50 protein-coding genes and 2 pseudogenes (1 of these 52 only partly in view) are annotated in these 56,592 nt (G+C 60.8%); 37 read left to right on the top strand and 15 right to left on the bottom strand.

The window, feature by feature from the left end:
* The first annotated feature begins 249 nt into the window (after window positions 1-249).
* Both OJHNALOF_RS07510 and OJHNALOF_RS07515 read left to right on the top strand, forming a co-directional pair.
* A complete protein-coding gene (locus OJHNALOF_RS07510; RefSeq protein WP_165661636.1) occupies window positions 250-1,614 on the top strand; it encodes a YjiH family protein in 1,365 nt (454 codons plus the stop codon).
* A gap of 54 nt (window positions 1,615-1,668) precedes the next feature.
* Complete coding sequence (locus OJHNALOF_RS07515) at window positions 1,669-2,205, top strand: DUF924 family protein (protein WP_165661637.1); 537 nt, start codon at window positions 1,669-1,671, stop codon at window positions 2,203-2,205.
* A 66-nt stretch (window positions 2,206-2,271) separates the two neighbouring features.
* Here OJHNALOF_RS07515 and OJHNALOF_RS07520 read toward each other — a convergent pair whose 3' ends face one another.
* Both OJHNALOF_RS07520 and dinG read right to left on the bottom strand, forming a co-directional pair.
* Window positions 2,272-2,907, bottom strand: a complete 636-nt coding sequence (locus tag OJHNALOF_RS07520; RefSeq protein WP_165661638.1) for a DUF2057 domain-containing protein — start codon at window positions 2,905-2,907, stop codon at window positions 2,272-2,274.
* Window positions 2,908-3,030: 123 nt separating this feature from the next.
* Window positions 3,031-5,085, bottom strand: a complete 2,055-nt coding sequence (gene dinG, locus OJHNALOF_RS07525; protein WP_165661639.1) for an ATP-dependent DNA helicase DinG — start codon at window positions 5,083-5,085, stop codon at window positions 3,031-3,033.
* 255 nt (window positions 5,086-5,340) lie between these two features.
* On the opposite strand from dinG, the gene OJHNALOF_RS07530 reads away from it, so the two are divergent.
* Window positions 5,341-6,393 (top strand): porin, encoded by a 1,053-nt coding sequence (locus OJHNALOF_RS07530; protein ID WP_165661640.1) that lies wholly within the window; start codon window positions 5,341-5,343, stop codon window positions 6,391-6,393.
* Window positions 6,394-6,538: 145 nt separating this feature from the next.
* On the opposite strand, the gene OJHNALOF_RS07535 is transcribed toward OJHNALOF_RS07530, so the two are convergent.
* Both OJHNALOF_RS07535 and dusC read right to left on the bottom strand, forming a co-directional pair.
* Entirely contained in the window at window positions 6,539-6,958 is a 420-nt protein-coding gene (locus tag OJHNALOF_RS07535) for a transcriptional regulator, TraR/DksA family protein (protein ID WP_240919649.1), read from the bottom strand.
* Window positions 6,959-7,026: 68 nt separating this feature from the next.
* Window positions 7,027-7,968, bottom strand: coding sequence for a tRNA dihydrouridine(16) synthase DusC (dusC, locus tag OJHNALOF_RS07540; protein WP_165661641.1), 942 nt, complete (start codon window positions 7,966-7,968; stop codon window positions 7,027-7,029).
* Between the two features lie 158 nt (window positions 7,969-8,126).
* Here dusC and OJHNALOF_RS07545 point away from each other — a divergent pair, with 158 nt between their 5' ends.
* The 5 genes from OJHNALOF_RS07545 (at window position 8,127) to recR (ending at window position 12,596) form a co-directional block, all read left to right on the top strand.
* Window positions 8,127-8,519: a YbaN family protein gene (locus OJHNALOF_RS07545; protein WP_094199684.1), complete on the top strand. Its 393-nt coding sequence runs from the start codon at window positions 8,127-8,129 to the stop codon at window positions 8,517-8,519.
* 75 nt (window positions 8,520-8,594) lie between these two features.
* Window positions 8,595-9,140 carry an adenine phosphoribosyltransferase gene (apt, locus tag OJHNALOF_RS07550; RefSeq protein WP_165661642.1) on the top strand — a complete coding sequence of 182 codons (546 nt, stop codon included), beginning with the start codon at window positions 8,595-8,597 and terminating at the stop codon, window positions 9,138-9,140.
* Window positions 9,141-9,144: 4 nt separating this feature from the next.
* Window positions 9,145-11,499 (top strand): DNA polymerase III subunit gamma/tau, encoded by a 2,355-nt coding sequence (dnaX, locus tag OJHNALOF_RS07555; protein ID WP_165661643.1) that lies wholly within the window; start codon window positions 9,145-9,147, stop codon window positions 11,497-11,499.
* Between the two features lie 39 nt (window positions 11,500-11,538).
* Window positions 11,539-11,868, top strand: a complete 330-nt coding sequence (locus OJHNALOF_RS07560; protein WP_094199681.1) for a YbaB/EbfC family nucleoid-associated protein — start codon at window positions 11,539-11,541, stop codon at window positions 11,866-11,868.
* A 122-nt stretch (window positions 11,869-11,990) separates the two neighbouring features.
* The gene (recR, locus tag OJHNALOF_RS07565) at window positions 11,991-12,596 is read left to right on the top strand and encodes a recombination mediator RecR (RefSeq protein ID WP_094199680.1); all 606 of its coding nucleotides are present in this window, start codon (window positions 11,991-11,993) and stop codon (window positions 12,594-12,596) included.
* A gap of 109 nt (window positions 12,597-12,705) precedes the next feature.
* On the opposite strand, the gene grxB is transcribed toward recR, so the two are convergent.
* The 7 genes from grxB to OJHNALOF_RS07600 form a co-directional block, all read right to left on the bottom strand.
* Window positions 12,706-13,356 (bottom strand): glutaredoxin 2, encoded by a 651-nt coding sequence (gene grxB / locus OJHNALOF_RS07570; protein ID WP_165661644.1) that lies wholly within the window; start codon window positions 13,354-13,356, stop codon window positions 12,706-12,708.
* Between the two features lie 26 nt (window positions 13,357-13,382).
* Entirely contained in the window at window positions 13,383-14,219 is an 837-nt protein-coding gene (gene cdd / locus OJHNALOF_RS07575; protein WP_094199678.1) for a cytidine deaminase, read from the bottom strand.
* 15 nt (window positions 14,220-14,234) lie between these two features.
* Window positions 14,235-14,924 carry an LrgB family protein gene (locus OJHNALOF_RS07580; RefSeq protein WP_094199677.1) on the bottom strand — a complete coding sequence of 230 codons (690 nt, stop codon included), beginning with the start codon at window positions 14,922-14,924 and terminating at the stop codon, window positions 14,235-14,237.
* A complete protein-coding gene (locus tag OJHNALOF_RS07585; protein WP_094199676.1) occupies window positions 14,921-15,259 on the bottom strand; it encodes a CidA/LrgA family protein in 339 nt (112 codons plus the stop codon). Before OJHNALOF_RS07585 ends, OJHNALOF_RS07580 begins: the two co-directional genes overlap by 4 nt.
* A 9-nt stretch (window positions 15,260-15,268) precedes the next feature.
* Complete coding sequence (gene sbcB / locus OJHNALOF_RS07590; RefSeq protein ID WP_165661645.1) at window positions 15,269-16,684, bottom strand: exodeoxyribonuclease I; 1,416 nt, start codon at window positions 16,682-16,684, stop codon at window positions 15,269-15,271.
* A gap of 189 nt (window positions 16,685-16,873) precedes the next feature.
* On the bottom strand, window positions 16,874-17,209 hold the full coding sequence (gene maoP / locus OJHNALOF_RS07595; RefSeq protein ID WP_165661646.1) for a DUF413 domain-containing protein: 336 nt from the start codon (window positions 17,207-17,209) through the stop codon (window positions 16,874-16,876).
* 138 nt (window positions 17,210-17,347) lie between these two features.
* Window positions 17,348-18,211: a tetratricopeptide repeat protein gene (locus OJHNALOF_RS07600; protein ID WP_094199673.1), complete on the bottom strand. Its 864-nt coding sequence runs from the start codon at window positions 18,209-18,211 to the stop codon at window positions 17,348-17,350.
* Window positions 18,212-18,842: 631 nt separating this feature from the next.
* On the opposite strand from OJHNALOF_RS07600, the gene ectA reads away from it, so the two are divergent.
* The 13 genes from ectA to OJHNALOF_RS07665 all read left to right on the top strand — a co-directional run bounded on the left by ectA (window position 18,843) and on the right by OJHNALOF_RS07665 (window position 34,427).
* A complete protein-coding gene (ectA, locus tag OJHNALOF_RS07605; RefSeq protein WP_094199672.1) occupies window positions 18,843-19,349 on the top strand; it encodes a diaminobutyrate acetyltransferase in 507 nt (168 codons plus the stop codon).
* Between the two features lie 60 nt (window positions 19,350-19,409).
* A complete protein-coding gene (gene ectB, locus OJHNALOF_RS07610; protein WP_165661647.1) occupies window positions 19,410-20,681 on the top strand; it encodes a diaminobutyrate--2-oxoglutarate transaminase in 1,272 nt (423 codons plus the stop codon).
* Between the two features lie 86 nt (window positions 20,682-20,767).
* On the top strand, window positions 20,768-21,175 hold the full coding sequence (locus OJHNALOF_RS07615; RefSeq protein WP_165661648.1) for an ectoine synthase: 408 nt from the start codon (window positions 20,768-20,770) through the stop codon (window positions 21,173-21,175).
* Window positions 21,176-21,552: 377 nt separating this feature from the next.
* Window positions 21,553-22,989: an aspartate kinase gene (locus OJHNALOF_RS07620; protein WP_245849815.1), complete on the top strand. Its 1,437-nt coding sequence runs from the start codon at window positions 21,553-21,555 to the stop codon at window positions 22,987-22,989.
* A 184-nt stretch (window positions 22,990-23,173) separates the two neighbouring features.
* A complete protein-coding gene (gene ppiC / locus OJHNALOF_RS07625; RefSeq protein WP_094199668.1) occupies window positions 23,174-23,455 on the top strand; it encodes a peptidylprolyl isomerase PpiC in 282 nt (93 codons plus the stop codon).
* 30 nt (window positions 23,456-23,485) lie between these two features.
* Window positions 23,486-25,108 (top strand): DUF2813 domain-containing protein, encoded by a 1,623-nt coding sequence (locus tag OJHNALOF_RS07630; protein WP_094199667.1) that lies wholly within the window; start codon window positions 23,486-23,488, stop codon window positions 25,106-25,108.
* A 32-nt stretch (window positions 25,109-25,140) separates the two neighbouring features.
* Window positions 25,141-25,869 carry a hypothetical protein gene (locus tag OJHNALOF_RS07635; RefSeq protein ID WP_165661649.1) on the top strand — a complete coding sequence of 243 codons (729 nt, stop codon included), beginning with the start codon at window positions 25,141-25,143 and terminating at the stop codon, window positions 25,867-25,869.
* A gap of 92 nt (window positions 25,870-25,961) precedes the next feature.
* Window positions 25,962-27,101: an MFS transporter gene (locus OJHNALOF_RS07640; protein ID WP_094199665.1), complete on the top strand. Its 1,140-nt coding sequence runs from the start codon at window positions 25,962-25,964 to the stop codon at window positions 27,099-27,101.
* Between the two features lie 170 nt (window positions 27,102-27,271).
* Window positions 27,272-27,745, top strand: a complete 474-nt coding sequence (locus tag OJHNALOF_RS07645) for a glycine zipper 2TM domain-containing protein (RefSeq protein ID WP_206063582.1) — start codon at window positions 27,272-27,274, stop codon at window positions 27,743-27,745.
* 689 nt (window positions 27,746-28,434) lie between these two features.
* A complete protein-coding gene (gene hrpA / locus OJHNALOF_RS07650; RefSeq protein WP_165661903.1) occupies window positions 28,435-32,310 on the top strand; it encodes an ATP-dependent RNA helicase HrpA in 3,876 nt (1,291 codons plus the stop codon).
* Between the two features lie 107 nt (window positions 32,311-32,417).
* A complete protein-coding gene (gene rplY / locus OJHNALOF_RS07655; protein ID WP_094199663.1) occupies window positions 32,418-32,705 on the top strand; it encodes a 50S ribosomal protein L25 in 288 nt (95 codons plus the stop codon).
* Window positions 32,706-33,204: 499 nt separating this feature from the next.
* Entirely contained in the window at window positions 33,205-33,801 is a 597-nt protein-coding gene (locus OJHNALOF_RS07660) for a DJ-1/PfpI family protein (RefSeq protein ID WP_165661650.1), read from the top strand.
* Window positions 33,802-33,974: 173 nt separating this feature from the next.
* On the top strand, window positions 33,975-34,427 hold the full coding sequence (locus tag OJHNALOF_RS07665; RefSeq protein WP_165661651.1) for a DUF302 domain-containing protein: 453 nt from the start codon (window positions 33,975-33,977) through the stop codon (window positions 34,425-34,427).
* Between the two features lie 72 nt (window positions 34,428-34,499).
* Here the strand turns inward: OJHNALOF_RS07665 and yegD are convergent, their stop codons facing one another.
* The 3 genes from yegD to OJHNALOF_RS07680 all read right to left on the bottom strand — a co-directional run bounded on the left by yegD (window position 34,500) and on the right by OJHNALOF_RS07680 (window position 37,146).
* Complete coding sequence (yegD, locus tag OJHNALOF_RS07670; RefSeq protein WP_165661652.1) at window positions 34,500-35,858, bottom strand: molecular chaperone; 1,359 nt, start codon at window positions 35,856-35,858, stop codon at window positions 34,500-34,502.
* An 82-nt stretch (window positions 35,859-35,940) separates the two neighbouring features.
* Window positions 35,941-36,693, bottom strand: a complete 753-nt coding sequence (locus OJHNALOF_RS07675; protein ID WP_165661653.1) for a siderophore-interacting protein — start codon at window positions 36,691-36,693, stop codon at window positions 35,941-35,943.
* A complete protein-coding gene (locus OJHNALOF_RS07680) occupies window positions 36,694-37,146 on the bottom strand; it encodes a MarR family winged helix-turn-helix transcriptional regulator (RefSeq protein WP_165661654.1) in 453 nt (150 codons plus the stop codon).
* Window positions 37,147-37,437: 291 nt separating this feature from the next.
* Here OJHNALOF_RS07680 and OJHNALOF_RS17150 point away from each other — a divergent pair.
* The 12 genes and pseudogenes from OJHNALOF_RS17150 to OJHNALOF_RS07735 all read left to right on the top strand — a co-directional run.
* Window positions 37,438-38,118, top strand: a pseudogene (locus OJHNALOF_RS17150) (PAS domain-containing protein); the annotation flags it as partial.
* Window positions 38,119-38,226: 108 nt separating this feature from the next.
* Window positions 38,227-38,658 (top strand): annotated as a pseudogene (locus tag OJHNALOF_RS17155) (methyl-accepting chemotaxis protein); the annotation flags it as partial.
* 127 nt (window positions 38,659-38,785) lie between these two features.
* Window positions 38,786-39,364: an O-methyltransferase gene (locus tag OJHNALOF_RS07690; protein ID WP_094199657.1), complete on the top strand. Its 579-nt coding sequence runs from the start codon at window positions 38,786-38,788 to the stop codon at window positions 39,362-39,364.
* Between the two features lie 54 nt (window positions 39,365-39,418).
* Window positions 39,419-39,778 (top strand): VOC family protein, encoded by a 360-nt coding sequence (locus OJHNALOF_RS07695; RefSeq protein ID WP_094199656.1) that lies wholly within the window; start codon window positions 39,419-39,421, stop codon window positions 39,776-39,778.
* A gap of 79 nt (window positions 39,779-39,857) precedes the next feature.
* Entirely contained in the window at window positions 39,858-40,334 is a 477-nt protein-coding gene (locus tag OJHNALOF_RS07700; protein ID WP_165661655.1) for a GNAT family N-acetyltransferase, read from the top strand.
* A gap of 122 nt (window positions 40,335-40,456) precedes the next feature.
* On the top strand, window positions 40,457-41,602 hold the full coding sequence (locus OJHNALOF_RS07705; protein WP_165661656.1) for a sterol desaturase family protein: 1,146 nt from the start codon (window positions 40,457-40,459) through the stop codon (window positions 41,600-41,602).
* 78 nt (window positions 41,603-41,680) lie between these two features.
* Window positions 41,681-42,073 (top strand): DoxX family protein, encoded by a 393-nt coding sequence (locus tag OJHNALOF_RS07710; RefSeq protein WP_094199653.1) that lies wholly within the window; start codon window positions 41,681-41,683, stop codon window positions 42,071-42,073.
* Window positions 42,074-42,145: 72 nt separating this feature from the next.
* Window positions 42,146-42,652, top strand: a complete 507-nt coding sequence (locus OJHNALOF_RS07715; protein ID WP_094199652.1) for a DUF3087 domain-containing protein — start codon at window positions 42,146-42,148, stop codon at window positions 42,650-42,652.
* Entirely contained in the window at window positions 42,652-42,858 is a 207-nt protein-coding gene (locus OJHNALOF_RS07720; RefSeq protein WP_094199651.1) for a DUF3565 domain-containing protein, read from the top strand. The genes OJHNALOF_RS07715 and OJHNALOF_RS07720 overlap by 1 nt, the downstream gene beginning before the upstream one ends.
* Window positions 42,859-42,915: 57 nt before the next feature.
* Window positions 42,916-43,266 carry a GlpM family protein gene (locus OJHNALOF_RS07725; protein ID WP_165661657.1) on the top strand — a complete coding sequence of 117 codons (351 nt, stop codon included), beginning with the start codon at window positions 42,916-42,918 and terminating at the stop codon, window positions 43,264-43,266.
* A 73-nt stretch (window positions 43,267-43,339) separates the two neighbouring features.
* A complete protein-coding gene (locus OJHNALOF_RS07730) occupies window positions 43,340-44,323 on the top strand; it encodes a hypothetical protein (RefSeq protein ID WP_165661658.1) in 984 nt (327 codons plus the stop codon).
* 10 nt (window positions 44,324-44,333) lie between these two features.
* A complete protein-coding gene (locus OJHNALOF_RS07735; protein WP_094199648.1) occupies window positions 44,334-45,155 on the top strand; it encodes a mechanosensitive ion channel family protein in 822 nt (273 codons plus the stop codon).
* 39 nt (window positions 45,156-45,194) lie between these two features.
* On the opposite strand, the gene OJHNALOF_RS07740 is transcribed toward OJHNALOF_RS07735, so the two are convergent.
* Window positions 45,195-46,982, bottom strand: coding sequence for a BCCT family transporter (locus OJHNALOF_RS07740; RefSeq protein ID WP_165661659.1), 1,788 nt, complete (start codon window positions 46,980-46,982; stop codon window positions 45,195-45,197).
* Window positions 46,983-47,203: 221 nt separating this feature from the next.
* Here OJHNALOF_RS07740 and recC point away from each other — a divergent pair, with 221 nt between their 5' ends.
* From recC to OJHNALOF_RS07760, 4 genes are all read left to right on the top strand, one after another.
* A complete protein-coding gene (gene recC / locus OJHNALOF_RS07745; RefSeq protein WP_165661660.1) occupies window positions 47,204-50,620 on the top strand; it encodes an exodeoxyribonuclease V subunit gamma in 3,417 nt (1,138 codons plus the stop codon).
* Window positions 50,617-54,222, top strand: a complete 3,606-nt coding sequence (gene recB, locus OJHNALOF_RS07750) for an exodeoxyribonuclease V subunit beta (protein ID WP_165661661.1) — start codon at window positions 50,617-50,619, stop codon at window positions 54,220-54,222. The genes recC and recB overlap by 4 nt, the downstream gene beginning before the upstream one ends.
* On the top strand, window positions 54,219-56,216 hold the full coding sequence (gene recD, locus OJHNALOF_RS07755) for an exodeoxyribonuclease V subunit alpha (RefSeq protein ID WP_165661662.1): 1,998 nt from the start codon (window positions 54,219-54,221) through the stop codon (window positions 56,214-56,216). Before recB ends, recD begins: the two co-directional genes overlap by 4 nt.
* 108 nt (window positions 56,217-56,324) lie before the next feature.
* Window positions 56,325-56,592, top strand: partial view of a DUF3455 domain-containing protein gene (locus OJHNALOF_RS07760; RefSeq protein WP_165661663.1) — the 5' portion only. The gene runs 257 nt beyond the window's last position; only the first 268 of its 525 coding nucleotides appear in the window; the start codon lies at window positions 56,325-56,327; its stop codon lies off the right edge, out of view.

Below are 56,592 nucleotides of genomic sequence, written 5' to 3' on the forward strand. Positions count from 1 at the left end.
GGAGTCAAGTTGTTAAATTTTTGAGAAGCAACTCCGGTTTTTCTCTCGTTTGACAGTGTAATATTCCAATTGTGTCTTTTGGTGCAAAATCTTTGCCTGTAAAATAACTATTCATCAGGCACCGATTCTTGTGCTGCATTATGCGTAGTTCTCCGTTCTTTATGCATTGGCTGCAATGAGGAGTTCGGCGTGTTCGCAATTACCGATTTACATTCACGCCGGGCCGGAACCCGGTGGCAAGGAGTATTCATGGAAAAAACGCTGACGAAACCGGTGGGCATCACCCGCAACTGGTTGATGTTTCTGCTTCCTTCGCTGGCAGGGATCCTGCTGTTCATGACCCCGGTGGCCTGGCAGGGCGACATTACCATCATGATTGCGGTGCTGGCCAAGAGCGTGCAGGGCGTGTTGGCTGATGAGCTGCCCGCCATTGTTACCGGCCTGGTGACCCTGTCGGCGGCATTGACTTTGCTGGGCACCCTGGCCAGGCCTGGCTGGATCGGCAACAGTGCCTTTCTCAACACCCTGTTCAACGTGAGCCCGGTGTGGCTGGTGAGCCGGCTGCTGGGTGCGGCCTTTGTGCTGATGGTGCACTTCCAGGTGGGACCCGAGCTGCTGTATAGCGGTGACACCGGCGGCCTGGTGCTGAACGATCTGCTGCCGGTGCTGTTTTCCGTGTTTATCTTTGCCGGTCTGTTGTTGCCGCTGCTGCTGGATTTTGGTCTGCTGGAGCTGGTGGGCACTCTGCTTACCCGCATTATGCGGCCGGTGTTCCGCCTGCCGGGGCGTTCGGCGGTAGACTGCATGGCGTCCTGGCTCGGCGATGGCAGCGTGGGCATACTGCTCACCAGCAAGCAATATGAAGGCAAACACTACACGCAGCGGGAAGCGGCGGTGATCGGCACCACCTTCTCGGCGGTGTCCATTACCTTCAGCCTGGTGGTGTTGGCCCAGGTTAAGCTGGAGCACATGTTTTTGCCCTTCTATGGGGCCGTTTGTCTGGCCGGCATAGTGGCGGCCATTGTGGTGCCGCGGCTGCCACCGCTGTGCTGGAAGAAAGACACCTTTATCAATGGTGACGCCCGGCCGGCCGACGCCGAAGCCACGCCCGAGGGCTATTCACGCCTGCGCCATGGCCTGGATCTGGCACTGAACCGGGCCAGCCGGGTGGAAAGCCTGGGGCAGGTGGTGCGTGCCGGTGTGCACAATGCCCTGGACATGCTGCTGGGCGTGCTGCCGGTGGTAATGGCATTTGGTACCCTGGCACTGGTGGTGGCGGAAACCACGCCCCTGTTCAGCTGGTTGGGCATGCCCTTTGTGCCGCTGCTCGAACTGCTGCAAATTCCCGAGGCGGCGGCGGCGTCCCAGACCATGGTGGTGGGCTTTGCCGACATGTTCATTCCGGCCATTCTGGCTACCTCCATTGAAAGCGACATGACCCGTTTTGTGATCGCCGCCCTGTCGGTGACCCAGCTTATCTATATGTCGGAAGTGGGTGCCCTGCTGCTGGGCAGTAAAATTCCGGTAAACATTGTGGAGCTGTTTGTCATCTTCCTGATGCGTACCCTGGTGACCCTGCCGGTGATTGCCCTGGTGGCACACTGGGTGTTCTGACGCGGGTTGCCTCTTCTATACTTCGACCACATACGGCGAAGTAGGGGGAAAACCATGTATCAAGGCGTGCTGGAATTCTGGTTTGAAGAGCTGATACCGGCCCAGTGGTGGCGCAAGGATGCGGTGCTGGATACAGCCATTGCCGAGCGCTTCGGCCAATTGCACCGGCGCGCCTGTCAGGGAGAACTGTTTGAATGGCGGGTGAGCGCTCCGGGCCGGCTGGCCGAGATCATTGTGCTCGACCAGTTTTCCCGCAACATATACCGGGGTGAGCCGAACGCCTTTGCCGCCGACGGCATGGCTCTGGTGCTGGCCCAGGAAGCCATCGCTCAGGGGGCCGATCAGGCATTAAGCCAACAGCAACGGCTGTTTTTGTATCTGCCCTTTATGCACAGCGAGTCGCTCAACATTCACGACCAGGCCCTGGCACTGTTTGAACGCCTGGGCTTTGCCGACAACCTGGATTTTGAGCATCGTCATCGCAACATTATTGCCCGCTTTGGCCGTTATCCCCACCGCAACGCCATTCTGGGCCGGCCATCGACCCCCGAAGAGCGGGAGTTCCTGAAACAACCGGGAGCGGGGTTCTAAAACAAAAAAAAGGGCCGGCGTCATTGACCAAATGACGCCGGCCCTTTCTATTTTTTGTGTCTTATATTATTGCTGCTGAATGGCCCAGATCTGGAAGGCGCGACGGGTATCGGCGTCGGCGGCATTCCACCAGTGCTGCAGCATTTCCATGGCGTCGGCGTCCAGCACGGCGTCACCAAACTTTTCTTGGGCGGCGGCCACGGCGGCCTCGGTGCGGCCGTTAAAGGCCTGGCGGGTTTCCATCAGATACTCCTGAATACCTTCGGCCACGTTCAGGCCGGCAGGCATGGGAATGACAGCAATCTCGGCGTCAACGGTCTGGCCACTACGTTTGTCCACCACGGTAAGGCGAGTGTCCTGCTCGCGCAGGAACTGCCTGGCCAGCTGGTAATTGAGCGGCTCTTGATAGGTAATGGCCAGTTCGGCATCGGCGGGCACGTTGTCCAGTTTAATGATGACCGGGTCGCCGTTCAGCACTCGCGTGTTGGAGCGAGTGGAGTAATCCTTGGTATAGCCGATGGCCAGCTGGTTTTTGCCCTCATTCAGGGTCACTTCGTGAGAGTTCTGGACAATGGTGCTGGAGGTCTTCTCGCCGTTCACCAGAAAAATTTGATAGGGCTGCTGAGCTTCAAAGGTGGCGGCGTTGGCGCCAAGGGAAAAACCGGCCGCGGCCAGGGCGGCGAGGGTAATACGCAGTTTCATTGTGATGGGCTCCTGAGCCGTATTGCCCGCAAGGGGGCGTTTCGTTATCGAAATCATGATAAGTAAACCGGCAAATTGTGACAATTTATAAAACCGGACGCAATTGGCAAAGCCATGCCAGTGTCACGATTCCCGTGTAAAAGGGGGAAGGGCATTGAGCAGTGCAGAGCCATAGCGGCGGGTGACCAGGCGCCTATCCAGCAGCACAATGCGGCCTTTATCGGTTTCGGTGCGCAGCAGGCGGCCGCAGGCCTGAATGAGTTTGCGCGAAGCCTCGGGCACGGTGAGCTGCATAAAGGGGTTGCCGCCACTCATGGTGATCCATTCGGCCATGGCTTCTTCCACCGGTGAGGTGGGCACCGCAAAGGGCAGCTTGGTGATAATGAGGTTGGTCAGGTAATGGCCGGGCAGATCCAGCCCCTCGGCAAAGCTGCCGGTGCCAAACAGCACGCTGGGCTGGTTGCCGTCGCACTTCATGCGATGCAGCTCCAGCAGTGCCTGGCGCCCGGCTTCTCCCTGCACCAACAGGGAATGGCCCTTGCTGCGCAGGGCCTTGGCCACGGCATTCATTTGCCGGTAGGACGAAAACAGCACCAGGCTGGCTTGTTGGTCTTTCAGCCAGCGGGGAATTTCCTTCGTCAGCAGGTCGTTAAAGCCGGCGTCCTGGGGCTCGCAGGGCAGTGGGGGAATAATCAGGCGTGATCCCTGGTAATCAAAGGGTGAGTTCAGTCGCAGATACTGGCTGCCGTCGTCGGCGCGCAGGCCCACGGCCCGGCGAAAATAACTGAAGTCGTTCAGGGCGGTAAAGGTGGCCGACACCATGATCACCGCCGCCGCTCGGGACCAGCACCATTGCTCCAGCAAATGTCCCACCGCCAGTGGCGTGGCGCACAGGGTAATGTCGTTTTTGCCCTGCTCCAGCCAGCGTGCCGGCGGCGTGTGTTTGGGCCCCACCGCCTTCAGCATGAGTTCGCACAATCCCAGGGCCTCATCGGCATGCAACTGCTGCAGGCTGACCGATGCCATGGCGCCCGATACTGTGCTGTTGCCAGGCTGTTGTTTGAGCGCTTCGGCAAGGGCGCTTTGCAGTCGCCCCAGCCCCTGGGCCAGTTGCTTGTGTTCGTCCTTGAGGGTAGTGAGGGTATGGCTCAGCAGCTCGGGCAATTCTCCGGCGGTAAAGCGCAGGCAGCCCTGGTCATCGGGAACGAGCTCTTGCCGGCGCAGGGCGGCCTGCAACTGTTTATAAAGCTCGTTCAGGGACGGGATCAGCTGTTGCAGTGCTTGCTGAGTACGGTTCACGGCACCCTGGCCCTCGTCCTTCAATGCGGCGGCAATAGTGGGCAGTTGTTTATTGAATTGCTCCAGGTTGCGTCGAGTGTTGCGCAGTGCCAGCCGCGCCGAGCCCTGCTCCCGCGCGATATGGGCGATATGATGGGCCTCGTCCAGCACATACACGCAGCTTTCCGGCTCGGGCAGAATAATGCCGCCGCCCATGGCCAGATCCGCCAGCAGCAGGGCGTGGTTCGCTACGACCACATCCACTTTGTCGAGCTCGGCCCGGGCTAGGTGAAAGGGACACTGGCTATGGCCCAGCTGGGGCTGACAGCTGTGGCGCTCGGTTTGCAGTTGTTGCCAAAGGACATCATCAATGGGCTCGGCCCAGCCGTCTCTGTCGCCGGCCCAGCTGCCGTCTTGCAGTGCCCGCCACAACTGCGTCAGCTGCGCTTGCTGTTCAGGCGTGAGTGCATCGGTGGCTTCAAACAGGCCAATCTGGCTTTCTCCCTGCACCAGGCTCTGCAGTCGCTGGCGACAGCAGTAGCGGGCGCGGCCCTTGGCCAGGGTGAAAGTAAAGGTGGGCTGGCAGTGGGGCTGAAACAGCGGCAGATCCTTGTTGACCAGTTGCTCCTGCAGCGCCAGGGTGGCGGTAGAGATCACCACCTTTTTATTGTTAAGCCGGGCCCAGGGAATACTGGCCTGCAGATAGGCCAGTGATTTGCCGATGCCGGTGCCGGCCTCGGCCACCAGAATGCGCCGAGCAGAGTCGTACTGGCCCAGCAGCACCTTGCCGATTTCCGCCACCAGGAAGTTTTGCTCCCGTCTGGGTTTAAAACCCTGAATTGACTGGCTTAACTGGCGGTAATTGGCCCGCACCAGGGCGCGGTAATCGGGGCTTGGCATGGCGGTTTTCCGGTATAAAATGCGGGCACAAGTATATCTGGTAGTCGGTTATATGCCAGTTGCAAAGTTTATTGCTGAAAAGCGGGGAGCCGTCACAGTTGCGTTGGCGGGGAACATAACTGTCATAAAAAGTTCCCGCGATTTTGTTGCAAGGTAAAAAACCCGGTGATAGGCTGCTCGCCATAGTAACGCTAGCGTTGCTAACACAGGGAATTACAAGGACTTAGTGTTTAATTACAGTAGGCAAATAAAATCATGAAAAAAACGATTCTTGCACTGACCATTCCTGCGCTGTTCGCCACCTCCGCCAGCGCCGTGACCGTATATTCCGATGAAGGCGCCCAGATTGATATCTACGGCCGTGTACAATACGAAGCCGGTGAGCGTGGTTATCAGAGCGTTAAGAAAGAAAAAGCCCAAAACTTCGGTGGCGACGGTGAAGCCCGTCTGGGTGTTAACGTTAAATACATGGTAAACAACGACGTTGACCTGATTGGTAAGCTGGAGTGGGCCGCGGTTACCGAAGCCGACGATGCATCTGACGGTGTTGGCCAAGGTGAAGGCCTGTCTTCCCGCTACGCCTGGGCCGGTTTCCGTTTTATGGATACCACCGAGCTGACCTTTGGTCGCAGCATGAACCCGACCGCTCAGGTTATCTACTACACCGACGTCTTCAACATCTACGGTGCTGACACCATCTACAGCGGCGCCATTGGCCTTGATGACAAGGTCGATGATCAGATTCAGGCTACCTATGCCGCCAACGGCGTTGACCTGCGTGCCGGCTATGCCTTTGCCGATAATGACAAAGACGATGGTAACGAAAACAAGAAAAACCAGTGGTCCGTGTCTGCCGGCTACACCCTGCCGATGGGGCTGGGCTTTGCCGTAGCCTATGAGCAACAGGAATGGGGTGACCGTTCCTCTGGCAATGGCGATACTGACATCGATGCCTGGATCGCTGGTGTAAACTACACCATCGACGGTTTCTATTTTGCTGCTCTGTATAATCAACAAGAGCAGGACAACTATGACGGTACCTCCGATAAGCTGGAAACCGACGGCTATGAGCTGCACGCCGAGTACAATGTAGACGCTTGGAAGATCATGGCTCAGTACGCCAAGGAAGAAGCGGAGCATGGTAGCGACAAATGGGACAGCGTAGACAACATCACTCTGGGTGTTCAGTACTCCCTGACTCCCAAAGCCAAGCTGTATGCTGAATATGTTATCTCCGATTCCGAGATCGATGCTTCTGGCGATAAGAAAGACGACCTGTACGGCGTTGGTATTCAGTACAACTTCTAATCATCTAACAAGCTGATTTAGAAGCAAAAAGCCGGCGGAAGCCGGCTTTTTTAATGGCGAAAATATCTCACACCTCACACCTCACACCTCACACCTCACACCTCACACCTCACACCTCACACCTCACACCTCACACCTCACAGAGTTACAGTGTCCAGCTGCCATGCTGCGCTTTCTGATATTTCGCTTCACAGCGCTCGCAGCGTTGCCGGCAGGGGTCGGCCAGCAGTTGTGCTTGCATCAGCTGGGCTTCACAGTCGCTACACAGGCCATAGAGGCCCAGCTGCCACTGGCACAGGGCGGCATCCACGCGACGCAGGTTATTAATCTGGGGTTGCAGTTGAGGCCAGGCCACCAGGGCAGGGGCGTCGGCCCATTCATCCGGAGGCAGGCGTTGCAGTTGGGCGGCAAGGCTGGCATCCAGCCGTTGCAGGGCGCGCATAAAGTGCAGGCGGTGGTCGTTGGCCTCCGCCTGCAGTCGCTGCTCCAGCTCGTTCTCGGTGATATTGCTGTGCATCATGATATCCAGTCGGCGGAATATGCTGGCCAGTATAAAAGTGGCCATTTGTTAATATCATGATGCAAATCAAGGGAATGAAGTGCTAAGCATCGGCGCTCGAGCACCGATACTGCTTATACGTTAGTCCTTGCCTCTTCCAGCACCGCTCGAATCTCGTCGGTGTGCTTCAGGGTGCGTATGGCGGTGAACAGCTCCCGGGCTTCTGAATATTGCAGCTTGAGGTAGTTCAGCCATTGCTTGATGCGATTGGGGTAATACACCGCCTTGTTGCCTTCCACTTCCAGCGCCGAGTAATCCAGCAGCAGTTCAACCACCTCGGTCCAGCCCATGGGGGCGGCACCGGTCTTGATGGTCTGTGCCAGGTTGGGCAGGGCCAGGGCTCCTCGGCCCAGCATCACATGGTCGCAGCCGCTTTGCGCCTGTGCCTGAGCGGCCTGGGCGGCATTCCAGATCTCCCCGTTCACTGTCACCGGAATGGCGAGCCGTTGTTTTATTTCCGCCACCAGCGGCCAGTAGGCGGGAGGACGATAGCCATCCTTTTTGCTGCGGGCGTGCACTGCCAGCTCGCTGATGCCGGCTTCCGCCAGGGCCTGGCTGTTTTCCAGGTAGCAGTCCCGCTCTTCCAGCCCGAGGCGAATCTTGGCGCTTACCGGCAAATGGGCAGGCACGGCGGCGCGCACCGCCTTGCCAATACGGTAAAGCTGCTCGCTGTCGGCCAGCAGGGCGGCGCCGCCCCTGTGCTTGTTCACGGTTTTGGCCGGGCAGCCAAAGTTGAGATCGATGCCCTCGGCGCCCAGTTGGCAGGCCTGCTCGGCGTTTTCCGCCAGCCAGTCGGGCTCCTGGCCCAGCAATTGAATGCGTACCGGCGTGCCGGCCGGGGTTTTGCAGCCGTCATGCAGCTCGGGGCACAGGCGGTAAAACACGCGGGGCGGCAGGCGCATATCCACTACCCGTACAAACTCGGTCACACACAGGTCAAAGGGGTTGAGGCGAGTCAGCAGATCCCGCATTAAATGGTCGAGCACCCCTTCCATCGGGGCCAGAGTCAGGCGCATGGGCAATGATTACAACGAATAAAAGCGGGCAGTGTACAGCCTTGCGCGCAAAGCGTGAAGCCGGGGTCAATAACGGCCATGTCACCCATGCCGGGTCCGGTTTTTGCAAACGAACTTTGCTATAGTGCCGGTAACGTTTTTATGTGCGGGAGCACGCCATGCGTATGTTATTTGCGCTGCTTGGCGGCATATCATTGGGGTTGGGAATACTGGGTGCCTTTTTGCCGGTGTTGCCCACCACGCCCTTTGTGCTGCTGTCTGCTTTCTGCTTTGGCAGGTCGTCTCCCCGCGTGCATGCCTGGCTGGTGAACCACCCCTGGTTTGGCGGCATGATACGGGACTGGCAAACCCACCGGGGGCTGCGTCCCCATGTGCGTCGCCGGGCCCTGTGGCTGATGGCGGCCAGTTTTACGCTGTCGATTTATCTGGTGCCGGTCTGGTGGGTGCGCGCCTTGTTGCTGCTTACCTTTATTGCCCTTGCCTGGTGGATGCTGCGGCTGCCGACGGTGCCCGAGCGGCCCATGGTTGCAATGGAGCAGACGAGGCCCTAAGCTAGCGGGCGCTTTTATTTTTAATTCAATGCCATGCCCGCCATCGCGCCGGGCACGACGAGGCAGCCTAATTCCATGAAACAAGACACCCTCGAGCTGATTGCGAACAGCATCACTTCCATTCCCGATTACCCCAAACCCGGCATTGTATTTCGTGACATCACTGGCCTGGTGGAAAACGGCGAAGCCTTTCGCCTGACCATAGAAACCCTGGTTGAGCACTACCGGCATTCAGGAGTGCGCAAGGTGCTGGGCACCGAGGCGCGGGGCTTTATTTTTGGCGCGCCGGTGGCGGCGGCCCTGGGCGTAGGCTTTGTGCCGGCCCGCAAACCGGGCAAATTGCCCCGGGAAGTGGTGGAAGTCCCCTATGAGTTGGAATACGGCTCCGACAAGTTGCAAATTCACGCCGACTCCATTGTGCCCGGTGAAAAGGTGCTGATCATCGACGATCTGCTGGCTACCGGCGGCACCGTGGAAGCGGCGGTCAAGCTGGTGCGCCGCTGCGGCGGCGAGGTGCAGGACGCGGCCTTTGTGATTGGCCTGCCGGCCCTGGGCGGCATTCAGCGGCTGAACAAGCTGGGCGTGCGTGTGACCAGCCTGGTTGAGTTCGACGGTCACTGAGCCCATGAGTTATCAGGTTCTGGCCCGCAAGTGGCGCCCGCGCCGTTTTGGCGAGGTAGTGGGGCAACAGCATGTGCTCACCGCCCTGGTCAACGCCCTGGCCCAGGGGCGGCTGCATCACGCCTATCTGTTCAGCGGCACTCGGGGTGTGGGCAAAACCTCCATTGCCCGGCTGCTGGCCAAGGCGCTGAACTGCGACACCGGCATTACGGCAGACCCCTGTGGCCAGTGCGACAGCTGCCGGGAAATCGAGCAGGGGCGTTTTGTCGATCTGCTGGAGATCGACGCTGCCAGCCGGACCAAGGTGGAAGACACTCGCGAACTGCTCGATAACGTGCAGTATCAGCCGGCGCGGGGGCGGTTCAAGGTGTATCTCATCGATGAGGTGCACATGCTGTCCCGGCACAGCTTTAACGCCCTGCTCAAGACCCTGGAAGAGCCGCCGCCCCATGTGAAGTTTTTGCTGGCCACCACGGATCCGCAAAAGCTGCCCATTACCATTTTGTCCCGCTGCCTGCAGTTTCACCTGAAAAGCCTGGAGCCGGACCAGATAGCCCACCAGCTGCAGCACATTCTGCAGCAGGAGCAACTTGAGTTTGAACCCGAAGCCGCCGCCAGCCTGGCCCGGGCCGCCGATGGCAGCCTGCGGGATGCACTCAGCCTCACCGATCAGGCCCTGGCCTTTGGCAATGGCAGCCTGAAGCTTGCCGAGGTGGAGCGCATGCTCGGCAACCTCAACCGGGAGCAGCTGCTGGCATTGGTGGAAGCCGTGCTGGCCGGTGACGGTGCCGCCCTGCTGGCTCGAGTGGCAGAGCTGGCGAGCGCCGGGCCCGACTACGATCATGTGCATAAAGAACTGATTGCCTTCTGGCACCAGCTGGCACTGGCCCAGGTGGTGCCGGCCCAGGGCCTGCCCCATGCCGACGAGCTGAACCGGCTGGCCCCCCTGGTGAGCCCGGATCAGATCCAGCTGTATTACCAGGTTTGTCTGCAGGGCCGTAAGGATCTGCCCTTTGCTCCCGACGGCCGCTCGGCACTGGAAATGACCCTGCTGCGCACCCTGGCCTTTGCCCCGCAAAGCGCCACTGTCACCCAGCCTGCCACCGTGTCGGCGCCGGTTAGCCGGCCGGAGCCTGTTCCGTTAAAAAAGCCTGAGCCGGTGGCCGCGCCGGCAGCCAGTGACGACGAGGCCATGACCGCCAAACTCGAACAGGAGCAGGCGGAAATCTGGCAGGAAGCGGTACGGATGGGCAAGGATGTTGCCTCGGTTGAAACCGCAGGCGCGCCGGTTGTCGAGCCAGCGCAGGCCGATGTGCCCGCCCGCCCTCCGGTCAGGGCCCAGGTCGCAACTGGCATCAAACCGGCCGAGCCTGAACCGGCTGTGCTCAAGGTTGCCCCGGCCGAGCCTGAAACGGCGGCGTCCGAGGCAGCGTCTTTCGAGCCCGAGGCGCCACCGGTGGATGAAGCCGCCGAGCAGGCGGCACGCATTCGCCGTTTGTTGCAAACCCGCAATCGGTTGTTGAGCCAGGAGCGCAGCGAGAGCACGCCGGCCCCGGCGCCCAAACCCCGCACCGCGCCGGAGAGCCCGGCCCCCGCCGCCGCGGCGACGCCTGTGCGGTTTGTTGCACCAGCCGCTGCCCCCGAGTCCAAACCGGCGCCTGTTACCGTGGCTGGTGTGCCGGCTCCGCAAAACCAGCCCGGAGGCCAGCCGCAAAACGACTTGCCGCCCCTGGATGCCTACAGCGACATGCCCTGGGACGACAACGATGTGCCGCCCTGGGAGCCGGAAGGCGAGCCGGCCCCTCGGCGGCCATCTCAGGCCGCCCCCGTCGCGCCACCGAGTGCACCATTGCGGCCGGCCCAGGCGCCGATGCGCGCCGAACCGGTACCTCAGGCAACCGTGGCCCCGACAGTACCCAGGGCAAGCTGGGCGAGTAAAGGCGGCCCCGAGCCACTCAGGCCATCCCAGTTGTTGCCGCAGGCCGAAGACGACTGGGCCAGGCTGGTGGCGGTGCTGGCCCCGGGCGGCCTGCTGCGTCAGTTGGCCATGCACAGCACGTTGGAGCGGCATCAGGATCAGTGGCAACTGTGGTTGCGGCCCGAGCACAAGCACCTGCTGAGTGACAAGACCCGGTCCGAGCTGGAAAGCCTGATCCGGGCCCACACGGGGCGTGATATCGAGTTGAAGGTGTCATTGGGTGAGCGCGGCTTAACCCCGGCGGAGGTGGAGCAGCAGCTGTATCAGGCGGCACGGGAACGTGCCAAAGATGAAATTGAAGCCGATGATGCGGTACAATTCCTTATCTCGCGCTTTGCCGCCGAGCTGGATGCCGACAGCATCGAGCCCATGGCGCCCTGAGCGTTGACCTATCAACCCATCAATTAAGAGTGACAACCTATGTTTGGTAAAGGTGGACTTGGCAATATCATGAAACAGGCCCAGCAGATGCAGGAAAAAATGCAGAAGCTGCAGGAAGAGCTGGCCCAGATGGAAGTGGTGGGTGAGGCCGGTGCCGGCCTGGTAAAGGTCACCATGACCGGCAGCCACTCGGTGCGCCGGGTTGAGCTGGACGACAGCCTGCTGGAAGACGACAAGGAGCTGCTGGAAGATCTGCTGGCCGCCGCCGTGAACGACGCCGTGCGCCGGGTTGAAGAGCAGAACAAGTCTCGCATGGGCGAGCTCACCGGTGGCATGCAACTGCCCCCGGGCTTCAAAATGCCGTTCTAAACACTTTTGTTGGGATTCGTCCCTCATCCCAACCTGCGCAACTTGTAGGTTGGTGATGAGCGAAGCGAATCCCAACAAACTGCTTCCCGCTTTCCTTCCTCGTTTCCTTCAAGAGTCTTGCCATGCGTTTCAGCCCGTTACTGGATGAATTGATCAAAAGCCTGCAGGTGTTGCCGGGTGTGGGGCCCAAGTCGGCCCAGCGCATGGCCTTTGCCCTGCTGGAGCGGCAACGCGCCGGTGGCCGCAAGCTGTCTCATGTGCTGGAGCAGGCGCTGGACAACATTGGCCATTGTCGCCAGTGCCGTACCTTTACCGAAGAAGACATCTGTGCCATTTGCGCCAGCCCCAAACGCGCACTCAGTGGTCAGCTGTGTGTGGTGGAAAGCCCCGCCGACGTGGTGGCCATTGAACAGACCGGCCAGTACCAGGGCCGCTACTTTGTGCTGATGGGGCACCTGTCGCCACTGGACGGCGTGGGTCCGGAAGATCTGGGCCTCGACGTACTGGAAAACTGGCTTGACGCCGAGTCCTTTGACGAGCTGATCCTGGCGACCAATCCCACGGTGGAAGGGGAAGCCACCGCCTACTTTATTGCCGATATCGCCCGCCGCCACGGTGTGTCGGTGAGCCGCATCGCCCACGGCGTGCCTATCGGCGGCGAGCTGGAGCTGGTGGACGGCAACACCCTGAGCCATTCCTTTATGGGACGCAAGGCGTTCAGCGAATAAGCTTTGTCCGTGTCTGTTGCCGCTTTATGATGCGTGAAAAAACTGCCTCCGTTCGAAGGCAGTTCTAGGTTTAACGTCCCACATTCCACACAAAACGCCGCACTTTATCTCAGCAAGCCATGTCCCGATACAGGGCCACTCCGGTCAGCTGCGACACCTCATCCAGATAGGCGTTGAGCCGAGTGCCAAATTCCAGGCCGCTCACCATGGTGAGGTTACGCAGGGTGGGGAAAAAGTGAATATCGTCCCAGCCAAGGCGCTTATCGGCCCGCTCAGAAGGCGGCAGCAGCCAGTCCAGCCGGGCGAGGGCGGCGCGCATGTCGGCCAGGTGGGCCGGGGTTTCCAGCAGCGCCTGTTCAAAGCTGTGGCCCAGCATGGCGGTTTTGTTGCGGGTGAAATACTCAATGGCCTCGGGTTTGGCAAACTCGGGCAGGGGCAGGCGTACATCCCGAGGAAAAATCAGGTTCCACAGGGTTTGCTGATAGCGCTCCTGCCACTGGCTAATTCGCTCGTCAAAGGCGGAAGGCGCCAGGGTTTTGCTGCTGTTATTCATCAGTAGTTCGACGATATCGGCGCTTTCCGCCATAAAGCTGCCGTCGTCCTTTTCCAGAATGGGCACGGCGTTATAGCCCACCATTCGCTCCCGGGCGGCCACATCGTGGTTGTCGAGATAGACATATTCCACCTTGAGGCCGGCATAGCCGGCGGCCATCATGGCCTTTACGCAAAACGGGCAGTGATCAAACAGATACAGTTTCATGGCGGTGCTCCTGGTTATTATCGGTGTCAAATTACCACGTGGGTTAGCGCGACCGGGCTGACCGACGCCAGTGCCTGACTGGCAGCGGAATGCTGGCTGATGCCGGCGGTGCTTTCCACCAGCACCGCCCGGGAAATATGGCGCGGTTGATAGCCATGCAGGTGCAGCTGGCTCAGGGCCAGCTGCATGGGCCCCAGGCCCGGATTGAAGGCGGCGTTTTCCAGGTAACGGCCCCGGCACAGTCGGCCGTCCTGCAACTGCAGGGCCACGCCGGCGCGATTGTTGCTGTAAGGGGCATGGCTGGCGTTGGCTTCATTCAGTGCGGCTTGTAGCGCCATATCCCGATCATGACAGGTGAGGGTGCCGGGTGCCGGGGTCAGCATGCCACCGGCCAGGCCCAGATCCGCCGGACCAAAGGCATGGGGCAGTAGTGCGCTCAGCCGGTGGTGTTCACCGGGCAGCACTATGGTCAGTTCATCCTGATTCAGCTCCTGCATAAACTGCCGGCAGTGGCCGCAGGGACTGGCGCTTACCACCATTCGGTGAATGTGGGTTTCTCCGTGCAGGGCGGCGTGGCCAATGGCGGCCTGCTCGGCGTGCACGGAAAAATTGAGCGGCAGGCCGGCAAATTCCAGGTTGGCCCCGGCATACCAGTGCCCCGAGCCGGCCACGGCGAGGGCGCCCACGGCAAAGCCCGACACCGGCGTTACGGCACAGGCCTGAAGGTGGCTCAGCAGCGCCAGGGCAAGGGCATCGTCGGCCAGGCCGGTGGCCCGTTCGAGTGTTGCCAGGTCTGCCGGGCTTAGCCGTACTGGGCGAGCCAGCCCTCGCTGGGTTAATGCCTGCGCAAGTGTCTGAGTCATGTTGTGCCTCTCGAGTCAGCCGGTCAGCCAAAGGTAGAGGTGAAACAGCGGGGGAGCCAGCAGGGCGGTGACAATGCCGCACACCACCATGGCCAGCGAGGCAAAGGCCCCCTGGGCGGCGCCCACCTCGGCGGCGGCGCCGGTGCCGATGGCGTGGGCACCGGCCCCCATGGCCAGCCCTTGGGCCTCGGGATGGCGAATGCCCGCCAGCCGCATCAGCGGAAAGCCGATAATGGCTCCCATCATGCCCACGATGATCACCAGGCCGGCGGCAATGGCGGGAATACCGCCCAGTGCCTCGCTCACGCTCATGGCCAGCGGCGTGGTAATGGACTTGGTGGCCACCGAGGCCATCAGCTCGGGGCTGGCATGGATCACGCTGCCGATGAGCAGGGTGGTGCCCACCGAGAGCAGCACCGACAGGCTGCAGCACAGCAAAATGGGCAGCAGCTGGCTGCGGATTTTGGCCGCCTGTTGATACAGTGGCAGGGCAAAGGCCACCACCGCCAACTCCAGCAACAGGCTGAGCGGCCGGCTACCAGCCTGAAAATCGGCCGGATCCTGGCCGGTGGCCAGCAACAGCCCGATGATCAGCAGGGCCGGAATCAGGATGGGGTTGATCAAGGGGCTTTTCAGCCGCCGCGCCAACTTGCGGGTGAACAGGTAGAACACCACGGTGAGGGGAATGGCCAGCCAGAACATCACGACACCATCCTCTGATACAGCCGCCCCACCAGCAGCAAAATCAGCACCAAACCACTGAGGGCGGCCACCAGAATAAAACCGAGCCCCTGGCTCAGCACATCCACGTAACCGAGCAGGCCGGCGGCCACCGGAATAAACAGCAGCGCCATGTGTCGCAGGATCAACTGGCCGCCGTCGTGAACCCAGTCCAGCCGCACCAGCTGGGTGCTCAGCAGGGTAAACAGCAGCAGCAGGCCTATGATGCTGGCGGGAAAGGCAAAGGGCAGCACGGCGGCCACGGCCTTGCCGGCCAGCAGGCAGGCAAGGATCACCGCAAAGTCTCTTATGAGTTTCATGTTCAAACCTTACAGGGATTGCACATAACGGGCCACTGCCTGCAGCAGCGCCAGCCTGGGTTCATCGTCCTGATGGTCGAGTACCAGCTGCTCCAGCCGGTGCATATAGGGCTCGGCCTCGGCCGAGAGCCGATCCTGGCAGTGCAGGCGCCAGCGCTGCCATTCCTGCTCGTTGAGGGTGTGAGGGTAGTTGCGGGCCCGGTAGCGGAACAACAACTCGGGCAGGCGGGCGTCGCTGAACTGCAGCGGCAGCTCGGCCAGGGCTTCGGGCCGGCTGTTGCGCACCAGGGCCATGGCGGCCTTGTCGGCGTCACCAAAAAAGCCGCTGTAGAGGGCGGTGTCGACGTCGTCGTCCCCTTCAAAACCGGCCTCCTGGTGGTAAATGGCTTCCACCTTTTCACGGATTTCCGGGTGCTTGCGCAACAAATCCAGGCTTTTGCGGCACTGCGCCCGGTCAATGCCGAGTTCGTCGGCGCGTTGCTCACCCAGCGCCGCCGCCTTGGCCAGCACCGGGCACTTGTTGATGTGCACCAGTTTCAGCGGCACCGGTGGCAGGCTGCCCAGCTCACTCTTTTTGGTATACAGCCGCTGGCGCAGGGTATCGGTATCCAGCTCCACCAGGGGCGAGAGGTCTTTCGTCAGATCGACACAAATCACCGCATTGGCGTTGTCCGGGTGCCAGGCCAGGGGCGCCACCCAGCTGGCGCAGCCCTGCCAGGCGGAAAACATGCCTGAGACATGCACCAGGGGTTTGGTATTGATGATGTCGACGAGCGCCTTGACCTTGTGCTTGTTGCGCAACTCAAACAAATAATCAAATAGCCTGGGCTGGGCCTGTTTCAGCAGCCGGGCCAGGGCGATGGTGGCGCGCACGTCGGCCAGGGCGTCGTGGGCCTGGCCGTGAGCAATGCCGTTGGCCTGGGTTAGCCGTTCCAGCTTGAAACTGGGTTTGCCGTCTTCGTCTTCCGGCCAGTGAATGCCCTTGGGGCGCAGGGCGTAAAAGGCGCGCACCACGTCCAGCAGATCCCAGCGGGAATTGCCCTGCTGCCAGCTCCAGCCATAAGGATCGTAAAAATTGCGATACAGGGTATAGCGGGTGACTTCGTCGTCAAAGCGTATGTTGTTGTAGCCGAGCACACAGGTATTGGCCTGGCTGAACTGCTCGTGAATGCGGGCAATGAACTCGGCTTCGTTTAGCCCGTCCTGCTGCGCCTTTTGCGGGGTAATGCCGGTGATCAGGGTGGCCTCCGGCGAGGGCAGGTAATCGGCGGGCAGGCGGCAGTAAAACATCTGCGGTTCGCCGATTTCATTGAAGTCGGCGTCGGTGCGAATGCCGGCAAACTGTACCGGTCGGTCTCTGGCCGGGCTGACGCCGGCGGTTTCAAAGTCGTAGAAGTAGAAGGTGGCGTGGGCCTGCTCGCTCATGGTGCTGTTGCTGTCGGCTGAGTTTGCCGCTCATTATGCGCGACTCAGGCGGGGAACCCAAGGGGTGAAAGGAATGATTAAGGCAATGATATGGGGGCGGCGACCCGCCAGCATCGGCACTCGGCCGGGTGCTTGGATGGCTGCCGTTGCACGGCAAAATGCGGGCGAAGTCGCCCGCATTTCAACGCATCAGTCGGCGTTGTCTTCCACCGGCTCGTAATCGTCGTCGCTGCCGCCGCTCATGGGTGAGCACAGCCGGTGTACTCGGCGCGGACCGATCACCTTGAGGTACTTCATCCACACCTTGGCGTGGCGCAGCTCAGGGGCAGCCTGTTGCTGCACCTGCTCGATAAAGCGTTGTTCGTCGTCGGTTACCGGAGGCCGCTGGCCGGTATACAGTCCGAGCATGGCGTGGCCGCATTGTTCCAGCAGCTGGGCTTCGGCCACCGTGAACTCGCCGCAACGACGCAGCCCGCGCGGAAAGTGGGTGAAGTCCTGAAACGGCTTGGCTGACTCAAAGCTCATATGCATTCTCACTCTTACAGGTACTGGGCATTGATATTCGCGGAAAGTATGGCACCCGTGCCCACTACGCAAAATCAATTTTCTTTACGTGTCGTGAAAAATCACTTTATGAAAATTTTGTAGGCAAGCCCCGCCGCCTCAGGACGCCGGCTCGGTGGCGTCCAGGGTCAGCTCGATAAAGCGCGGATGCTGGCGCAGCGGGTCGAATTCTTCGTCTTCCGCGGCCACATGCCGCAAGTGCACGTTGTTTTCCACCGCCAGCTCCAGATCGCTCAGGGCCTGCTCTTCATGGCCCATGCCGGCATTGGCACAGGCGCGCTGATAGAGGGCATGGGCGTTTTGCGGATCTACCTGCATCACCCGGTTGCACAGGCTCAGTGCCCACTGACGTTCGTTCATCATCAGGGCCGCATCGGCCTTGTGGGTGAGGGCGTCGAGATCGCCGGGCTTGATGTGCAAAATCTGATCATAAATGTCCATCTTGGCCTGAGGGCTTTGCTCCTGGCTGGCCCGCAGCCAGAGCGCGTGTACTTCCTGGAAGCGTTCAATTTCCCGGTAGTTCTCTGCAATGACTTTGGTTTTTCGCTGCAGTTCGCGCTCAATCTGCCGAAGCTTGCGCTCGTAGGTATCGGTGATCTGCTTCATTTGGGTTTCCACGTAATCCCGGGCGGTTTTCTTCAGCTCACGCAGTGACTGCCAGCCCACGATGGCCAGTACCGAGGCGGCTCCGGCCAGCAGGTAGAAGAAATAGGTCACGGTAACGTTGGCGTAGCTCATGGCCTTGTCGGCCACTCCCAGCTCTTTTTGTACCACCTCTTCCTGCACGTTGACCCGAAACTGGGCCATTTCGGTGCGCAGCGCCTTGAGCTCGTCGAGCATATAGCGCTCCATCAGAGGCGTAAGCCGAGTGCGTACTTCCTCGGTGGGCTCGCCGGTCTCGGGGGCGGCGGCCAGGGGCAGGGAGCAACACAACATCAGTATGAAAGCGAACAGTCTGTGCATGTTAGTACCGGTTAATGACTGGGGGAGTGGCTGAAAACGAGCCAAGAATACCGCGATGATATTTCGCTTTCAAATGATCGGCTGCAAAGCCACTCTCGGCGTTGTGGTTAGTGGTCTAATGGTATTTTTTGGTGGTTCATCTGCGGTCTGTTTGATTTGGGCCCTGAATAAATCGTGGTTGCCTGCGCGGTTGTTGACAGGGTGATTAACGACGGTCCTGGTGGTTGAGTAAGGGCGCTTGTGATCCTTTTTTGAGAAAGGGTGATCTGCCTGGGCAGGAGCACGTGTGGGTGTGGAAGGGCGGCGCGCATTGAGGCTTTTGGAGGCGTCAGCCGCCCTTTTTCTGGTCGATTGGAGTGTTGCGCGACATTTTTTTTCGTTCCGCAGAAAAGGGGCAGGGAAGCATTTGGAGCTCATTTGGAAATGAAGGAACAGCCCTGTGCTGGCAAGGGCTTAGGCGGGTTGGGGGAGGGGCGTTTGAGGCTGGTGGGGGGGAGTCCATAAGGGTATAAAAAGCGTTATGTTCAAATTAATTTCATATAAGTCGCCTTGCAATTGATTAGTGGTTTGTTAGGTTAATAAAGGATTTTTTGATTCGCCCACTAACCAAAAGTGATTAGAACCATAAATTATGGATACTACAGTTGACCTACAACTTGTGTTGCGACATCCCAAAGCGACGGATGGTCGTAACGTCAATCTGCTGATTGACCGCTGCAAACCCCTGGACACCAATTCCACCTACTGCAACCTGCTGCAATGTTCGCATTTTGCCGATACCTGCATGCTGGCCGAAGACGAGGAAGACGGCTCCCTGCTGGGGTTTATCTCTGCCTACCGCAAGCCCGCCGAGCCAGACACCCTGTTCGTGTGGCAGGTAGCCATAGATAAACGCGCCCGCGGAGAGGGACTGGCCCGCCGCCTGCTCGACAACCTGCTTGATGCCGATGCCTGCCAGGGCGTACGTCGCATTGAAACCACCATCACGCCCGACAACGCCGCTTCATGGGGGCTGTTTGACAGCCTGTCCCGGGACAGAGGTGAGGGCGCCGGCACCCGTCATGTGCTGTTCGATCAGGAGCGCCACTTCGGCGGCGACAGCAAAAGCGAGATCCTCTATCGCATTCCGCTCGCCTGAGCCCATCTCCCCAGTTTTTTCGCTTTTTAACGATTTGAATCGGACTTTTAAGGAGTCGTGATGAGTATTTTTGACGTAATGGAATCCAGTGTACAAACCTATGCCCGCTCATTTCCGGTGGTGTTTGACCAGGCCAAAGGCGTGTGGCTGCACGATCGCAGCGGCAAGCGTTACCTGGACTTTCTCGCCGGCGCCGGCACCCTCAACTACGGCCACAACCACCCGGCCCTGAAAGAGGCGTTAATCGAGTACATCCAGCATGATGGCATCGCCCACGGCCTGGACATGCACACCGACGCCAAGGCGCAGTTTCTGAGCGCGCTGCAAAACATCATTCTCAAGCCCCGTGGCCTGGATCATGTGGCCCAGTTCACCGGCCCCACCGGCACCAACGCGGTGGAAGCGGCCATGAAGCTGGCGCGCAAGGTCACCGGCCGTGAAAACATAGTGGCCTTTACCAATGGTTTCCACGGCGTCAGCCTGGGCGCCCTGGCCGCCACCGGCAACCAGCACCACAGAGGCGGCGCCGGCACCGTGCTGGCCAACGTCACCCGTCTGCCCTATGACGGTTACGCCGGCACCGGTGAAGACAGCCTGGTGCTGTTCGAAACCATGCTGAACGACAACTCCAGTGGTCTCGACAAGCCCGCCGCCGTGCTGTTTGAAGTGGTACAGGGCGAGGGTGGCCTGAACGCCGCCTCTGTTAAGTGGTTGCAGCGCCTGGAGAAAATCTGCCGTGCCCACGACATTCTGCTGATTGCCGATGACATTCAGGCCGGTTGCGGCCGCACCGGTACCTTCTTCAGCTTTGAGCCCGCCGGCATCAAGCCCGACATCATCACCCTGTCCAAGTCCCTGAGTGGCATGGGTCTGCCCTTTGCGCTGGTGCTGCTGCGTCCGGATCTGGATCAGTGGGAACCGGGTGAGCACAACGGCACCTTTCGCGGCAACAACCACGCCTTTATCACCGCTCGCAAGGCGTTGGAAACCTTCTGGCAGGACGACGAATTCGCCACTGGCGTGCGCGCCAAGGGCGAGCTGCTGACCCGTCGCCTGCAAACACTGGTGGACAAGTTCCCGCAGCTGTTTGAGCGGGTGAAAGGCCGCGGCATGATGCAGGGCATTGCCTGCGTTAATGGTGACATTGCCGACGACATTACCTCCCGCGCCTTTGAGCTGGGCCTGGTGATTGAAACCGCCGGCCCCGATGACGAAGTGGTCAAGTGCCTGTGCCCGCTGATCATCACCGAAGCCGAGCTGACCCAGGGCCTTGACTGGCTGGAGCAGGCCATTGTCGACGTGGCCGCCAAGCGCCTGAAAAAGGCGTCCTGAGTCATTACCGCGAAGTCGGGATGTCAGAACCATCAACGCCATGGCATGAGCCATGGCGTCAAATACGAACAACCAAAGGAAACATCATGATCGTACGTACGCTTGCCGACTGTGAGAAAACCGAGCGCCGCGTTGAGTCCGAGACCGGCACCTGGGAAAGCACCCGCATGCTGCTCAAGGACGACAAGATGGGCTTTTCGTTCCATATCACCACCATCTATGCCAACACCGAGACCCACATTCACTACCAGAACCACCTGGAGTCGGTGTATTGCATGAGCGGCAACGGCGAAATCGAGGATCTGGCCACCGGCAAGATTTACCAGATTGAGCCGGGCACCCTCTACATTCTCGACCAGCACGACGAGCACCTGCTACGCGGTGGCAGTGAAGACATGAAGCTGGCCTGCGTGTTCAACCCGCCGCTCACCGGCAAGGAAGTGCACGACGCCGACGGCGTTTATCCGCTGGAAACGGAAACCGCGAAAGGCTGAGGCAAGTCATCTGTGCAAAGCATCGGCGGGGATTGCTGTAGCCGACCGTCAAATGCCAGGGCCGAATAATTGTTCCTGCATTTTCGGCATTCCCGCCATCCATGGCGGTCAGATACATTTGCCGAGCGCCCATGGGGCGAGCTTGCTCGCCGTAACGAATCAGTAAAGTCTGACCGAACATTAAGTATGTTCGCAGCAGGCTTTACTGGTGAGTGGCATCCCCCGAAGCGTGCCGGCGGAATGTAACCACGCCGGTGATTTGCCAAGGCATTATTTCGCACCTTTTCACTGGGCAGGGCGGTAAAGACCCAGGCCCACTGAAAATGTGCGCTCCACACCATTCAAACATTCATTTCAGGGAACGGGAGAGCAATAACGTGTTACATACAGTAGAAAAAATCGGCGGCACCTCCATGAGCCAGTATCAGGCGGTGCGCGACAACATAGTGCTGTATAACCGCAATAACGATAACTACTACCAGCGCATGCTGGTGGTGTCCGCCTTTGGCGGCATTACCGACGGCCTGCTGGAGTGCAAGCGCACCGGCGCGCCGGGGGTGTATGCCACCTTTGCCGACGCCGAAGACGATCAGGCCTGGGAGCAGGCGCTGGACAACGTGTGCCAGCGCATGGCCCAGATCAACGAAGAAATGTTTGGCGCCACGCCGGAACGGGCCCTGGCCGATGCCTTTTTGCAAGAGCGCATTGCCGGCATTCGCGACTGCCTGCACCAGCTGCGCCGGGTCTGTGCCTTTGGCCAGTTTCAGCTGGCCGAGCAGCTGCAGACCATACGAGAGCTGCTGGCGGCCATGGGCGAGGCCCACAGTGCCCACAACATGGTGCTGTATCTGCGTCAGAGCGGGGTAAACGCCATTCTGATGGATCTGACCGGCTGGCGCACCGACGACGCCCTGCCGCTGGACGATGTACTGACCCAGGCCCTGGCCCGGGTGGATCTGTCCTCGCAGCTGCCGGTGGTGACCGGTTACGCCCACTGCAAGGAAGGGCTGATGAGCAGCTTTGACCGGGGTTACAGCGAAATGACCTTCAGCCGGCTGGCGGTGCTGAGCGGGGCCCGGGAAGCCATTATTCACAAGGAATATCACCTGAGCAGTGCCGATCCGCGCCTGGCCGGTGAGGACGAGGTGATTCCCATCGGCCGCACCAATTATGACGTGACCGATCAGCTGTCCAACCTTGGTATGGAGGCCATTCATCCCCAGGCCGCCAAGGGCCTGCGCCAGCAGGATATTCCGCTCAGAGTGCGCAACACCTTTGAACCGGATCATGAGGGGACGTTGATCACCACCGATTACCGCAGCCCGGCGCCCTGCGTGGAAATGGTAGCCGGCCGCCGCAACCTGTTTGCGCTGGAGTTGTTTGATCAGGACATGGTGGGCCGAGTGTCCCATTACGCCGAAGGCTTTACCGACGAGCTCGACAAGATGCACCTGAACCTGGTAGCCAAGGACATGAACGCCAATACCCTGACCTATTATGTGGCGGGCAACCGCAAGCAGGTGCGCCGACTGGTCGGTTCACTGCAGCGTCGTTTCGGCAACGCCGAGGTGAACACCCACAAGGTGTCGCTGGTGTCGGCGGTGGGCAGCGACATGAGCATTCCCGGCCTGTTGGCCCGCTCGGTGGGCGCCCTTAACCGCGCCGAGGTGCCGGTGCGCGCCGTGCATCAGTCGCTGCGGGCGGTGGAAATGCAGTTTATCGTGGATGACGAGTTCTACGAGCAGGCGGTGGTGGCCCTGCACGATGAACTGGTACAGACCCACGCCGACACCGTGGCTCTGGCGGTGGCGTAACAAGTGGCGGCCGCCTTGTCGCCGCCATGTTAAGTTGACGGGGCCGGCACTGCCGGCCCTTTTTCATTGGCGTTGCCGGCGGGTTTGCACCCGCCAAAGCGGCGCCTGCAATATTCCACGCCTTCCGTCCATCCCCGCATTTTGGCACACTGCAGGTACTGCTTTATTTCAATGAGAACCCGTTATGGCAAAACGTGCCTGTGCCCTGCACATACTGGTAAAAACCGAAGCCGAATGTCTCGCCCTCAAGGCCCAGATCGACAAGGGCGCTGATTTTCACAAGCTGGCCAAAAAGCACTCCATCTGCCCGTCCGGCAAAAAGGGCGGCGATCTGGGCGAGTTCAACAAGGGCGATATGGTCGGCCCCTTTGACAAGGCGGTGTTTACCGGCCCCGAGCTCAAGGTACAGGGACCGGTGAAAACCCGTTTTGGCTATCATCTGATCAAGGTGCTTTACCGCAGCTAATATTTTCACTCATTCATCCGGACGGCGTTCATGTATCTTGAGCATGTCGAGATTCGCAATTTCCTCGGGCTGAACCAGCTTTCCCTGCCGCTGGAACAGAGCACCGCCCTGATGGGGGAAAACGCCTGGGGCAAAACCAGCCTGTTTCGTGCCCTGTGGCGGCTGATGGGCCGGGGCGCCTGCTGCTACGATTTTGCCGAAGAAGACTTCTACCGGGTGGAAGAGGGGGAGCCGGCCACCACCTTGTCCATTACCCTGACCTACCGGGAGCACAGGCCCGGGGTCAGCCGCCATTCCAATCGGCTGGCGCGACTGGAGCCGGTCTGGGTGGCCCACAAGGATCACTTCAGCCGAGTGCATTACCGCGCCAGTGCCCGGCGGGGCAGCGGCGGCGTCATCAGCCGCCACGAGTTTCTCGACGGTGCCGGTAATCCCATTACGTTGCCCGACACCCACGGCCTGGTGCACCAACTGATTGAAATGAACCCGGTGTTCCGGCTGCGGGATTCCCGGGGCGCGCCCCAGGATCTGCCCATCGTCAACCTCAATGGCGACTACGAGCAGCTGCTGGGCCGGCTCAGCGATCAGCTGGCGGAGGAAGATGAGCTCAGCCGGGGTGAGATCAAGGCCGGGTTGGACGCGGTGCGCCAGCTGTTTGAGCACTATTTCACACCACAGGGCGCCACCAGCCGGGCGCCACGCCGGGCCCGGGACATCGCCATTCACCCGGTCACCTTAAGTCAGTTGGGCAAGTTCAACGACTGGCAACCCCTGGGCGAGGAAAGCGGACTGTCGCTGGCGCTGGCGGCGGTGGCCCGTACCATACTGCAGGCCCGGGGCGGACGGCCCATCGAGCCCGGCGCCCGGCCCATGCTGCTGATTGAAGATCCGGAAAGCCGGCTGCACCCCACCATGCTGGCGGCCACCTGGGGCATTCTGGACCGTTTTCCCGGCCAGAAGCTGGTTACCACCAATTCCGGCGATCTGCTGTCGGCCTTTCCTTTGAACCATCTGCGCCGGCTGGTGCGGCTGGAGCACGAAACCCGCAGCCTTGGCCTGGGCAACGAGCGTTACAGCGCCGAAGACATGCGCCGCATTGCCTTTCATGTGCGCATCAACCGGCCCATGTCGCTGTTTGCCCGTTACTGGCTATTGGTGGAAGGCGAAACCGAAATCTGGCTGTTGTCGGAGCTGGCACGTATTTGCGGCTATGTGCTGCCGGCCGAAGGGGTGCGCATTATCGAATTTGCCCAGTGCGGGCACAGCCCCCTTATCAAGGTGGCGCGGGACTTCGGCATTGGCTGGCACCTGCTCACCGATGGCGATGAGGCCGGGCAGAAATACGCTCAGGGGGTGCGCAGCATGCTGCGCGGCGAACGGGAAGGGGATCATCTCACCGTGCTGCCCCGGGCCGACATTGAGCATTACATGTATCACAACGGCCTGGAGCCGGTGTTCCGCCAGGAAGCCAATATCTTCGACAAGCATACCCCGCCGTCGCGCATCATCGAACGGGCCCTGAGCCGGCGCAGCAAGCCGGGCATGGCGCTGGCGCTGGTCGAAGCCATTGAGCCCCACGGCTCCGAGCGGGTGCCGGTGGAATTGCGGCGCATGTTTGCCCGTATGGTCGCACTGGCCCGCCGACAACGGTAGAATGCGCCCCGAACATTTAACGGAGGCAAACCATGACAGAATTGCTGCCGGCGCGGTTGTTCGCGCCCCTGGCTCTGAGCGCGGTGGCGGCCCTGGCGCTGCTGGTGTGGGTACTGAAAAACGGCGATCTCTGCCCCGGCCAGCGCCGGCGCATCGGCGACGGCGCCATCTCGGTATGGGCGGTGTTTGGCCTGGCGTTGATGCTGGGGGTGGAGGCGGGCGTGCCGGCCTCCCTGCTGTGGCTGGGGGGTGCCACCCTGGCGGTGGGCCTGGGCACCGTGTTGTATCAGGCGCGCATGCAGGGCAAGCGCAGCCTGGGAGTGAGCTGGCATTATCCGGCATTGGTGCTGGCGCTGCTTTATGCCGCCCTGGTGGGCTGGCGCATGGGCCCGGGTTGGGCAGTGCTGGCGGCGGGTGCGGGGGGCTGTGTATTTGCCCACCTTATCATGGTGCGTGCCAAACACCGGCTGCAGGCCTTTAACGTGCTGTTGCCCCTGGTCGGCTCCGCCTTTGGTGTGCTCTGGCTGCTGGCACTGGCGGTGCGCGCCGCCGGCATTGACGAAGCGGCCCTTGAATCCCTGGTGTTGCCCTTTGTGCAGGTAAGTGCCGCCGTGCTCATTGGTGCCCTGGTGTGGTTCTTGCCACTGTTGCGCAAGGAGCAGACCAAACCACCGGTGATCGCCGTTGCCGCACTGTTAATTATCGGGGCGCTCACCCTGGGGCAGGGCATGCTCTGGCACATGGCCGGTAACATTAGTTAAACATCAAATTTTCTCGCCAAGTCACAAATTTTTCTCGTTGTACTTGTGATTTGGCGCTTTCTAGAATGCGCGCCTCTTGATTCGGAGGCGTCATGCACCTTGTTCCCCTTTACACCCATTTAATCCTGCTGACCCTGGGCAATGCCTTTTTGGTGACCCTGGTAGCCGTGTATTTGAACGGCCAGGGCGCGCCGGCGGCGCAGATCGGCCTGGTGGGGGCGGCCTTTTACCTGGGTATGCTGGGCGCCAGTTTCTTTGCCGACAAATTCATTCAGCGCCTCGGCCATGTGCGTGCCCTGGTGGTGTGCAGTGCCGCGCTGGCGCTGGCGGCGGTGGCGCTGACCTGGACCAGCCTGTTGCCGGTGTGGTTGGTGCTGCGCATGGTGGCGGGCATGGCGGCGGCCATCAGCTTTGTGGCGGTGGAAAGCTGGGTGCTGGGTGTGGCACCGCTGAACCGTCGTTCCAGCGCCATGGCCCGTTATATGCTGGTGTATTACTTCAGTTACGGTGGCAGCCAGCTGTTTATTGACTGGATTCCCGCCAGCAGCCAGCTCGCCTTCTGGCTGGCCGCCGGCCTCTGTGCCTCGGCGTTGTTACCGCTGTGCTGGGCGAGCACGCCAAACCTTGACGCCGAAGGCGCCGCCGATGGTGCCATGGCTGGCAAGCCGCCCCGTGCCGACCGGGCCCTGGGGCTGGCCGGTTGCCTGGTGGCAGGCATGCTCCTGGGCGCCCTTTATGCGCTGATGCCCATTCAACTGGAGCAGCTGGCCCTGGGTGACGAGGTGGGGCTGTATATGGCCTGGCTTATTCTGTGCGGCATGGCTTTTCAGCTGCCCAATGGCAGCCTGGCCGACCGGCTGGGCAAGCGCACCATGATGGGCGTGCAGACCCTGATGGTGGGCGGCGGTTGTCTGCTGGTATGGGAATTTGGTGGCAACAGTGTGCTGATCCTGGCCTTTGCCCTGGTGGGCGCGGGCGCCTTTACCCTGTATCCGACCACCATGTCCTATGCCTGCGGCAAGATGCATGGCCGTGCCCTGGTGCGCATGACCCAAAAGCTGATGTTTGCCTACAGCATTGGCTCGCTCACCGGCCCGGTAATTGCCGGCATGATGCTGGAGCGGTTTCAGGCCGGGTTGTTCCTGTTTATCATTTTGCTGGTGGCGGGGTGGGCCCTGTGGTTGCTGCTGGCTCGCCTGGTACTCGACAAGCCCCTGGGCGATGCGGTGTAACGGGAGTGGACGCAATTTCGCTCTCGTCATGCCCGTGAATGCCACTCAAAGGCCTGCGCAAGCAGGCCTTTTGCTTTTGTGCAGAATGAAACCCCGCGGATGACGACCCGGTCTTAAGGGTGTAATGTCTGCATAATAACGATCCGTGTTCTAGTTACAGGGGGTTTGTCATGAACATCAAACAGTTATCCATGGTGGCCGTGCTGGCTGCGCTGGGCCTGGGCGGTTGCGCCAATACCGACGTCTATTCCGGCGATGTTTACGGCAGCAGTGCCGCGGGCCGGGCACAAAACGTGACCTACGGCACCCTGGTGTCGGTGCGGCCGGTTAAAATTCAGGCCGGGGATCAGAATCCCAACGTAATCGGCACGGTAGGTGGCGGTGTTATTGGCGGCATTGCCGGTAGCAGCATCGGTGGCGGCACCGGCCGTTCCCTGGCCACCGCCGCCGGTGCCATTGCCGGCGCCATGGTCGGCTCCAAGGCCGAGGAAAAAATCAACCAGGTCAACGCGGTGGAGCTGGAAATTCGCACCGACAGCGGCGAGAACCTGGTGGTGGTGCAAAAGGCGGATCGCAGCTGGCAAGCGGGCCAGCGGGTGCGCATGATAGGCTCCGGCAGCAGCATGAGCGTGGCACCTTACTGAGAAAACCGATAAAAACAAAAAAGGCGCCGCAAGGCGCCTTTTTTGTTTCACAGGAAATATTTATTATTTCTTAGTGTTTTACAGTCCTGTCTTCCCGGGCTCAGTTAGAATTGTGCCAAGGAAGGTGCAGAAATGGCAAGCATGGTTGCGCAGACTGTAAAAATGACGGTTATCACTAACTCTTTCATTGTTTACCTTCCTCAACAGTGGGCTGTGTGATCACTATACCGGCATGGTGGGTGCTTTTCAATCGCCATTTTTGTTTTTGATGTGGTTTTTGTAGTGGTTGGTTGCTGTACCTCCTGTTTTTGTTAGTTTTCATTGCCAAAAGCTGACATTGGTGGCCTTTTTCTGTTTTTAGATATGCTAGATAAAAAAATATTTTATATAAAAATCAATGCATTGTGGTTTTTCGTTGTTTATGGTGACGCTGGTAGTGATGTGTGGCAAAACAGCCCTTTTTATGGAAAAAGTATTGCCGTCGGCGCCCCGTGTGAACGGAATCGGGGCTTTCGATGGGGTGGTGAGCTTAATAAATGACCGTCGATTACCATGGGCCTCGTCAACCGCCGGGTGCCCAAGGTGGATCCCGCGGCCCGGGGCCACTGCATTAGCGCGCCGCTTTCTGCTAGACTGCGCGCCAGCTTTTTTGGCATTAACGTGTTTATAAACGAACAGGGGTTTTGAGTTTGGCGCAGTCGGTTGAACAGTTGCAGGCAAGGCTGAAGGAATGCAGGGGCGCAGAGCGCGGGCGGTTTCGCCGTCGGCTGCAGGGCGTGGCAAAGCTCAATGAGTCCAAACGGCAACAGGTGCTGGAGAAGATCGCCCTGGAAATTGCCACCTCCATGGCCGAGCGCAGCCGCCGACTGGCATTGCTGCAAAGCCCCATCGCCTATCCCCCGCAACTGCCGGTGAGCGACAAGCGCGACATCATCAAACAGGCCATCCAGGATCATCAGGTGGTGATCATCGCCGGTGAAACCGGCTCGGGCAAAACCACCCAGATCCCCAAAATGTGTCTTGAGCTGGGACTGGGGGTCGACGGTACCATAGGCCACACCCAGCCCCGGCGGCTGGCGGCCCGCAGCGTGGCCACCCGACTGGCTCAGGAGCTGGGCTGTGAGCTGGGCGAGCGGGTCGGCTTCAAGGTGCGTTTCAGTGATCAGGCCAGCACTGAGACCCAGGTCAAGCTGATGACAGATGGTATTCTGTTGGCGGAAATTCAGCAGGACCGTTGGCTTCGCCAGTACGACACCATCATTATCGACGAGGCCCACGAGCGTAGCCTCAACATCGACTTTATTCTGGGCTACCTGCGCCAGTTGCTGCCCAAACGCCCCGATCTCAAGGTGATCATCACCTCGGCCACCATAGATCCCGAGCGTTTCTCCAGTCACTTTAACGACGCGCCCATTATCTCGGTGTCGGGCCGCACCTATCCGGTGGAGCTGCGTTACCGCCCGCTGGTGGACGACAACCGGGAGCGGGATCAGCTGCAGGGCATTTTTGATGCGGTGACCGAGCTCACCCAGGAAGGCCCCGGCGACATTCTGATCTTTATGAACGGCGAGCGGGAAATTCGCGACACCGCCGACGCCCTGCGCAAGCTGGAGCTGCGCCACACCGAGATAGTGCCGCTGTTCTCGCGGCTGTCCAACGCCGAGCAGAACCGCATTTTTGAATCCCACTCCGGCCGGCGCATTGTGCTGGCCACCAACGTGGCAGAAACCTCGCTCACCGTGCCCGGCATTCGTTATGTGATTGATCCGGGTACGGCCCGCATCAGCCGCTATTCCTACCGCACCAAGGTGCAGCGCCTGCCCATTGAGCCGGTATCCCAGGCCAGCGCCAACCAGCGCATGGGCCGCTGTGGTCGGGTGGAAGCGGGCATCTGTATTCGCCTGTACAGCGAAGAAGACTTTTTAAGCCGGCCGGAATTTACCGACCCGGAAATTCTGCGCACCAACCTGGCCTCGGTGATATTGCAGATGCTCTCCCTGGGCCTGGGCGACATCTCCGCCTTTCCCTTTGTGGAAGCACCGGAAAACAAGAACATCTCCGACGGCATTCGCCTGCTGGAAGAGCTGGGCGCGGTCGAGAGCGAGAAAAACGAGCTCACGCTCACGCCCCTGGGGCGGGACTTGTCCCGGCTGCCGGTGGACCCGCGCCTGGGGCGCATGGTGCTGGCGGCCCGGGATTACGGCTGCGTGACCGAAGTCATGGTGATCACCGCCGCGCTCAGCATTCAGGACCCTCGCGAGCGGCCGCTGGAGAAACAACAGGCCGCCGCCGAAATGCACCGCCGCTTTGCCGACAAGGACTCGGACTTTGTCGCCTATATCAATCTGTGGAACTACCTGAAAGAGCAGCAAAAAGTGCTGAGCGGCAATCAGTTCCGCAAGCAGTGCATGAATGAGTTTCTCAACTACCTGAGAGTGCGGGAGTGGCAGGACATTTACAGCCAGCTGCGGCTGGTGGTGCGTGAGCTGGGCTTTGCGCTGAACAGCACGCCTGCCGGGTTTGATGGCCTGCACCGGGCCTTGCTCACCGGCATGCTCAGCCAGGTCGGCCTGCGAGATGGCGACAAAAAGGAAATCATGGGCGCGCGCAATGCCCGCTTTGTGCTGGTGCCGGGCTCGCAACTTGCTAAAAAGCCGCCCCGCTGGCTGATGGTGGCCGAACTCACCGAAACCCACCGTTTATATGGCCGCACCGCCGCCCGCATTGAGCAGGGTTGGCTGGAAGAGGCGGGGGATCATTTGCTCAAGTCCAGCTACAGCGAGCCGCACTGGTCGAAAAAGCAGGGCGCGGTCATGGGGTATGTGAGCAAAAGCCTGTTTGGCCTGCCGGTGGTGGTGCGCCGCCGGGTGAATTACTCCAGTGTTGACCCCAAGCTGTGTCGGGAGCTGTTTATTCGTCAGGCCCTGGTGGAAGGGGAGCTGCATACCCGCCACGAGTTCTTTCATCACAACCGGGCGCTGCTGGATCAGGCCGAGACCCTGGAGCACAAGTCCCGCCGCCGGGATCTGGTGATCGACGACGACACCCTGTTCCGTTTTTACGACGAGCGCCTGCCCGCCGACATCGTCTCCATTCGTCATTTCGACAAATGGTGGAAAGGGGCGCGCAAGGCCAACCCCGAGCTGCTGCACTTTACCGAAGAGATGCTGCTCAACGAGCGCGCCGGCGCCGTGACCACGCGCGATTATCCGGACGCCTGGCAGCACGACGGCCTGAACCTGCCCCTGGACTATCAGTTTGAGCCGGGCAAGGAAGAAGATGGCGTGACCGTGCGGATTCCGCTGCCGCTGCTCAACCAGGTGGCCGCCGAGCCCTTTGTATGGCAGGTGCCGGGGCTGCGCCGGGAGCTGTTGATCGCCCTGATCAAGTCCTTGCCCAAGCCCATGCGCAAGCACTTTGTGCCGGCGCCTAACTTTGCCGAGGCGCTGCTGGCGGCCATGACCCCATTCGAGGGCCCGCTGCTCGATCAGATGGAAAAACACCTGCGGCGCATGACCGGGGTGACCGTGCCCCGCGAAGACTGGGACTGGAGCGCACTGCCGGCGCACTTGATCATGCGCTTTGCGGTGGTGGACGCCGACGGCAAGGAACTGGCCGCCGGACGGGATCTGGAAAGCATCAAACTCAGCCTGCAGGGGCAGGTGCAGACCGCGCTGACCGAGGCGGTGGACGACGACCGCTTTGAGCAGGACGGCCTGCTGAGCTTTCCCGCCAGGGCCATTCCGCAAACCTTTGCCGCCAAGCGGGCCGGCTTTGAGGTGAAGGCCTATCCGGCGCTGGCGGATCAGGGCGACAGCGTGGCGCTGCAGTTGTGCGAAGACGAAACCAGCCAGGCCCAGACCATGTGGGACGGCCAGTGCAAGCTGCTGCTGTTGCAACTGCCATCGCCCATCAAATATTTGCAGGACAAGCTGCCCAACAAGGCCAAGCTGGGGCTGTATTTCAATCCCTACGGCAAGGTGCTGGATCTGGTGGACGACTGCATTCGTGCCGGCATTTATGCGCTTATGCGCGAGCACGGTGCCCCGGCCTGGACCCCGGAAGCATTCGAGGCCCTGAAAGACAGCGTGGCCGGCGAGCTCAACCCAACCGTAGCCGCCATTGCCCTGCAGGTGGAAGAAGTGCTGAGCCGGGCTCAAGTCATTAAAAAGCGGCTTAAGGGCAAGATTGATCTGGCCATGGCCATGTCCATGTCGGACATACAGGCCCAGCTAGACGGCCTGATTTATCGCGGCTTTGTGACCGACACCGGTGCCGAGCGGCTGAAAGACGTGTGCCGCTACCTGGAGGCCCTGAGCCGCCGGCTCGACAAGCTGGGCATAGACCCGCACCGGGACCGGGCACACCTGCTGAAAATTCAGAACGTGCAGACCGCCTATCAGGCCCTGCTGAAGAAGCAGCCCAAAGGCAAGCCGCTGGATGCGGATGTCAAAGTCGTGCGCTGGATGATAGAAGAGCTGCGCGTGTCTTATTTTGCCCAGACACTGGGTACGCCCTACCCGGTGTCGGACAAGCGCGTATTGCAGCAGATAGAAGCGCTCTGAAGCCGGCCTTCTGCTTGCCCCGATAGGGGGGCTGTGTTAATATCCGCGCGCTTTTTACAGGCGAAGACCGGTCGCAGTTTTCGCCATTAACCTTAAGAGAGACCATTATGTCATTCGTATTTGAAGCCGAAGTTCGTTCTGACCTGGGGAAAGGTGCGAGCCGCCGCCTGCGTCATGAAGACAAAGTGCCCGCCATCGTTTACGGAGCAGGCCAGGAGCCGGTAGCTATTGCTCTGGACCACAAAAAAGTAAACATCGCTCAAGCCGACGACGCTTTCTACAGCGAAGTGCTGACCCTGGTGATCAACGGCCAGGAAGTTAAGGTTAAGGCGCAGGACATTCAGCGTCACCCTTACAAGCCGAAGCTGACTCACCTGGACTTCGTTCGCGCCTAAGCGATACAAGTATCAGATAAAAAACCGCCGCAAGGCGGTTTTTTTATGCCCCTGAGTCAGGGTAAAAGCACCGCAAGCAGCACTCACGCACTTTACATGGCGTATTTTTACTTTCGCCATTGAGCCTGCCGCGTTATCCCGCCAAAATAGACCCTTTCGTGCACTGTTTGTGACAGGGAAGGGCGGCCTGAAACGACACGGGATCAGGGCCAGGACAAATCGGCCTGGTATGTGTACTGACAACGCGAGCTGGCATCGTTTTGCCATACCCTGAAGGCTGAGTTAAGCAGAGAAAACTGCTTTATGGTGAGATGCATCTGCGGAATAAACTGGCCGAATACCTCCAGCATTTTAATAATCGATTTCAACTGCCTCAAGTCTAAGTGATATGAGTTCGGTCGAATATGAAGCCCTGGTGGCCTAGTGGGGGGCGCGTGTCCGATTTATCGGGGGAAGATCACAGCTAAAGCCGCCGCTGCTTTAGGGAAAAGGAGAAAATATGGACATTGCAGTACTAACTTTCGATGGATTTAATGAGCTGGATTCATTTGTGGCATCGGGCATTTTGAACCGAATGAGAGACGCTGGTTGGAATGTAAAGATAACGAGTCCTTCAGACTCTGTCACATCCATGAATGGCGTTACCATTCAGTCTCAACAACCTCTTGAGTTTGCCAATGGTGCTGACGTCGTATTATTTGGTAGTGGCGTTCTAACCCGTGATATTGCACAAGACAGTGACATATTATCAAGACTAAAACTTAATCCTCTAACTCAGTTAATTGGTGGTCAATGTTCAGGGACATTGCTGATGTCTGTACTAGGCTTGCTACATCAGGTGCCAGCGTGTACAGATTTAACTACTAGACCCTGGGTCGTTGAGTCAGGAATTACGGTTTTAGATCAACCCTTTTATGCCGAAGGCAATATTGCGACGGCAGGTGGTTGTTTGTCATCAACGTACTTGGCTGCGTGGGTAATTAGCAAGCTGTCAGGTAGGGCACAGGCTGAATCGGCCATTCATTATGTTGCGCCAGTCGGTGAAAAAGAAAGTACGGTTAAACATTGCATGTCTGTCGTCGGTGCATATCTTTAATACTTTTTAACCAAGAGTGTTTAGTGGGAGCGCAGAAGGCAAACTGCAGGGGCAGGATGAGCCGAAGCGCCTGAAACGGCGGACACTCCTCAAGTGCAAAGTTTGTAGGATGTGGCCGATAGTGCAACACTGAAGCCCCTTGATAATCATGGATCATCAGCTGAGGAGCCAGCATGAAAAAAACCATCACCGCCTGTGCCTTTGGGGCTCTGCTCTCATGTTCAGCCATGGCCTCTGATGGAATGGTTGCCATTCCGAGTCAGTTTTCGGCCGAGGAAACCGCCATGCGTTTTGTCCAGATCGTGGAAGAAAAGGGCCTGACCCTGTTTACACGTGTCAATCATGCCGAAAATGCCACAAGGGTTAATCTCGATTTACGGCCGACCGAGGTGATCCTGTTTGGCAATCCGGTGGTCGGTACGCCCCTTATGCAGTGCGCTCAGGAAGCGGCCATAGAGCTGCCCCAGAAGGCGCTGATCTGGGAAGACGCCGAGGGCAAGGTGTGGCTGGCATACAATGATCCGGCGTATTTAAAGCAGCGTCACAACATACAGGGTTGTGACGAGGTGATTGATAAAATATCGGGTGTGCTGGGCACGCTGAGTCAGGCGGCCACAAGCCAATAACCCGACCGTGCCGTTATGGAGGGGCATTGCCCGGGGCCATCTTGGTTGGGTGCCCCGGGCGACTATGCGCCGTTACGAGAATACGTGCCTGGCCCAGCGGGTCAGGCCGGCGGTCACGCTGCCGAAGTGATCCCCAATCACAATGGGGGTGTGCTGAAACTGCTGTTGCAGAAACTGGTTCAGCACCGGTGAGCGGGCGGTACCGCCGGTCACAAACACCACCTCCGGCTGGGTGCCGGCCTGGTCTATGGCATCCTTCATCAGGCTGGCAATGCTGTTCAGCTCCCGCTGGCAGGCCAGGCCAAAGCCTTCTCGGTCCAGCCGAATACTGAGGCCGTCATCAATATCTGAAAGGTCTACCTGCTGGTGCGTGTGCTCCGTCAGCGCAATCTTGCTCTGTTCGGCGGCGTTCACCACTCGGTAGCTGAGCTTGTGTTGCTGCACCGTGAGCAGGCGTTTTACCAGCTCGGGCTGGGCCGCATCGCGCACCAGTTGCCGAAGAAAACGGCCATTGGCGGCACTGTAAAACTCGGTTTGCTGATTAATGTCGTTAATGGCCACCGCCTGCCAGTAGCCGTTTGCCGGAATGGCCTTGCCACTGGCAAGGGAGCTGTTCAGGCCAAAGGCCGGCATCATGCCTTTCAGCGCAAAGGCAATGTCAAAGTCGTTGCCGCCCACCCGTTCGCCACTGTGACTGAGCAGATCCCGGCCGCGGTCCTGAGAGGCCGCCTGCCGGGGCCCCATCAGCAGCATGGAGCAGTCCGTGGTACCGCCGCCAATGTCCACCACCAGCACGCGGGTTTCCTGGTCGAGGCTGGCTTCATATTCAAAGCCAGCGGCCACCGGCTCAAACTGAAATTCCACGTCCTTAAAACCCACCCGCCTGGCGGCCCGGGTCAGAATGGCCAGGGCCTGGCGGTTGCTTTCTTCCCCCCGCAAGCCCTGAAAATTTACCGGGCGGCCAATCACCGTCTGCGTAATGTTTCGGCCCAGGGCGGCCTCGGCCAGGATTTTTACATTGCTCATCATGGCCGCCACTATGTCTTCAAACAGCTCTATTTGCGGCGGCAACAGGCCACTGGCACCCAGAAAGGATTTGGGCGATTTGATGTAGTAGCCCTCATCGGGCTCTTGCAGATAGTGGGTTAATGCATCGCGGCCGAAGGACAATTCGGCAGGAATACCATCCAGCGCCAGCTCCCTGATCTCGGCCTGGCCCTTTTGCAGGGCAATGGCGCGCTGTTGCTTGAAGGTGGCCTGCTCCGCCGAAGGCAACTGCCGGTACAGCCAGTTAACAATCACTTCCCGGCTCGGGGCATACAGGTTAGAGGCGATATAGCGGCCATGATCGCCCAGCGGCAGAATGGCCGGGCGGTTTCCTTCCATCACGCCAACGGCGCAGTTAGATGTGCCGTAGTCAAATCCGATCATGCTCAGGCCCCCAGGGTCAAAAAGGCCGCGTATCCTACAGAGTTCACCGGCCATGGGCAAGGGGCATGTGCAGCGGCAACGGCTAGCGGGCGGCGGCTTCCTGCTCGCTGTCCTGGCGTTTAACGACCTTGTGCTCATCCTCGGACTGATCAAGCTTCCAGTAACTGGAGATATACAGGTGGCTTTTGGCCAGGTCATATTCCTGCTTGAGGTAGCGGCGCAAGGCGCGCATGGCGTTGAACTCGCAGGCGGCCCACACCGCGGGATCGCCGTCCAGGTGCGGCAGGGACTGAATTTTGTCGAGCAGGGCAGAGCGCTCCGGAGTCGGATGAGGGTTAATCACCCAGTGCAGCCTGAGGTGCTCCGGGTGGGACAAATCCTGAATATCCGCCTCGCTGACCACCTCAATCACCGCATATCCTCGAGCCCGCTCTGGCAGCCTTGCCAGGTTAACGCTGAGCGCCGGCAGGGCGGCCATGTCTCCGGCCAGCAAAAACCAGTCGGCGGGCTGGTAAATCATTTTTTTGTCACCGGGCCCGCCCACCAGAATACGGTCGCCGGGTCGGGCGTTCACTGCCCAGCGGGTGGCGGGTCCCATGGGCGAATGCAGGGCGAAATCAACGTCGATCTCCGCCTGGCGCTGGTGCCGAATGGTGTAGGTGCGCAGCAGCGGGCGCTCGCCTTTCTCCTGAGGAAACACCAGCTTGATATAGGCACTTTCCTGATCCGCGGGTAACCGCGCGATGTCGTCTCCCCCCAGGGTGATACGCAGCATGTTGTCGCTGACGTAGCTGGAAGCAAGCACCACCAGTTCTTTCAGGTCGGATTTGGGCATTTACTGTTCTCCTTTGGAGTCGGGACGGGAGTGGGCGACGTTGTCGATCATGATGTTGGCGATGCGCACGAAAGAGGCGAGCTCCTGGCTGTCGAGGTTGTGGGTCATTTGGGCCACGGCCTGCTGTTCAAGCCGCTCGATCTTTGACAGCAGCGCCTGACCTTCGGCGGTAGGCGCAAGAAGCTGGCTGCGCTTGTCGTGCGGGTTGGGGGTGCGCGCTATGAACCCCGACCGGGTCAGCTCGTTCAGGGCCCGCGTAATTTGTGCCTTGTCCTGATCCATGCGCTGGGCGATGTCCCGCGCGGTAACGCCGGGAATGCGGCAGATGGCTTTCAGAACGCGAATATGGGTAATGGGCAGCGAAATGTGATGTTGCTGAATGCCGGCGCGCAGTTGCCGTTTGTAGGCATGCATCAGGCGATGCAGCGAGTCATTGAAGGCGGGATGAGTCATAAAACAATCCATAACATTGTTGATGGTGTCAACTATATGGGCTGTTGGTTGATAGTGTCAATCATGCTGTACAAGCATGCCGCGCGGTGGTTTTTGTGCTCAGGGGCAGGTTGTTTGCTCACATTTATGTTCATTCGAGTCTTATTGGCGATATAATTTCCATGCACACAATCGGGGAACCCTGCATGGATAACAAGCATGTTTAAAAGCAAAAAGCTGCAACAACGCATTGACGAGCTGGAAGCCGAACTCGGCCTGTTCCACAGCATGCAACAGGATCTGAGGGAGGAAATGATCTATTTCTCGCTCGACCAGCAGGGCAGGCTGATTGATGGCAATGAGCGGCTCTATGAATCCCTGGGCTATTCCCAGGGTGAACTGTTGCAGCGTCCGCTGGCAGAGATGATTGTGCCCAGCGCCATCGACAAGCCCCACTGCCGGCAGATGCTGGACGCCATTCGCCGTGGACGGCACTGGCATGGAGCCCTGCAACTGGTTACCAGGGCCGGCCGTGAAGCCTGGTACAGAACCATTTTTCAGCCACGGGCCGGCAATAACACCGGGGAAGTGGAGCTGGCCGCCTATTCCACCGAACTGACCCGCACCATTTCCCGCTCCCGGGAGCAGGAAGACATGCTGGCCGCCCTTAACCGCTCCTCGGCCGTGATCGAGTTCAGCCTGGATGGCGTTATTCTGCATGCCAATAACAATTTTCTGCGGGCCATGGGGTATTCCCTGGGCCAGATCACCGGCAAGCATCACCGCATGTTTTGCGACGCCGTGGAGGCGGAGTCCGGCAATTACCGGCAGTTCTGGCAGCGGCTGGGGGCGGGGGAGTATGTGTCAGACCGGTTCCAGCGCATCGACAGCCAGGGCAATGTAGTGTGGCTGGAAGCGTCCTACAATCCCATTCACGACGAGGCCGGCGAACTCTACAAGGTGGTGAAGTTTGCCACCGTGATCACCGAGCAGGTTAACCGGGAGCTGGCCACCGCCGACACCTCTGACATTGCCTACGACATTTCAAAGTCGACCGGTGAAAACACCCTCAGGGGCATGGAAGTCCTCGACGCTACCATCGAGACCATGAACGAATTGTCGACCCAGATGCGCAACGCCGGTGACGGCATTTTTGAACTGGATACCCAGTCACAGCGGGTATCCGAGCTGGTAACCAGTATTCGCGGCATTGCCGATCAGACCAATTTGCTGGCGTTGAACGCGGCCATCGAGGCCGCCCGCGCCGGGGAGCAGGGCAGGGGGTTTGCCGTGGTGGCCGATGAAGTCAGAAATCTGGCCGCCCGCACCAGTGCCGCCACCGAAGAAATTATTCGTGTGGTGGCGGAAAACCGTAAACTTACCGAAAACGCCGTCTCACTGATAGAACAAAGCATGTCCCGGGCCCAGCGCGCCCTGACCCTGTCCAATGACGCCGGCAATGTAATGCAGGAGATTCAGCAGGGGGCCCGGCAGGTGGTGGATGCCATCGGCCAGTTCAGGCAGAGTTTGTAACCTGCTTTTCAAATTCGCCGCCCGCTTCTTTCAGCATGGGGCTCGCCGGCAAGTGGTGGTCCGGTATACCCCGTGCCCTCGAAGCATGTATAACTAATGGCGTGTACGGTGTGATAAGGAAATGATGATGACCTTTAAAACGGTGATGGAAGAGCTGGAACGGCATGGGGCAGCCAATGACTTGCGGCAATCCGATAAAGCCAGAAAATACCTGAATATCACGCGAGACACGGGGGAGTTCCTGTCTGTGCTTGTCAAGGCGACGGGAGCGAGCCGAGTGCTGGAAATCGGCACATCTAATGGCTATTCCACCATGTGGCTGGCTTCGGCCCTGCCGGAACACGGCAAGGTTTATACGATTGAATCCAATCCCGAGAAAGTCGCTGAAGCCGCCGTGAACTTCGAACGCGTTAACCTGAGTGACAGGATCGTGCAGATCCAGGGGGACGTGGGTGATGTATTACCCGGGGTTCCCGCCAACCTTGACTTCATTTTTCTGGATGCGGACAGAAAAACCTATCTGGCGCTGGCCGAATCACTCTTTGGTTTGCTGAAGAACGGCGGACTGTTGGTTTGCGACAACGCCGTTTCCCATCGTGATGAGCTGCGAGCGTTTACCGACTGGATAACCATGCAGAATAACCTGAGTCTGTCCCTGGTCCCCGTGGGCAAGGGGGAGCTGCTGGTATACAAGGGTAGCCGGTAAACTCATACGGGTTTTAATGTGCATTGAATGTTCGGTTTAACAAGGGACCATGTCATGAACGAACATGAAAAGCTGAACTATGTTGAATTTTCGTCGCCTGATTTGCATGCCACCAAGGCCTTCTTTGAAAAGGCATTCGGCTGGTCCTTTGTCGACTATGGGCCCGACTATACGGCGTTTTCCGGTCAAGGCCTGGACGGCGGATTTTGCAAGGCGAGCATGACTTCCAGCACGGCCAATGGGGCGGCGCTGCTGGTGTTTTACAGCCGGGACCTGGCAGAGACGCTCAACAAGGTCAGCGCCGCCGGCGGCAGCATTGTCAGGCCCATCTTCAGTTTTCCGGGGGGGCGCCGTTTTCACTTTACCGAGCCGGGTGGCAATGAATTTGCGGTATGGTCCGATGCCGAACAATAACGGCAATGGCGGTGCACCTCATCATGCGCTTGCCCGGCGAAGGGGGGGATCACTCCATGCTCTTTTCTAAGGGCCGAATATGTCGATAACTTCCCTCACAGGGGCAATGTGGCCGGCCATCCTGAAGTTGCAGCATGAAGCCTATGCCCAGGTTGGACCGGAGAGCCTTGATGTGCTTAAAAGTAAATGGCTGAGGTCTCCCGACAGCTGCTTTGTGTATCGGGATGGTGAGCGGTTAATGGGGTATTTGCTGGCCCATGCCTGGGGTGGCGAGTCGCCACCGAGCTTGTTCAAGCCACTGCCTGAAAGGAGCGAAAATTCATATTTGTTTTTGCATGATCTGGTAGTCAGCCAGAATGCGGCAGGACAAGGCATCGGCTCGGCGATGACAGCGCATTTAATAAATACGGCCGCCTTGTTGGGTTGCCGTCACATTCGTCTGGTATCGATTCAGTACTCCAATCGGTTCTGGCAAAAAATGGGGTTTACTCCCATGGCTACAGCGGTGTGCTCGAGTTACGGCCTGGGGGCGCAACTTATGCAAATGGACATTTGAGTGTAAATTGCCATTCCCTGGCTCGATACGGCGTTTGTTTGCCGTGCCGGGTAGGGTAATGTACCGATAATATTAAAACCATGAAGGTCCTGTGCGACCTTCTTTTTATATGAGCCGGTGTTATGAAGCAGCCATACAGATACCAGGGGCGGCAGGTGCCGCCCGATCCTCAAAACGCGTTTCGCCTGGGCGAGGGCAAGATCAGTGGGTATTGCTCGGTGGCACTTGGTGCGCTCAGCCTGCTGGCGGTGCTGGCATACCTGTACCCGTCCTGGCTCACCACCACAGAGCTGCGCCGTGTCTACGATGCCGGCCAGCTGCAGCAGGTGCTGAAATACGGCATGTATTTTTCGCTGTTTTTTGGCGTGCTGACCTTTGCGCTGAACGGCTACCGGCGCCTGGGCGCGTTGGGCATGGTGCTCACCCTGGGCGCCTTTGCCCTGGGGGGCTACCGGGTGCCGGTGGGGCCGGTCGAGCCGCGGACCCTGTCGCTGGGGGTAGACTGGTTGATCCTGGCCTTTCTCGGCTCGGTGGCGGTGTTCACCACCCTGGAAAAACTGTTTCCCAAATATCGCAATCAGAACATTCTGCGCCCGGAATGGGGGCTCGATCTGCTGTATTTTTGTATTAATCACCTGGCCATCTCGGCCATTCTCATTTACGCCAACTATCATGCCAGCCACTTTGACTGGGCCATCAGCCCGGCGGTGCAGGGGGCCGTACAGGCCATGCCGGTATGGCTGCAGGTCGTGCTCATCATTCTGTGTGCCGACTTTGTGCTCTACTGGGAGCACCGGTTGTTTCATGAGGTACGCTGGCTGTGGCCGGTGCATGCCGTGCACCATTCGGTAGAGCACATGGACTGGCTGGCCGGCTCGCGCGGGCATTTCGTGCAGATTTTCTCCGAACGGGCCATGGTGATGATTCCGCTTTACCTGCTCGGGGCCAGCGAGGCGGCGCTGAACGCCTATGTGGCCTTTGCCGCGCTGCAGGCGGTGCTGATCCACTGCAACCTGGGGCTGCCGTTCGGGCCGCTCAAATACCTGCTGGTCACCCCCCAGTTTCACCACTGGCATCACGGCTCGGAGCAGCCGGCGCTCGACACCAACTATTCGGCCCATACCGTGCTGTTTGATCGGCTGTTCGGTACCTACCACATGCCGGTGGCGCACTGGCCGGCGGAATATGGCACCACGGTGCGGCTGCCGCGTACCTTTATGGCACAAACCCTCTACCCGCTGCGTCAGTGGCTGAAGCGGCTTCGGTAGCCGCAGGCTGCATTTTGCCTTGCGCCCGGTCGTGAATGGCACTTGTATTTAAGAAGAAACCACCACAAGGAGAAAACCATGGATTCATTTCTGACTGCCTGGCGGCCTCGAGTGCTGAGTCTGGTACGCATGGTCTCGGCGTTTTTATTTATGCAGCACGGCGCCCAGAAAATACTGGGCTTTCCGGCACCAGCCCGGGCTCCCTTTGAACTGTTTTCGCTTTCCGGGGCGGCCGGGGTACTGGAGCTGTTTGGCGGCGCCCTGCTGTTGGTGGGGCTGTTTACCCGTCCGGTGGCCTTTGTGCTCTCTGGGCTGATGGCGTTTGCCTATTTTATGGTCCACCATCCCCAGGGGTTCTGGCCGCTCAATAACGGCGGCGAGCTGGCCATCATGTTCTGCTTTGTGTTTTTCTACCTGGTGTTTGCCGGTGGCGGCAGTTGGAGCCTGGACCGGGCAAAGGGCCGGCGCTAGTCCCAAGAGGATGGGAAGAACGGACGGCCGCGATTATAATGCGGCCGTTTTTATATTCTCTTTCAGGTGATTATGACGCTTCAAGACATCGACAAAAGCCGCTACCGCCGGCATCTCAACCGCGTGTTTATCGGCTCGGCCCTGGCGCTGGCTGCCTTCAGCCTGGGCATTTCCCAGCTGCTGATCGCGCTGTTTCCCGATCCCGATGGCAGCCATTTTCACTGGAACCTGCTGGGAGTGGTGGCCGGCGCCCTGCTGGTGGGGGCCGGACTCAGCCGGCTGCGCCGTCACCCCTTTATGACCGAGGTGGTCTACGTGTGGGAGCTGAAACAGCGACTCAACAAAATCAGCCGCAAGCGCCGCCAGGTGGAGGCCGCCGCCCAACAAGGGGACGAAACTGCCATGCAGGTGCTGCAGTTCAGCTATGCCGGCTCGCGCCAGCTGTGGTTGCTGGACGACAACACCCTGGTGATGGATGAGCTGGCGGCCAGGCAGACCGAGCTCAACAACCTGGCACAGGCCCATGGCGTGACGCTGGACGCGGAACGTTATGACGAGTCCATGCTTGAGCGCTTTTAATGCAACAACCCATCACCGGTTATCATCAGGATGACGAAGGCCACTGGGTGGCGGAGCTGGCCTGCGGTCATAACCAGCATGTGCGTCACCAGCCGCCTTTCATCAACCGGCCCTGGGTGGTGTCGGCGGCGGGACGCACGGCCAAACTGGGCATCCTGCTTGACTGCAAAAAGTGTGATCGGGGCGCGGCTCCCGACCGACCCTGATCGGGCAGAATAACGGGCTTCACCTTGCGGCCATGAGGCCAATCATCAGGAGGGGTTGTGCTGTCGTTATTTCTCAAGTCACTGCTGGGGACCCTGGCGGTGTTGCTTATCGCCTTGCTGTCGAAAAGCAAAAGCTTTTTTATTGCCGGCCTGGTGCCCCTGTTTCCCACCTTCGCCCTGATTGCCCACTATCTGGTGGGCACCGAACGCACCCTGGCCGACCTGCGCGTGACGGCCCTGTTCGGGCTTTATTCGCTGCTGCCCTATGCCGCCTATCTGCTGGCGGTGTACTGGCTGAGCTACCGGTTTGAACTCGTTGCCACCCTGAGCCTGGCCACCCTGGTATGGGGAGGCTGCGCCGCCCTGCTGTTGCTGACCTGGTTGCGGTTTGCTCCCGTGACGGCCTGAACCGCTGTTTTTACCGGCCTAACCCGCCACTCTGGCTTACCCTTGGCTATAGGGGAAAGACCGGGAGGGGCGCATGGCGAGTGAGGACAATGGCTGGCAATTGATCACCCTGAGCGAGTTTGCATGCCCGGCGCCGCCGGCGAGCAGCCGGCTGCGCCAGGGACTGCGCCGGCTGGGGCGCGTTCTGGGATGGCGGCAAGAGGCCGACGGCGGCGAACATACCGAAGTGCCCGACTTTGAAGGCTTTGACCGCGATCCGGCACTAGAGGCGTTATCGGCATTTTGCCAGGACTGGCCCCAGGCCCGGCCCGAGGTGCGTTTTTTACTTGATCCGCCGTTCAGCGGCAGCGCCGCCATCGCCCGTGACTGGGCCGAACGGCGCGGCTGGCCGGTGCTGCAGCCCCCCGACGAAGCCGAACTGCTGGCGCAGCGGGTGGACGACTGGTGGGCGCGTCAGGGCGTGCGCGGTCCCTGGCTGCTGGACGATCTGGCCCGCTATTTTCTGCGTACCCCGAATGGCATGGTGTTCTTACGCGCCTTGCTGGTGCGGCTGCTGCAGGGTGAGTTTGGCTCGGGCCTGGTGGTGTGCAACAGCTGGCTGTGCCGGTTTGTGGCTCAGGGTTTTGAGCTGGTGCTGCCCCATTGCTATTGCTTTGCGCCGGCCACCCCGGCGCTGCTGCAGGCGCTGGGCATTCGTGCCAAGGCGCGGCGGCTGGAGGCGCTGGCCGCCGAGGCCAGGGGCAATCCCGGTGTGGCCCTGGCACTCTGGGCCACGGATCATCAGCAGCAAATCCCGCGGCCCGAATTGCCCGCCGAGGCCGGTGATGTGGCGGCCTTTGTGTTTTATGCCCTGTTGTTGCATAACGGCCTGACTCCGCTGCAACTGCTGCGGGTATTGCCCATGCTGGCGCCGGAACAGCTGGCTGCCTGGTTGCAGCGACTGGAGTATTGCGGCCAGTTGGTGTTGCGCGGTGAACGCTGGCAGCTCAGCCCGGTGGCCTATCCCCAGGTGCGGGACTTTCTGGCTGGCCGGGATCACTGCCTGGACGACTTCTGAGGAGCATGTCATGGATGCAGAGCAGCTGACCAACCTGTTTCGCCGCATTACTCCGGCCCTGGTCATCGAGCTGGTGGTGGTGCTGCTGGCGGCCATGGTGCTGGCCTGGATGGTGCAAACCCTGCTGCCCTGGCTGGCGTCGCGGTTGCATGGCCGGCGCCGGCACTGGGTGCTGGCGCTGATCCCGACCCTGCGCATTGTGGTGGTGGCGGTGGCCGTGGGCTGGGTAGTCAGCCTGATCATCGAGCCGTCGCTGCGCAACATGGTGGCCATTCTGGGCGCCGTGGGCCTGGCCCTGGGGTTTGCCCTCAAGGACTATGTCAGCAGCCTGTTTGCCGGGGTGGTGGCGGCCTATGAAAGGCCCTACCGGCCCGGAGACTGGATCGAAGTGGACGGTTGCTACGGCGAGGTGCGCCATATCGGCCTGCGGGCGCTGGAAATGGTGACTCCCGACGACACCGTGGTGGTGGTGCCTCACCTCAAGCTGTGGACCGAACTGATCCGCAACGCCAACAACGGCGAGGCCAGCCTGATGTGCGTGGCCAGTTTTTACCTGGCACCTGCGCACGATGCCCACCGAGTGCGCCGGGTGCTGCACGACGTGGCCCTGTCCAGCCCTTTTGTGCAGCTGAACCGGCCCGTGGTGGTGGTGATGGAAGACGCGCCCTGGGGCAGCCGTTACCGGGTCAAAGCCTATCCGCTTGACCCGCGTCAGCAGTTTCAGTTTGTGACCGATCTCACCGCCCGGGGCAAGGCCGCATTGCAGGCCATTCCGGTGGAGTTCGCGCGCGTGGAGGCCATGGTCGGGGGCGGAGAGAGCAACGCGGGGTAAAACAGCCGAAAGCGGCGAGCTTTCGGCTTTGGCTCAGGGTCACACCTTCAGCGGCGTGACCTTGTCTCCGTCATCCTCTTCCTGCTGCTGACGAATTTCCTCGTATTCCGCCTGCTGGGCCAGCACGGATCCTTCCGGCGCTTCCGAGGTTTCGCCCTGCTCCCAGGGGGCGTTTTCCGGCAGCTCCTCGATATGAATGGTCTTCAGGGAATAGTCCGGCTGATAGTGCAGATCGTACTTGGCGGCCTTGATAATCGATACCATCATCATCGTCATGATGATAATCAGCGGCGCGCCGGCAAAGATGGAGGCGGTCTGCAGGGTCGACAGCCCACCCAAAAACATCAGTACCGCCGGCATAAAGCACAGGGTAAAGGCCCAGAACAGCCGGTTCCAGCGGTGGGGTTCGTCGTCCACTTCCCGCTGCACCACCGACGCCAGAATATAGGAGATGGAGTCAAAGGTGGTGGCGGTAAAAATGATGGCCAGCAGGGTAAACACGGCGATCATCAGCCAGCTCATGGGCAGGGTGTGCAGCACCGCAAAGATGGCCGCCGTGGGGCTTTGCTGATTGAGAATGGTGACAATGTCGAGGCCGCCGGACAGCTGCAGATACAGGCCATAGTTGCCCAGCACCACAAAAAACACCGCACAACCCAGGGAGCCAAAAAAAATCGAGCCCACCACCATCTGCCGAATGGTGCGTCCCTTTGAGATTTTGGCGATAAACAGCCCTACCGTGGGGGCAAACACCAGCCACCAGGCCCAGTAAAAAATGGTCCAGTCCTTGGGAAAGCGGGTTTCGTTAAAGCCGTGCTCGGCAAAGGGGCCAAAGGATTCGGTCCAGGTCATCATGGTGACCATCTGGGTCAGGGAGCGGCCAATGCTTTCCAGCCCGGTATTGAGAATAAAGCCCGTGGGGCCGGCGAACAGCACCACCGCCAGAAAGGCCAGCGCCAGGTAAAAATTGATGTTGGAGAAAAACTGAATGCCGCTTTTCAGGCCGCGCCAGGCGCTGTAGGCAAACAACATGGTGGTGCCCAACAGCACCAGAATACGGGTCCAGGCGTTGACCGGCAGGCCAAATAATTCATGCAGGCCCTCGGTCACCATGGGTGAGGCCAGCCCAAGAGTGGTGGCTCCGCCGCCGATCATGCCGAAGATGAAGAACACATCCACCAGCTTGCCCCAGTTGCTGCGGGCAAAGCTTTCGCCAAACAGTGGCGCCAGGCTCTGGCTGACCTTGAGTCGGGGTGAGTTGCGCACGTGGGCGAAATAGGCAATGGGAATGGCCGGGATCAGGTAGATGGACCAGGCCACCGGTCCCCAGTGGAAAATGCCGTAGGTGGCGGACCAGCGAATGGCCTCGGGGCTGCCGGCCGGCAGGCCAAAGGGCGGGCCCTGATAGTAGTAGGCCCACTCGATGATGCCCCAGTAGAGAATGCTGGCGCCGATGCCGCCGCAGAACATCATGGCCGCCCAGGAGCCGTTTTTGAATTCCATTTCATCTTCGGGCTTGCCCAGCTTGATGTTGCCGATGTCCGAAAACGAAATGTAAATCACGAACAGCACTGCGGTAACACCCAGTGCCAGATAAAATACGCCAAAGGTGTCGGTTATCCAGGTCTTGGCCTGAGCCACCCAGTCGGCGCCCTGCTCGGGAAACAGTACCAATGGCAGGGTGACGGCGGCGAGAATGAATAGGACCGAAAAGAAAGTGAAACGATCAATACGGGTGTCGGGTGCGTGGTCCTGCTTGAGTGGATGCTGGTGAAGATTGGTATCAAAGCTTCCAAGATGAATGCTGTGCCCCGGATTTTCTTTCATTTTATGACTCCCTGTTATTGTTATTTTTCGGCTCTGGCGCTTCATGCACCAAGCGTGCCGATGGCTCGGCAAACAATAAAACTTAGAATTGTAATTATTTTGAGGTGATTGGCAATACCGATGGAGGCGGGCCAGGTGCTTGCCGGCAGGCATGCGGTGCTTAATGTCGCGCCCATTCGGCACTATCATAGGCCTCGACGCGCGGTAAACAAGGACTCGGCATGCAAAATAACGATGGGCTTTCCCCCGGCCTCATGGTGGTGCACGGCAATCACCTGGAAGCCCTGCGGGAGCTGGCAGTGGCCTGGATGCGGCGCAATCCGCTGGCGCCGCTGGAAAACGAAGTGATACTGGTACAGAGCAACGGCATAGCCCAGTGGCTCAAACTGGCCCTGGCCGAGCACCGCAGCGGTGGTATTGCCGCCGCCATGCAGGTGGAGCTGCCGGCCCGGTTTTTGTGGCAAAGCTATCGGGCGGTGCTGGGCAGCCATACCATTCCCCGGCTGTCGCCGCTGGACAAGGCGCCGCTGACCTGGCGGCTGATGCGGCTGCTGCCGGCACTGGTGCGTGATCCTGTCTTTGCCCCCCTTGAGCGCTTTTTGCAGGACGACAATGACGGCCGCAAGCGCTACCAGCTGGCCGAGCGGCTGGCGGACTTGTTCGATCAGTACCAGGTGTACCGGGCCGACTGGCTGGCGGCCTGGGCGGACGGCCGTGATGTGATGATCCACGGTCGCCGGGGCGAACAGCCGCTGGAAGAGGCGGTACGCTGGCAGCCGGCGTTATGGCGCGTGTTGCTGGGTGACGTGGGGGAGCAGGAGCTGGCCGGCAGCCGGGCCGGGGTGCACCCGCGCTTTGTGGAATACTTGCGCACCTGTGAACGCCGCCCCCCCGGACTGCCTCGGCGTGTGGTGGTGTTCGGCATTTCCTCGTTGCCGGCACAGACCCTGGAAGCGCTGTCGGCCATGGCCCGGTTCAGTCAGGTGCTGTTGTGCGTGCACAATCCCTGCCAGCACCACTGGGGCGACATAGTGCCGGATCAGGATCTGCTGCGCCACCAGTACCGCCGGCACGCCCGCAAGGCCGGCCAAGCCCCGGGGCTGAGTGCGGTGGAGCTGCATCAGCATGCCCATCCGTTGCTGGCGGCCTGGGGCAAGCAGGGCCGGGACTACATCAACCTGCTCGACAGCCTGGACGACCCCGACAGTTACCGTGCCCGTTTTGACGCCCTCGGCAGCCGCATCGATCTGTTTGATGACGGCAACACCGAGCATTTACTGGGTCAGCTGCAGGATGACATTCTCAACCTGCGGCCACCGGCGGAAAGTCGCGAATACTGGCCGCCGCTGGCGCCGGAGCAGCTCAGCGTGGAATTTCATGTCGGCCACAGCCCCCAGCGTGAGGTGGAAATTCTGCACGATCGGCTGCTGGCTCGCTTTTCCGAAGACGATAGCCTGCGACCCCGTGACATCATTGTTATGGTGCCCGACATCAACGTTTATGCTCCCCATATTCAGGCGGTATTTGGCCAGTATGAACGGGACGACGATCGCTTTATTCCCTTTACCCTGGCGGATCAGGGCAGCCGGGGCAATGAGCCGCTGTTGATCGCCCTGGAGCACTTGCTGCGCCTGCCCGACAGCCGGTTGCCGGTGAGCGAGGTGCTGGATCTGCTCGACGTGGCCGCCCTGCGCCGGCGTTTTGGTATTCACGAGGCGGATCTGCCGGTGCTGCGGCGCTGGATTGAAGGGGCCGGGGTGCGCTGGGGCCTGGACGCCCGCCGCCGGGCCGGCCTGGGCCTGCCGGGCTGCCTGGAGCAGAACACCTGGCGCTTTGGCCTGCGCCGCATGCTGCTGGGCTATGCCGTGGGCACCGGTGACGCCTGGGCCGGCATTGAGCCCTACGATGAAATCGGCGGCCTGGACGCCGTTATCATCGGCCCCCTGGTGAGCCTGCTGGACGCCATTGATGCCCTGCACGATACCCTGAGTGAGGCGGTGCCTGCCGCCGAGTGGTCGGTGCGGCTGCTGGCGTTGCTCGGTGCCTTCTTTGAGCCCGACAGTGAGCGCGAGCAGGCGTTGATGGGCGGCCTCACCGATGCCCTGGAGCAGTGGCAGGAACTCTGTGCCGGAGTGGAGCTGACCGAGCCACTGCCGCTCACCGTGGTGCGCGAAGCATGGCTGGCCGCGGTGGATCAGGGCCGGCTGAGCCAGCGTTTTCTGGCCGGGGCGGTGAACTTCTGCACCCTGATGCCGATGCGCGCCATTCCCTTTCGCCGGGTCTGCCTGCTGGGCATGAACGACGGCGACTATCCTCGCAGCGTTACCCCCCTCGACTTTGATCTGATGGCCGGCGACTACCGCCCCGGGGATCGCTCCCGCCGGGAAGACGACCGCTACCTGATGCTGGAAGCCTTGCTCTCGGCCCGGGACGGGCTCTATATCAGCTGGGTGGGCCGTAGCATTCGCGACAATACCGAGCGGCCGCCGTCGGTGCTGGTGGGCCAGCTCAGGGATCATCTGAGTGGCTGGCAGCTGGCGCAGGGCGGTGAGCTGCTTGATGCCATTACCACCGAGCACCCGTTGCAGCCCTTTAGTCGGCGTTACTTCACCCCCGGCAGCGGCCTGATCAGCTATGCCCGGGAGTGGGTGCAGGCCGAGGGCAACCCTACCTCTACCGAGTCGTCTCTGCCGGCCTGGTGTCCGGACGGCCCCGTGCCGCTGGAGCAGCTGCAGCAGTTTCTGCGCCAGCCCGTGGCTGCCTTTTTTGCCCGCCGGCTCAAGGTCATGCTGGATGAAAGCGCCGCCACCGGGCTCGACGACGAGCCCTTTGCCCTCAACGGCCTTGAGCGTTATGTGATCAAGCGTGAGCTGCTGGAGGCCGCCGCGAATGCTGAGGAGTCCGATGCCGCCCTGGCCAGGGCCGCCGCCCGGCTGCAGGGGCAGGGCCGGTTGCCGCTGGCGGGCTTTGGCGAGCGGATTCGGATCGAGGTGCAGGCGGCCCTGCCGGATCAGCTGGCCCGGTTCAGGGCGCTTTGTCATGCCTGGCCCGGAATATTGACTTCGCCGCGGCCGCTGTCGATTGAGCATTCGGGTCTGCAACTTGAAGGCTGGCTGGGCGGACTGCGCCAGGGCGGCGACCGGTTGGCCCTGATTGAGCTGCAGCCGGGGAATCTGCAAAACGATAAAAGCCTGCGCTGGCACCGGCTGCTGCGCGCCTTTGTGGCCCAGACGGTGGCCTGCGCCTGCGGCATTGAACTCAGCCTGTATATGGTGGGGGAAGACACCACCCTGCATGGCGCAGCGCTGCCGCAAGAGGACGCCCAACGCATCGTGCAGGGCTGGCTGAATGCTTTGCAGGCGGGCATGACGGCGCCGCTGCCGGTGGCGATGAAAACCGCCATGAGCCGACTCGAGCAAAAGGACGATGCCAGGGCCGAGCCGGCCGCCCGCAAAGCCTATGAGGGCGACGGTTACCACAGCCAAGGTGAGCGCGCGGAGAGCGGCGCCCTGGCCCGGCAGTTCCCCGACTTTGACGTTCTGAATGCCGATGGCTGTTTTGCCGCCTGGAGCGAACAACTTTACCGGCCGCTGCTGGAGCATGGCCCGCAACCCTTGCCACAGGAGGCATTATCATGAGTGCAACGCGTCCGCTGGCGCTGAGCTTTCCCCTGCACGGCAGCCGGCTGATCGAGGCCAGCGCCGGCACCGGAAAAACCTTTACCATTTCGGCACTTTACCTGCGGCTGGTGCTGGGCCACGGCGGAGAACAGGGTTTTGCCCGGGAGCTGCTGCCGCCGGAAATTCTGGTGGTAACCTTTACCGAGGCTGCCACCCAGGAGTTGCGTGATCGCATTCGTGCCCGGCTGGTGGAGGCGGCGGCGGTATTTCGCGGCGAGGCGCAGGGCGATGACCTGCTGATGGCCCTGCGCGACGATATTGCCCCCGAGCAGTGGACCGGTTGTGCCCATCGCCTCGACATTGCCGCCCAGTGGATGGACGAGGCGGCGGTGTCCACCATTCACGGCTGGTGCCAGCGCATGCTGCGGGAGCATGCCTTTGACAGCGGCAGCCTGTTTACCCAGACCCTGCAAACCGATCATAGCGAACTGCTGGCGGAAGTGGTGCGTGATTATTGGCGCCGCCAGTGCTACCCGCTGGACGGCGCCGCCCTCGACTGGGTGATGACCCACTGGCAGACCCCGAGTGGCCTGCTGAAGGCGCTGCGGCCGCTGCTGGGAGAGCCGGGCGAGGCCGAGGGTGAGCTGGGTGAGCTGCTGGCGCACAGCCTGAGCCAGCGCGAGGCCGACCTCTCGGCCCTCAAGGCCCCCTGGGGCGCCTGGGCCGACGAGCTGGAATTGCTGCTCGACAAGGCGGTGGCCGACAAGGTGGTTAACGGTCGCAAGCTGCAGGCCCGTTACTATCAGCCCTGGTTCGGCAAGCTGCGGGCCTGGGCCGGCTCCACCGAGGCGGAGCTGGATCTCGGTACCGGCTTTGTGCGGCTCACCCCCGACGGCCTGGCAGAGGCCTGGAAAACCGGCACGCCGCCCGTTCATTCGGGCCTGGATGCCATGGTGACCCTGCCCGCGCAGCTGGCGGCCCTCACCGGCCCCGCCGAGCCGGCGCTGCGCCATGCCGCCGCCTGGGTGCGCCGGCGCTTTGAGCTGGAAAAACGCCGCCGGGCCGAAATGGGCTTTGACGACATGCTGACCCGCCTGGATGATGCCCTGGCCGGAGAGAACGGCCCGCGCCTGGCCGAAGTGATCAGGCAACAGTTTCCGGTGGCGTTGATCGATGAATTTCAGGACACCGACCCCCTGCAATACCGTATTTTTGACACCATTTACCGCGTGGCGGACAACAGCGCCGACAGCGGCCTGTTTATGATTGGCGATCCCAAGCAGGCCATTTACGCCTTTCGCGGTGCCGACATTTACACCTACCTGTCGGCCCGGGCCGCCACCGAGGGCCGGCACTACAGTCTGGACACCAACTTTCGCTCCGCCACGGCCATGGTGGCGGCGGTCAATCACCTGTTTGAACGGGCCGAGCAGCATGCCGAGGGCGCCTTTCTGTTTCGCGACGGCGAGCACAATCCGCTGCCCTTTGTGCCGGTAAAGGCCAAGGGCCGACAAGAAGGCTGGCAGTGCGAGGGTGAACCGCAGCCGGCGCTGACCCTGTGGCAGCTGGAACAGGACGACGACACGCCCTTTGCCGGCGGTGCCTATGTGGAGCAGATGGCCGAGCGCTGCGCCAGCCACATGACCCGGTTGCTGAACCTGGGCGGTGCGGGCCGGGCCGGCTTTGCCGACGGCGACACCCTGACTCCGGTGCGGCCCAGCGACATGGCGGTGCTGGTGCGCAGTTTTCGCGAGGCCCAGGCCATTCGCACCGCGCTGGCGGCCCGGGGCGTGCGCAGCGTGTACCTGTCCGACAAGGACTCGGTGTTTGCCAGCCCCGAGGCGGCGGATTTGCGCCACTGGTTGCGCGCCTGCGCCGAGCCGGAGCAGGACGGCACACTCAGGGCGGCGCTGGCCACCACGACCCTGGGCTTGAGCCTCGGCGAGCTGGAGCGGCTCAACCAGGATGAGCGTCACTGGGAGCGTCGCGTGCTGCAGTTTCGGGACTATCGCCGCATCTGGCAGCGCCAGGGAGTATTGCCCATGGTGCACCGGCTGTTGCACGACTTCGCCCTGCCGTCCCGGCTGTTGCGGGGCACGGAAGGCGAGCGTAGCCTCACCAATATATTGCATCTGGCCGAGCTGATGCAGCAGGCCGCCGCCAGCCTTGATGGCGAGCAGGCGCTGATCCGCCACCTTACCGAGTGCATGGACGGGGAACGCCAGGCCGCCGACGAGCAGGTGCTGCGGCTGGAAAGCGACGCCGCCCTGGTGCGGGTGGTGACCATTCACAAATCCAAGGGGCTGGAGTACCCCCTGGTGTTTCTGCCTTTTATCTGCTCGTTCCGGGAAAGCGGGGCCCGGGGCACGGCGGTGCAGCTGCACGACGGCGAGCGCAAGCGGTTGGTGCTGAGCCCCACCGATGAGCAGCAGGCTCAGGCCGAGCGCGAACGGCTGGGCGAGGATTTGCGCCTGCTTTATGTAGCCTTGACTCGGGCCCGGCACGCCTGTTGGCTGGGGCTGGCGGACATTCGTGTGGGCAACGGCAAGGCATCCCGCCTGCATGACTCGGCCATGGGGCGGCTGCTGGGCGGTGGCGCCGTGCTGGACGGCAATCTTCAGGGCTGGCTGACACCACTGGTGAGCGACCATACCAGCCTGAGCCCGGCGCCGGAACCGGACGTGGAAACCTGGGTGGATACCTCGGCGGGCGTCGCCCCGCCGGTCTGGGCCACGCCGGCCCGCCCGGCCGCCGAGCACTGGTGGATTGCCTCTTACAGCGCCTTGCTGAGTCGGGAAGACGCCGGCCAGCGCTTTGACGATGCCGCCCCCGAGCGGCCCGAGGCCGGCAAGGCCGGCGACGACGAACTGGAGCGGCCCTTTGTGCCGCTGCGGCCCGGAGAAACCCCCAGCCTGCACCGTTTTCCTCGCGGGCCGGCGGCGGGTACCTTTCTGCACGGTTTGCTGGAGCTGGCCCTGACCGAAGGGCTGGCGGCACAACCCGAGGAGCTGGCCGGCCAACTGGCCCGGCGTTGCCAGCTGCGCAACCTGGAAGAGTGGGCACCGGCGCTGACCGACTGGCTGCGAGGCCTGCTGGCTACGCCGCTGTTTGAGGGCGGCCCGGCACTGCAGGCGCTGCAACAGTTTCAGCCGGAGCTGGAGTTCTGGCTCGAAGTGAGTCAGGTGCGGGTGCCCAGGTTGGACGAGCTGGTACGCACCCATGTGTTGCCGGAGCAGGAGCGACCGGTGCTGGCCCCGGGGCGGCTCAACGGCATGCTCAAGGGCTTTATCGATTTGGTGTTTGAACATGAAGGCCGTTATTACGTGGTGGATTACAAGTCGAACTGGCTGGGCCCGGAAGACGAGGATTACACCCAAGCGGCCATGATCGATCAGATGATTCGCCACCGTTACGATCTGCAGTACGTGCTCTATGTGCTGGCGCTGCACCGCCAGCTGCGGCTGCGGCTGCCCGATTACGACTACGACACCCACATGGGCGGTGCCCTGTATCTTTTTGTACGCCGCCCCGGTGCCGTGTTTTCCCACAAGCCCCCCAGGGTTTTGATAGAGCGCCTTGACGCGCTGTTTTGCGGCCAGGCCGAGGAGGTTCAGCCATGATCACCCCCCATACCACCATCACCGAGTTGCTGGCGCTGCTTGACCGTTGGGTGGCGCTGGGCTGGCTGCGGCCACTGGACCGGGCCCTGGCGGGCTTTTTTGCCGAGCAGGATGACCAGGCCGAGTCGGTGGTACTGCTGGCCTCGGCCCTGGCCAGCCACCAGCTGGGCCATGGTCATGTGTGTCTGGATCTGGCCGCCACCCTGGCCGCGCCCGACTTTGCCCTGTCATTGCCGCCGGAAGGAGAGGAGGGCCTGGCCGATGCCTGGCTGCCCTCCGTGCAGCTGGCGGGCCTGACCCTGGCGCACTGGACTCGAGCCCTGGCGGCCAGCACCCTGGTGGCCGCCGGGGGCGAGTCGGACCGGCCTTTGGTGCTGCATGGCGAGCGCCTCTACCTGCGCCGTTACTGGAATTATGAGCAGGGGGTGGCGCGGGCGCTGGCGGCGCGCATCGGTGACGACAGAGCCGTGCCAGACGGCCTGTCCGGCTGGCTGGCGCGGCTCTTTCCCGAGCCGCTGCTGCTTAACGGTGAACGCCAGACCGACTGGCAGAAGCTTGCCTGCGCGCTGGCGGCGAGCAGCGGCTTTACCTTGATCACCGGCGGCCCCGGCACCGGCAAGACCACGACGGTGGTGCGGCTGCTGGCGTTGCTGCAGGGCACCGCCGAACAGCCGCTGCGCATTCGGCTGGCGGCCCCCACCGGCAAGGCGGCGGCCCGGCTCACCGAGTCGATCGGCGCCCAGGTGGCGTCGCTGCCGGTGAACGACGAAGTGCGTGCCCGTATACCGGTGGAGGTGAGCACCCTGCACCGGCTGCTGGGCAGCCTGCCCGACAGCCGGCATTTTCGCCATCATGCCGGCAATCCGCTGCCCCTGGACGTGCTGGTGGTGGATGAGGCCTCTATGATCGATCTGGAAATGATGCACAGCCTGCTGGCGGCGCTGCCGGCTCATGCCCGGTTGTTGCTGCTTGGAGACAAGGATCAGCTGGCTTCGGTGGAGGCGGGAGCCCTGCTGGGGGATTTGTGCCGCCATGCCGAACGGGGACTGTATCAACCGGAGCGCCAGGCCTGGCTTGAAGCGGTCAGTGGCGAACGGGTGGCGCATTCGGCACTGGTGGCCGGCGAGCCCGGACGAAATGCCCTGGCCCAGCGCATTCTGATGCTGCGTTATTCCCGCCGCTTTGCCGGGGGCTCCGGTATTGGCCGGCTGGCGGAGGCGGTGAATCGCCAACAGCCCGAAGAAGCGCGGCGGCACCTCGCCGGCGGCGACGAGGTGGCCACGGTGCGACTCAAGGGGGAGCAGGACGGTGCGCTCAACCGGCTGCTGAGTGACGGCCGGGGCCAGGCCCTGGGCTATGGCCACTACCTGAGCACACTGCGTGATGAGCGGCCCGCCGTTGGCACGGCCTATGGTGATGGTGCCTGGCATGACTGGGCCAAAGGCGTGCTCGCCGCCTTTGATCAGTTTCGGTTGCTGTGTGCGGTGCGTCGCGGGCCCTGGGGGGTGGAAGGACTAAATGAGCGTATCGCCGGGCTGCTGCACCGACGCGGCCTGCTGGAAGGCAAGGAAGGCTGGTATGAAGGCCGGCCGGTGCTGGTCACCCGTAACGATTACGGCCTGGGGCTGATGAACGGTGACATCGGCATTGCCCTGCGCCTGCCGGAAGAAGACGGCCGACCGGTGTTGCGGGTGGCCTTTCCCCGCAACGACGGCAGCGGCGAGTTGCGCTTTGTGCTGCCCAGCCGGCTGAGTGAAGTGGAAACGGTGTTTGCCATGACGGTACACAAGTCCCAGGGCTCGGAATTTGCCCACACCGCCATGATATTGCCCGAGGCCCTGAACCCGGTGCTGACCAAGGAGCTGCTCTACACCGGCATTACCCGGGCCCGGCACTGGTTTACCCTGCTCGAGCCCAGACGCGGCGTGTTTGAGCAGGCCATTGCGCGCCGAGTGGAGCGGCGAAGCGGCCTGCTGGAGAGCCTGCAGGGCTAGGGGAGAAAAACTTTTTTGTGGTTGGGTGCATCCAGATGCATAACTGGCGGGTATTACCTGAGTGGCCAAGATGCCGCACGCGAGATTTCCGTCACAAGGAGACATGAGATGCATAATTTCAACCGCAAAATCACTCCGGTACTGGCTTCGGCCCTGTTGCTTGCGCCCGTCGCCTGGGCCGCGGTGCCGGACAGCGTACAGGTTCCGGCGGGTAACAAGGTGGCGCTGGAAACCGTGGGGGTCGGCGAAATCACCTATGAATGCCGCGCCAAGGCCGATGCCGCCGATGAGCTGACCTGGGTATTCATGGGGCCGGATGCGATGCTGAAGGACAGCGGCGGCAACGAAGTGGGTCGCTATTTTGGTCCGCCCGCCA

The organism is Oceanimonas sp. MB9 (assembly GCF_011319775.1).
In the GTDB taxonomy this organism is placed as follows: Bacteria; Pseudomonadota; Gammaproteobacteria; order Enterobacterales; family Aeromonadaceae; genus Oceanimonas; species Oceanimonas doudoroffii.

Excerpts from the sequence above, each read along its gene's own strand:
- recD (WP_165661662.1), top strand. The coding sequence starts at position 54,219 with ATGATCACCCCCCATACCACCATCACCGAGTTGCTGGCGCTGCTTGAC.
- dusC (WP_165661641.1), bottom strand. The coding sequence starts at position 7,968 with ATGCGCCTGACTCTGGCCCCGATGGAAGGGGTGCTCGACCATTTAATG.
- yegD (WP_165661652.1), bottom strand. The coding sequence starts at position 35,858 with ATGATCGGATTTGACTACGGCACATCTAACTGCGCCGTTGGCGTGATG.
- OJHNALOF_RS07735 (WP_094199648.1), top strand. The coding sequence starts at position 44,334 with ATGGATGCAGAGCAGCTGACCAACCTGTTTCGCCGCATTACTCCGGCC.
- OJHNALOF_RS07645 (WP_206063582.1), top strand. The coding sequence starts at position 27,272 with ATGAACATCAAACAGTTATCCATGGTGGCCGTGCTGGCTGCGCTGGGC.
- OJHNALOF_RS07660 (WP_165661650.1), top strand. The coding sequence starts at position 33,205 with ATGGACATTGCAGTACTAACTTTCGATGGATTTAATGAGCTGGATTCA.
- ppiC (WP_094199668.1), top strand. The coding sequence starts at position 23,174 with ATGGCAAAACGTGCCTGTGCCCTGCACATACTGGTAAAAACCGAAGCC.
- OJHNALOF_RS07700 (WP_165661655.1), top strand. The coding sequence starts at position 39,858 with ATGTCGATAACTTCCCTCACAGGGGCAATGTGGCCGGCCATCCTGAAG.
- dnaX (WP_165661643.1), top strand. The coding sequence starts at position 9,145 with ATGAGTTATCAGGTTCTGGCCCGCAAGTGGCGCCCGCGCCGTTTTGGC.
- OJHNALOF_RS07535 (WP_240919649.1), bottom strand. The coding sequence starts at position 6,958 with ATGGCCACTTTTATACTGGCCAGCATATTCCGCCGACTGGATATCATG.
- OJHNALOF_RS07675 (WP_165661653.1), bottom strand. The coding sequence starts at position 36,693 with ATGCCCAAATCCGACCTGAAAGAACTGGTGGTGCTTGCTTCCAGCTAC.
- OJHNALOF_RS07680 (WP_165661654.1), bottom strand. The coding sequence starts at position 37,146 with ATGACTCATCCCGCCTTCAATGACTCGCTGCATCGCCTGATGCATGCC.
- OJHNALOF_RS07690 (WP_094199657.1), top strand. The coding sequence starts at position 38,786 with ATGACCTTTAAAACGGTGATGGAAGAGCTGGAACGGCATGGGGCAGCC.
- OJHNALOF_RS07630 (WP_094199667.1), top strand. The coding sequence starts at position 23,486 with ATGTATCTTGAGCATGTCGAGATTCGCAATTTCCTCGGGCTGAACCAG.
- OJHNALOF_RS07615 (WP_165661648.1), top strand. The coding sequence starts at position 20,768 with ATGATCGTACGTACGCTTGCCGACTGTGAGAAAACCGAGCGCCGCGTT.
- OJHNALOF_RS07710 (WP_094199653.1), top strand. The coding sequence starts at position 41,681 with ATGGATTCATTTCTGACTGCCTGGCGGCCTCGAGTGCTGAGTCTGGTA.
- OJHNALOF_RS07530 (WP_165661640.1), top strand. The coding sequence starts at position 5,341 with ATGAAAAAAACGATTCTTGCACTGACCATTCCTGCGCTGTTCGCCACC.
- OJHNALOF_RS07635 (WP_165661649.1), top strand. The coding sequence starts at position 25,141 with ATGACAGAATTGCTGCCGGCGCGGTTGTTCGCGCCCCTGGCTCTGAGC.
- OJHNALOF_RS07705 (WP_165661656.1), top strand. The coding sequence starts at position 40,457 with ATGAAGCAGCCATACAGATACCAGGGGCGGCAGGTGCCGCCCGATCCT.
- rplY (WP_094199663.1), top strand. The coding sequence starts at position 32,418 with ATGTCATTCGTATTTGAAGCCGAAGTTCGTTCTGACCTGGGGAAAGGT.
- OJHNALOF_RS07715 (WP_094199652.1), top strand. The coding sequence starts at position 42,146 with ATGACGCTTCAAGACATCGACAAAAGCCGCTACCGCCGGCATCTCAAC.
- OJHNALOF_RS07585 (WP_094199676.1), bottom strand. The coding sequence starts at position 15,259 with ATGAAACTCATAAGAGACTTTGCGGTGATCCTTGCCTGCCTGCTGGCC.
- apt (WP_165661642.1), top strand. The coding sequence starts at position 8,595 with ATGAAACAAGACACCCTCGAGCTGATTGCGAACAGCATCACTTCCATT.
- OJHNALOF_RS07695 (WP_094199656.1), top strand. The coding sequence starts at position 39,419 with ATGAACGAACATGAAAAGCTGAACTATGTTGAATTTTCGTCGCCTGAT.
- OJHNALOF_RS07600 (WP_094199673.1), bottom strand. The coding sequence starts at position 18,211 with ATGCACAGACTGTTCGCTTTCATACTGATGTTGTGTTGCTCCCTGCCC.
- OJHNALOF_RS07510 (WP_165661636.1), top strand. The coding sequence starts at position 250 with ATGGAAAAAACGCTGACGAAACCGGTGGGCATCACCCGCAACTGGTTG.
- OJHNALOF_RS07730 (WP_165661658.1), top strand. The coding sequence starts at position 43,340 with ATGGCGAGTGAGGACAATGGCTGGCAATTGATCACCCTGAGCGAGTTT.
- OJHNALOF_RS07520 (WP_165661638.1), bottom strand. The coding sequence starts at position 2,907 with ATGAAACTGCGTATTACCCTCGCCGCCCTGGCCGCGGCCGGTTTTTCC.
- OJHNALOF_RS07560 (WP_094199681.1), top strand. The coding sequence starts at position 11,539 with ATGTTTGGTAAAGGTGGACTTGGCAATATCATGAAACAGGCCCAGCAG.
- dinG (WP_165661639.1), bottom strand. The coding sequence starts at position 5,085 with ATGCCAAGCCCCGATTACCGCGCCCTGGTGCGGGCCAATTACCGCCAG.
- OJHNALOF_RS07720 (WP_094199651.1), top strand. The coding sequence starts at position 42,652 with ATGCAACAACCCATCACCGGTTATCATCAGGATGACGAAGGCCACTGG.
- cdd (WP_094199678.1), bottom strand. The coding sequence starts at position 14,219 with ATGACTCAGACACTTGCGCAGGCATTAACCCAGCGAGGGCTGGCTCGC.
- grxB (WP_165661644.1), bottom strand. The coding sequence starts at position 13,356 with ATGAAACTGTATCTGTTTGATCACTGCCCGTTTTGCGTAAAGGCCATG.
- recB (WP_165661661.1), top strand. The coding sequence starts at position 50,617 with ATGAGTGCAACGCGTCCGCTGGCGCTGAGCTTTCCCCTGCACGGCAGC.
- recC (WP_165661660.1), top strand. The coding sequence starts at position 47,204 with ATGCAAAATAACGATGGGCTTTCCCCCGGCCTCATGGTGGTGCACGGC.
- OJHNALOF_RS07640 (WP_094199665.1), top strand. The coding sequence starts at position 25,962 with ATGCACCTTGTTCCCCTTTACACCCATTTAATCCTGCTGACCCTGGGC.
- maoP (WP_165661646.1), bottom strand. The coding sequence starts at position 17,209 with ATGAGCTTTGAGTCAGCCAAGCCGTTTCAGGACTTCACCCACTTTCCG.
- ectB (WP_165661647.1), top strand. The coding sequence starts at position 19,410 with ATGAGTATTTTTGACGTAATGGAATCCAGTGTACAAACCTATGCCCGC.
- sbcB (WP_165661645.1), bottom strand. The coding sequence starts at position 16,684 with ATGAGCGAGCAGGCCCACGCCACCTTCTACTTCTACGACTTTGAAACC.
- ectA (WP_094199672.1), top strand. The coding sequence starts at position 18,843 with ATGGATACTACAGTTGACCTACAACTTGTGTTGCGACATCCCAAAGCG.
- recR (WP_094199680.1), top strand. The coding sequence starts at position 11,991 with ATGCGTTTCAGCCCGTTACTGGATGAATTGATCAAAAGCCTGCAGGTG.
- OJHNALOF_RS07740 (WP_165661659.1), bottom strand. The coding sequence starts at position 46,982 with ATGAAAGAAAATCCGGGGCACAGCATTCATCTTGGAAGCTTTGATACC.
- OJHNALOF_RS07665 (WP_165661651.1), top strand. The coding sequence starts at position 33,975 with ATGAAAAAAACCATCACCGCCTGTGCCTTTGGGGCTCTGCTCTCATGT.
- OJHNALOF_RS07515 (WP_165661637.1), top strand. The coding sequence starts at position 1,669 with ATGTATCAAGGCGTGCTGGAATTCTGGTTTGAAGAGCTGATACCGGCC.
- OJHNALOF_RS07545 (WP_094199684.1), top strand. The coding sequence starts at position 8,127 with ATGCGTATGTTATTTGCGCTGCTTGGCGGCATATCATTGGGGTTGGGA.